Below are 57,671 nucleotides of genomic sequence, written 5' to 3' on the forward strand. Positions count from 1 at the left end.
ATGGTTATCCCCGGATGTACATATTAGATGGTTCTATTATTCCCTGCAACCTGGGCGTCAATCCCAGCTTAACGATCACAGCTCTGAGCGAATATGCCATGTCTTCAATCCCTGAAAAAGAGGGGAATCAGAATATATCACTTGATGAGCAACTTGAAAGTATAACTCAACAACTTGTCCCGTAAACTTGGGGTTTAGTAGGATTCATTATAATTTTGCTCAAATAGATTAAATGAATGAAAAAGAAGTGAGAACCTTTAAAGCAGATATACCAATGGCCATGCCCGCTTAAATGAGTGTTTACAAAACAAGTAATGTTTCCCTAAAAAATTTTAGAAAGTTTTTAGAAAAAATTGGGGCAAAGCACAAGCGTGACAGAGGCGGTCACGAAATCTGGTTCCACAAGGACTTACCTCGCTCAATTCCTCTTCAAAGTCATAATGAAAGATAAAGATGTAAAGCCATACAATCCCACCTGGTGGAAATGGGGCGACCCCAAAAAGTCCTTCCATTTAAACGACTTCCCAAAATTAAAGCAATTCCTTGAAGAAAAGTGGAACAAAACACTGGTTGATGATCTGGTTCTTCCTGATAGAACTTCACACATTACGAACTCCTCTTTTACTGAAACTGATCTCAAATCTATATTTCCTAACCTGAAACCCGATCAAATTTCTCTTGATAATGAAGACCGCCTGCGATATGCCTTTGGAAAAAGCTACCACGATATTATTCGCATACTCACTGCTGATGAAGTAAGAGCGCCTGATTTTGTTCTTTTCCCCGAATCGCAGGATGATGTTGTTCATATCCTTCAACAAGCCGGAAAGCATCAAATAAAAATTATAACATTCAGTGGCGGAAGCAATGTTACAGGGGCTGTTGATATCGACAATAAAGAGGGCCTGACATGTTCATTAAACATGCAACGAATGAATCGGCTGGTTGATATTGATACCACCTCTTTTACAGCCACTTTTGAAGCAGGCATTTATGGCCCCCAGCTTGAGAAAATCCTCAACGAACAAGGATTCACTTTAGGCCATTTCCCCCAATCCTTTGAATTTTCAACGCTTGGCGGCTGGCTGGCAACCAGGTCTGCGGGACAGGAATCCGGCCTCTACGGCAAGATTGAAGATATGGTGCTCGGCATAACAGCCGTCACACCACAGGGCACATTTGAACATGCCGACTATCCAAAACATGCCTGCGGTATAGATATTTACCCGCTGTTTATAGGTTCAGAAGGAACGCTTGGGGTGATCGTTCAGGCCAAAATGCGTATTCACCACAAACCACAAAAATATAGGTGGGTAGTTGCCCTTTTTAAAGACTTTGAATCAGGGGCAACGGCTTTGCGAACCATGATTCAATCAGGTATCCACCCGGCTTTAGCAAGATTATCTGATCCGGAAGAAACAAAAATGCTTTCCTTATTCAGTCAAACAAAAAAAAACTTTCCTAAACCCTGGAGGTTTAGGAAAGTTCTAAATCGATGGATGAAATCTTATTTGTTATCAAAGGGATTCCAAAAACCCTGTATTTTGATGATGCGGTTTGCCGTTAAAAATGAGAGTGATTTCGCTGCAACCAAAATAGCTGCTCAAATTGCAAAAGCGCATCAGGCAAAGCTGCTGCCCGCCTCGGTTTCAGGCAGTTGGGAGAAAACCCGTTTTGACCTGCCCTATTTACGCGATACACTTATTGAACATCGTATTTTAATAGATACGTTTGAGACCGTAACATATTGGAAGGATCTGTTATCCCTTTACCATCATGTTAAAAATACGCTTGATAAGGAAAGTGATTATTTTGAAAAAGGGGGGCTTCTGCTTTGCCATATCTCACATATTTATGATACAGGGGCTTCGTTATATTTTACAATGATGGCTCCGCAGGAAAAAGACAATGAACTCAACCAATGGTCAGGGCTAAAAGAGATTGTTTCAAATGCGATTACAGGCCATGGAGGTGCGATCAGCCACCATCACGGGATCGGCAGGGATCATCGTGTTTGGTACCTGGAGAAATTGAGCACAGAAGAACGAAAGCTTTTACAGGCAATAAAGCAGCATCTTGACCCGAATTGCATTTTAAATCCGGGGAAATTGTTTGATAAGGAAAATAGAAAATAATTTGGCAGATTATTCGTACCCCCCTCTCCTACCCTTAAAACCATCAGTGTGGGAGCACGATGAGCAGCCAACAATTTAATAATTTAACCATTTAACCACTATACCATTTTCAACCATGAAACCACCATCAAAATTCCCAAAACTAATCATGTTAATTATGCAAATCAAGATTCACCCCGTTAGATATTTATTATCAAACTGGTTAATGAAAATTAAATATCATATGGTCATTTATTTAGTGACAATTTTAATATTAGCTTTATCTAATGGGGTTAAGACAACTGCCCAATCCCTCAACTACCGCCTCACCGCCTTCTCCCCCAAAGAATACTCCGCACATTTCCAGATCTTCTGCCTCACCGCTGACACCGCAGGGAGGATATTTGCAGGAACCGCTTTAGAAATCCTCTCTTATGACGGCAATGCTTTCCAAAAGCACTTTGTGAAAGCGGGGATGTATATTATGTCTATGGACATAGACCCGGCAGGCAGGATATGGCTTGGCGGACAGGGAGATTTTGGGTACATGGGAATAAGTAGGCAGTTGGCAGTCCCGATAAATCGAGATATCCGCTACGCTCCGATAGGCAGTAGGCAAAAGAGCAGTCCCGACAAATCGGGATCTCCTCTGCGCTCCGATCAGCAACTGGCAGAGAGTGAAAGTGTTAAGTTGCAGTTCTATTCATTATTGCACCTGCTGCCTGATTCGCTCAGGGACTTTAACGTCATCTGGAATACCCATGTCTATAACGGCAAAGTGTATTTCAACGGCTACAAATATTTATTCGTTTATGACCCACAGACAGGTGTGCTCCGTACAATTTTTCCACAGAAAAGATTTTATCGTTCTCATAACCTCAAAGACCGGCTCATCATTAAGGACTCAAGGCATGGGCTTTATGAGGTGGGCGCGGACGACAGCCTGCGCCTTATTGACGGCAGCGGCTTTTTTAAGGATAAAGGCGTGATGGCTGTTATAAATACTTCCGAAATCTCAAAGATTTCGGAAGTTTATGATCAATACATCATCGTCACCAGGCGCTCAGGCATCTATCGGCTGACAGGCGGTGAGGTAACGCTCTTCACCACCCCCCGCTGGCAGGAGGCACTAAGCAAGGCGCAAGCATACTGTGCCATACCACTGAACCAGCTCAATTCGGTATCAGCAGAGAGCAGCGAAGGACCTGTCCTGTGGAATTCGAAAAGCAAAGATTCCACCGTGCTGCTTGCGGTTGGAACTTTGTTATCCGGAATATGGCTCTTTTCCCCGGATGGCGGGCTCATAAAGGTGATTGACCGGCAAAGCGGCATGCCGGATAACTACGTCTGGTACCTGCATGAGGACCGGTACGGCAGCCTGTGGGCAGGTACCAACAACGGGCTTACCCTCATCCATACCCACAGCCCGCAGGAACTGGAGCCGGAAGGGGAAAAATATGCAGGCAGTATACAGGATGTGGTGGTAAGGACCGGCAAAGGAGCACAGGAGGAAGTGCTGCTCGCAACCATGCAGGGTGTTTACCGTTACCTTCCCGACACGGCATTGGACGAAAACGGATTGCTGAAGATGGGATACGGTTTCGTGCGCATCAGCGGCACCGAAGAGCAGTGCATGGACCTTCATATGACAACCCAGGGCTCCGGCAGCCATGGTGGGAGGAAAGCAAACCGGGTGTTGGTTGCAGCAGCAAATAAAGGGCTGCTGGAGCTGCGAAGGAAAGAAACGCCTGAAGGCATAACATGGAAAGTGGCAGAGCTGAGCAGCTACCATTGCTATACCATCACCGGCATGGAGCAGGTGACCGGCAAGAAGTTGGTAGCTTTTGGCGGCAGGGATGGGGTGGTAGTGTATGACCTTACCGCAAATGCGGTACTCCTGCATACCAAAGACCTGCCCGAAGAGGTGTTCTCCCTTGCCTGCGAGCCACGAGCTATCAATGATTCCCTCACGCTGTGGGCAGCGCTGCCCACAAGGGGCCTGCTGCAGCTCCGTATGGACACGATCTTCACCAGCTGCAGCCTCACCTTATATGACACAAGCCACGGGCTACCGGAGGGAGAAATATTGTGCTTTCAATACGGGGGTGAGGTTAAGTTTGGGACGGATAGGGGGCTGTATCAGGTCAAAAGGCAAAAGGCAAAAAGCAAAAGTGGGGAGGTGAGGTTCTCCCCCGACTCCACCTTCGGCTCTATGTTTGCAGACGGGTCAAGGGAGGTCTTCCGGCTGGTGGAAGGATATGACGGGGAGGCGTGGTTGTATTCAGATAAGCTCTACCATCTCATCCCCACCTCAAACGGCTACCGCACAGACAGCCTCCCCTTCCTGCTGCTGGAAATAGGTGATATACGCGCTATTTATCCAGAGCAAAACTCTCCTCCTCTTAAAGGAGGGGTTGGGGGGGGGCGGTGTAGTCTGGATAGGTGGAGACCATGGTCTGGTGCGCCATGACCCTGCTTATCAGAAAGACTACCGACAAAAGTATTATACGCTCATCACGGAGGCGGCAATCACCGTGCCTGCACTTAAAGAAGGAGAAAAGGCAAGAGACAGCGTGCTTTTTGCGGGCTTTTATCCTCCGGGGAGCATGGGCCAGCCGGAAGCGTGGGTGCCGATGCTAACGTATGAGATGAACAGCATAAGCTTCAGCTTTGCAGCGCCCTTTTACGAGCGCAGCAATGCGCTGCAGTACAGCTACCTGCTGATGGGCTTTGACAAAAACTGGAGCGCGTGGAGCAAAAAAACAAACAAAGAGTACACCAACCTGCCGCCCGGCAAATACACCTACTACGTCAAAGCAAAGAACATCTATCACCACGAAAGCGAGGTGGGGGAGTACCGCTTTCGTATCCTGCCGCCCTGGTGGTTAACGTGGTGGTTTTATGCGCTGCAGGGAGGGGTGCTTATCGGCTTATTCTGCATCATACTAATACTGCGCGGCACAGGAGAAAAACGCCAGAAGCTCATAAAAGTGCTTGCTTACATGTTCATCTTCCTGGTGCTGGAATACGCGCAAAACTACACCGAGGAAGCGCTTGCCTCATATATCACCGGCATCGTGCTCCTGAAGATCGTGCTCAACGTGGTCATCGGGGCGCTGCTTATCCCGTTTGAGGGCTTCGTCCTGCGCATCGCCCGTGCCACCGCAAAGCTAAAAACAAAAACACAACGAGGCTTTGGCGTAAAAATGCTCACAAAGCGTGTGGAGAATACGATTGTGAAGAAGGCGAGGAAGGAAAATACTTATGAGATTGCGAAGAACATGCTGGGTCAGAATATAGATATGAAGGTAATAGCACAGGTAACCAGGTTGAGCCTGGCGAAAGTGAATGGATTGATGTAGAATTTAGAGCAGAATTGTGTTTTCTCAGGTATAGCCGGCTGTTGCCTATGGCGGTATTATCTTCTATCAGCGCCATGCCCCAGCCATTTGCGCTAACTGGATTAAAAAATAAGATTACAGTCAGTAATAATAATCAACCAACTCCCTCTTCATCTTTTATGAAAACTCTTCATATAATTACCCTTTTCAGTCTGTATCACCAGAAAATACATACTCTTTTTCAGTTTACTAATATCAACAGTTTGTACGTTTTTGGGATGCAGCATGGAGGGGATCTCAATTAACTTTCTGCCTACAATATCCACTACAATGATCATCGTATGGGCATCAATCTCAAGTAACTCAGGATAGTTCAGCTTGATTTCTAATTGATTGGTTGCAGGATTGGGATAAAGATCAAAGGAATTACCGGGTAATTTTCTTTTGCTTACAATTCCAACCACGCTGCTGTCATAGAGCATCAGATCAGCAACCAAATCACCATTCACATCAATGATGGAAAGTTGTACCGAATCATTTCCATAAACATCTATCCTGCCGTAGGCATCGTTAAAATTAAAGTTACCAAGGCCTTGTCCACCGGCATTCCAGACATTGAAATTCTGGTTGACTTCTGGTACAAGCGAGTCGGCATTAGCCATAAAATATGCTACGTATGAATTTGGTTTAGCGAGATTACCTGCCATAATTTCAGGAAACCCGGCATTGGTGCCGTCATCAATTGCCGAGGTATGCGAATCACTGGAGAGCCAGATCACATTGCGAATATTATTCTGCTTACAGTAATTGAGCAAAGTGTCCTGATCGGCAGGAAATCCTGACCAGGTGTCTACAATGCCCCCCAGGGCTGATCTTACGGTACCCATGCCGAATAAATCAACAGCTTGTATGGATGAATCGCCAGACATGGCATTTATTACGTCACGGTAACCTTTATTAAAAGCAACACCGGTGATCACAAATTTCCATTTTGCTGTTGAATTTTTTAAGCCGTTCATCAGCCATTGTAATTGCTGCTGTCCGAGTATGGAATGCCCCGGAGGTGTGATAAAGAAATAGGCGGTGTCCTGCCATACCAATGCATCAAGATTAGGAGACCTTGCCGAACGGTTATCACACATAAAGACCTCAACATTGCCATAACGAAAGCTGTGATAGATTCCTTCAGCAGTATCGGGAAGTGTATAATGCGGAAAAAAACGGTAATAAGCATCAATGCTGTTCCTCCTGGTTGAAGCAGGGAAACTCAGTTCCCTGAAAGGCATTATTGAATCATAATAAGATGAAGAGGTACGTGAAGTGTTATCGTTCACATAATCGTGGTCATCGTAAATATAATCAATCGCCACCTGGCTCATCAGGTTTTTTACCTGTGCTCCGCTGTAACGGGCACGATAGGTCTCAATAATTTTTTGAGGATCTGCGGCAAAAAAACTGCTGTCAAAAGGCATATTATCGGTACTATCGGGATAGCCCCAATCTCCGCATTGAAGAAAAAAGCGGGGCTTATCCAATAGTATCTGATCAAAAATAGGGTCATTGGTAGGTGGAACGGTGTTAAACCCCTGGCAGGAGCCGAATGCAAAGTGGAAGTTACTGACCGTACCGGGCAGCGGAAAGGTCATAAACGATCCATTGCTTGAATCCGAACCTGCGATCACTGCTTTGTAAAAGTATTTGGTGTTTGTTTGTAATGCTGTCAGGTCAATAATGCCTGAAGAATCATCTGCAGCATTGGTTGCACCGCTGAAAGTAGCCGGACCGGAAAACAGCGAGTCGGTAGACAGAACAATATCTATGGCGGTGGCTGTTGAAGTACGAACGTATACACGTGCAGCGTTTTCTGTAACGGCACCTATGATCGGGCCATGGGTTATCGTTTGAGCATTTGCAATGCTCACCATGGCAGCTAATAACGATAATAATAATGGATGTTTTAACATAATTGATATGGGTTAAGGGTTAAAGGTTAAAGGTTAAAGGTTAAAAGGTTAAATGTTAAATGTTTTGAAAATTAAATAACTCTGGTTATTTCTTCATCACGCATATCATGCCCAACAACAATTGTCGTTTTCCCGTTTTTATTTTTAATTGTTATATCCCAGGATTGCATTGTTTTAGCGCCGATAATAAATTCCGTGCTAAGATCAGGTGAGACATAAGCGCTCGTTTCTATCATTTTATTGCCAATCTTTATTACCAGATTAATAATAGCAGTAATTTCTATTTTACCTTTTTTATCAGCAGTACCAAATTCGCGCTTGGTTTTATAAATAGATAATTTTGTACCTTTTGGCAATATATCTTTTTGGAGAATAGTATAAAAAGAACCAGAATCAAAAAGAGCATTTGCTTCTCCTTTTTTCTCCTCAGGAGTCATAAATTTAATATTTAAAATAGGATTACTCATTATTGAAAATAAAAAATTTGCAGCACGAAATTTATTTCGTGGAATAATATAAAAATCAGCAATATAAATATCGCGCTACAGGCTAGACGAAATTAATGATAATTATTACAAATTTTATTACTTTTCATTGAAGCAACACGCAAATATAACTAATTTTACATTTATAACAAAATAGTAATGAAAAAAGTCACCTTTATCCTGCATGGCAGATTAAGAAAAAAAGAGCTGTTAAAAAATAAGATCAATCAACGATTATCAGGGCAATTTGAACTACAATATTTCCAAACCGGTGCATCAGGGGATGGAATTCATTTGGCTAAATTAGCCGTTGAAGGGCAAACGGACTACCTGATCTCTGTGGGTGGGGATGGGATGCTTAATGAAGTTGTAAACGGTTATATGAATTGTACCGCAACATTTATGTTGCAATCACAAGGCGTTACAAATCCTGCGCTTGGTTTATTGCCATACGGCACCGGCAATGATTTTTCCAAAACGATAGGTATGCGAAAAGATATCGAACAGCTTGCCCGTCTCATTGAAAATGATCAAATCCAACCGGTAGATATCGGTGAAGTTCAATATAGATCTCATGAAGGCGAAACCAAAACAAGATATTTTATCAATATAACTGACCTGGGAATTGGAGGGCAGGTGGTGAAAATGGTAAATCAAAGCAGCAAATTTTTAGGACCCAATCTAACTTATAAAAAAGCGATCATTTGTTCGTTTTTTACCTATAAACACAAAAAAGTTAGTTTAACGAGCGATTCTTTTCAATGGGAAGGCCCTATACTGAGTTTGTGCATGGCAAACGGACGCTATTTTGGCAGCGGTATCTGCATTGCCCCCCAGGCAGATGTTTCTGACGGTAAGATCCAGCTTGTTATCATGGGAAATCTTAGTCTTATAGATTATCTCAAAAACATGCCAAAGATCAAAAAGGGTGAAATATTGGAACATCCGGAGGTGCATTATGAACAGGTGCATACCTGCCGTATTGTACCGCTTGAAGGAGAATGTCCTGTTGATATGGATGGAGAATTTATCGGTTATGCGCCTATTGAGCTTCGGATACATAAACATGCTTTGAAATTTCTCAGGGAATAAAAATTGCATGGCTCAAGATTCAGAGTTTAAAGGTTGAAAGTGTTTTAAAATATTAAAAACAATGAAATTCCGATATCACCCGTAAGTGTAACATTTAATTAATAACTATGATCAGAGCAATTTTCATTTTTTTTTACCATTTTGTCATTATTATGACATCATAGATCAGAAGTATAGTGTATTTTGCATAAAAAAATTAAAATTATGGAACAACAAAAAAATTTGTCTGGGCAGGCAGGAGCTTCTGCGCAGACAGAACCAAACTCGCTTAAATGGGCCTTAAAAATAGCTGCTTCAGCCAGTTTGGCCGGAATGATCTGTTGTGTTGCCCCTGCAGTGCTTTTTATGTTTGGCCTGATGGGTGGCATATATGCAATTTCTTTTGCTAACTTTTTCTATGCTGATGATGGCGGAGCTGGCTTGGGAGCATGGATATTGAGGGGGATAGCAGTTGTTATTGGTATTGCCGGTGTATATTTTTACAGACGTAAGCAAAACCAATGCTCCGTTGATCCTAAGAGGAAACGTAAAAACCTGGTATTGGTAAGTGTACTCATACTAATATTAGGAGTTGCATTTTTCTTATCTTTGGAAAAATTGACGTCCTGGTATTTTGGCGAAAAAATTGTACCTCAGCAACAAAAGGAATATCAATTAAAATCGGATTAAATGCCTTTGCAAAAGATCATTGTAATTATACCGGCATTTAACGAAGCCAAAGCTATTCAAAAAGTTATTAAAGATATTCCCGAAAACCTGGTTTCAGAAGTAATAGTAGTCAATAATAACTCCACAGATAAAACGGCTCTTAATGCCCGCAATGCAGGCGCAATTGTGCTCAATGAGCTTAGAAAAGGATATGGCTATGCTTGTTTAAAAGGGATAGAATATGTCAGGCAAAAACCTGCTGGAAATCATCCGGATATCCTCGTATTTTTAGATGCTGATTATTCGGATTATCCCCGGGAAATGACCCGGCTTGTGTTACCCATTTTGGAAGAAGATTATGACATGGTAATAGGATCCAGGATGACAGGAAAAAGAGAAAAGGGATCAATGCTGCCGCAAGCAATTTTCGGAAACTGGCTGGCAACAAAACTGCTACGCTGGTTATATGGCGTAAGTTTTACAGACCTTGGACCTTTCAGGGCTGTAAAATTTGACAAATTACTTGACCTGGATATGCAGGATAAAACATTTGGCTGGACTGTAGAGATGCAGGTGAAAGCAGCTAAAAAAAAACTAAAATGTTGTGAAATACCCGTGAGCTACAGAAAAAGAATTGGTGTCTCTAAAATTACAGGTACTGTGATGGGTAGCATAAAGGCAGGATTAAAGATTTTGTGGACTATCTTCAGATATTTATAAAATTTAGTTTTAATTTTAGTTCATTTTAGGCATTTCTCATTTTTATTGTGGGTTAAATCATAAATCGTAAATGATAAAGAGGGTCATTCTAATTATATTAGACAGCTTGGGTATCGGTGCACTACCCGATGCTGATAAATATGGGGATGTTGGAAGCAATACCCTTGGCAATATTGCCACAAGCATAAACAATTTTTCCTTACCAAATCTTATAAAACTGGGTCTTGGGAATATCAATGAAAACATCAATGTGGGATTGGCAACCCGGCCTACTGCCTGCTTTGGCAGCGCCATGGAGCGATCACCCGGTAAGGATACTACGACCGGGCACTGGGAAATTGCAGGAATTGTCCTGCAAGATCCTTTCCCGGCCTTTACAAATGGATTTCCTCCAGAGGTCATTGAATTGTTTGAAGATAAGATAGGTACCAAAACGCTGGCAAACATACCTGCTTCCGGAACCGTGATCATTGAAGATTTTGGGGAACAACATATCAAAACCGGCTATCCCATAGTATATACTTCGGCAGACAGTGTTTTTCAGATTGCTGCCCATGAAGAAATTATCTCTGTTAAAAGATTGTATGAAATATGTCAAACTGCGCGGGTAATATTAAAAGATGAATATGCTGTCGGAAGAGTCATTGCAAGGCCATTTATTGGCAAAAAGGGTTCGTTTCAAAGAACTACCAATAGAAAAGATTTTTCACTGAAGCCGTTTGGAAAAACCGTTTTGAACCATATTGCCGAATCAGGCAAACAGGTAATGGCTGTGGGCAAGATAGAAGACATTTTTGCAGGGTATGGAGTGACGGACGCTGTCCATACTGAGAATAACATGGATGGTGTAAATAAAACCCTGGATTATATGAAAACAAATTCAAGCGGGCTTATTTTTACTAACCTTGTTGATTTTGATTCGCTGTATGGCCACCGTAATAACGTTGAAGGATATGCCAATGCACTCATGGAGTTTGATAAAAGAGTTCCTGATATCCTCCAATCATTGAAAGATGATGATGTTTTGATAATCGCAGCAGACCATGGCAACGACCCCACCATTAAAGAAAGTACCGATCATACAAGAGAATATATTCCGATCCTGATCTATGGTAAAAATATAAAAGAAGGGATTAATATCGGCACAAGAAAAAGCTTTGCGGATATAGGAGCAACCATAGCAGAAATGTTGGCTGTTAAATCCACAAATTGGGGTGAAAGTTTTCACAAAAAAATACTTAAAAAATGAATTTAGAAAAAATAAACCAGGCAACAAACTTCATTAAAGAAAAAATACACTTCACACCTGAAATAGGTCTTATTCTTGGTTCAGGACTCGGCAGCCTGGCAGACGAGATAGAAAATCCTGTTAAGATCAGTTACAATACCATCCCGGGTTTCCCCCACCTACCTGCTGACAAGCAAGGTTCAACAGTTACCGGACATGCAGGGCAGTTAGTACTTGGTAAATTAGAAGGCAAACAGGTCATTGCCATGCAGGGAAGATTTCATTATTACGAAGGGTATTCTTTACAGGAAGCAACCATTCCTGTCCGTGTAATGAAAAAAACAGGGGTTGAAAAAATTATTGTGACCAATGCAGCGGGTGGAGTAAATGAAACGTTCGAGCCCGGTGACTTGATGATCATCACAGATCACATCAATTTTGCTTTTGCCAATCCTCTTATAGGAAAAAATTACAATGAATTTGGCCCAAGATTTCCGGATACTTCTGAAGCCTATGCTCCTGAACTTATAAAAGTAGTAAAAGAAGTGGCAGCATCTCAGAACATAAATATCAAGGAAGGTGTTTACCAATTTTCCTCCGGCCCAACCTATGAAACCCCGGCTGAAACAAAAGCTGCCCGGTTTTTAGGAGCCGATGCCGTTGGTATGTCCACCGTTCCGGAGGTGCTTGTTGCCGTGCATTCAGGCATAAAGGTGGTCGGTATTTCATGCATTACCAATATGGCATCAGGTATGAATAACCAACCGCTTTCTCATGACGAAGTTATTGAAACTACAGAAAGAGTTAAAGGAATGTTTTGTAAATTAGTAAGGGGGATTGTCAGCAAAATTTAATCACAAAAAATCCGAATTTAACCGCAAAGACGCAGAGACGCAAAGTTTTTTTAGAAAAATCATTCTTTTCGTCTCCGCGTCTTTGCGGTGAAAAAGGGGGACTGTTAGCGAAATTTGATTACAAATCCTGCTTTACGCAGATCATTCCAGAAGTTTGGATATGACTTTTCTACTACATTTGGTTCGTCAATAGTGATGTTAGCCAAAAGCCCTAACGGAGCAAACGCCATCGCCATTCTGTGATCGTTATATGTTTGAAAACATAAATCCGAATTTAACCGCAAAGACGCAGAGACGCAAGGTTTTTTTAGAAAAATCATTCTTTGCGTCTCAGCGTCTTTGCGGTGAAATCCGAAATCCGAAATTATTTCCATCTTTCCCCGTCCTTTAATATCAATTTTAGCGCCCATCTTACTTAGTTCATTCTTTAACGCTTTAATCCTGTCCGTTTCCTTGATCCTAAGATTTTCAATGCCACTCATGGATAAAGCAATACCTTTTGCAGCACACAATACAGCGATGGTCTGGACAAGGTCAGGATTTTCGGTAAGATCCAGGTCAATCCTTTGTAACGTGGAACCCTTTTTTCTGATAATGACCTCATCAGAATTAAATGTGGTTTTTACACCCAATTTTTCTCCGATCTCTGCGATGATGCTGTCACCCTGGAAAGAGTTTTTTTTTAAGTCCGGGAGAGTTATCTCCGCTTCATCCGCTAACGCAACCATACTATACCAATAGCTCGCAGCCGACCAGTCCGGTTCAACGGTATAAACAGGAGGGACATAATTTTGACCCTGCTTATTCATAATTGAAATGATATCGCCTTCCCATTCGTGTTTTATACCAAAATGTTCCATTATTTTAAGCGTCATCCTGATATAGGGTTTTGAGGTAATATTGCCTGCAAGTTGCAGCCTCAGTCCGGTTGGCAATACCGGAGCGATCATTAACAGCGCAGAGATGAACTGGCTGCTCATACCGGCATTAATTGAGATTTTATTGGCGCTGGTTAAATTTGATCCGCCATTTATCCTGATAGGAGGAAAACCTTCCTTTTTAATATACCTGATATCTGCTCCCAATTCCTTCAGCGCATCAACAAGGGGGCCGATTGGCCTCTCCTGCATCCTTAATGAACCGGTGAGCATTTTATTTTGCTTAGTGGCAACATAATAAGCGGTAAGAAAACGCATCGCGGTGCCGGCATCTTTTACGTCAACGGTATCTTCATCTAATGTGGTGTCAGGTGCCTGCCCCGAATTCCTCGGGGTTTCCACCTGACGCCCATTAAGGATATTGTTCAAAATAACGGTATCACTTGCCTCTGAAAGGTTACAAATTCCACACCTGTTTCCTGTCAGGGCAGCCATGATCAAAACCCGGTTACTCTCACTTTTTGAAGCCGGGAGGCTGATCGTCCCTTTTATCACTTTTGCCGGGTGGGACAGGTGGAGTTTCTTTTTGTGATGTTTTAGCATAAAAATTAATACAAAATTAATAATAAAAACCAAAATTTAATATCTTTATTATTTAGTTATGTAACATTGCCTGCAAAAAATAAAATAAAAAAATTACTCCGGCATTCCACAGGGTAAATCACCTTTTACTATCTTTGTGTCCCGACATGTCGGGACAGACAGGTGTGCGGCAGGACAGGAACGAGCTTTTAAATACCCGCATACCTTTTCACACCATCCGTTACTTTTTATGTCAAACATAGTAGCCATAGTAGGAAGGCCCAATGTAGGTAAATCTACATTATTTAACAGGTTAATTGGCCAGAGAAAAGCTATTACCGATAATGAGAGCGGAGTCACCCGTGACAGGCATTACGGTTATTCAGACTGGGGCGGCAGGTATTTTACAGTGATTGATACAGGCGGCTATGTTACCGGTTCTGCCGACATTTTTGAGGAAATGGTAAGAGAGCAGGTTGACCTGGCGATGGATGAAGCGGACGTTATCCTGTTTATGGTTGATTGTATTGAAGGCATTCATGGATTAGACAATGATTTTGCAAATATTTTAAGGAAAAACAAAAAGCCGGTAATTGTTACTGCCAACAAAGCTGATAATACCGAACGTTTTCACATGGCCGGAGAATTTTATTCTTTCGGTTTAGGTGAAGTTTTTCCAATATCATCTCAGGATGGTTCCGGCACAGGTGAGCTGCTGGATGAAGTAATAAAGCATTTCCGCAGCAGTTCTGATGAAAGTACAGATAATGACATTCCCAAATTAGCCGTATTGGGAAGGCCTAATGTAGGCAAATCATCCCTTGTTAACGTTCTGCTGGGCAAGCAAAGAACCATTGTTACGGATATTGCAGGTACAACAAGAGATGCCATTCATACACATTATAATGCCTTTGGAAAAGAATTTTTATTGATTGACACTGCCGGGCTTAGAAAAAAGTCAAAGGTCAGGGATAATATTGAATTCTATTCTACTTTACGTGCAGTCAGAGCTTTGGAAGAAGCTGATGTTTGTGTTATAATGCTGGATGCCACAAGGGGAATTGAAATTCAGGATATTAATATCGTCACACTGGCTGATAGAAAGAACAAGGGAATTGTGCTATTGGTTAATAAATGGGACCTGGTAGAAAAAGACCATGATACAGCCAGACAGCTTGAAGATCATATCAAAAAGCGTCTTAAGCCAATCAACTATATGCCAATCATTTTTGCTTCGGTGGTTAATAAACAAAGAATTCACCGGGTTCTGGAGGAAGCTGTAAAAGTCTATGAAAAAAGAAAACAAAAAGTGCCAACGTCCAAATTGAATGACCTGCTTTTGAAAGAAATTGAAAATCATCCTCCGCCAGCCAAAAAAGGCAAGCATGTTAAAATAAAATATGTGACCCAATTACCCGTATCAATTCCTGTTTTTGCTTTTTTTTGCAACCTGCCGCAATACATCCAGGAACCATATACGCGGTTTCTTGAAAACAAAATAAGAGAACATTTTAATTTTGAGGGCGTACCGATAAAAATAATTTTCAAAAAAAAATAGGTTTTAATAGTATCGGGTTACGAAATTATGTTCTCCATTTTGAAGGTAAAATTTTGAAACTTCACCTTCAAAATATTTTTTTTTAAAAAAAAAATAAAAAAATTCTTGCTTTTATAAATATTATATTTACTTTTGCAAACTATTTATTTAACTAAAACATTTTTTAAATCATGAAACGATTATTAGCATTATTAGCGATTGGAGGTATGATCACTTTCGCATCTTGTAACGGAACCTCTGAAGGTACAGAGGAAGAAACAGAAGAAGTTACAGAAGAAGCTGTAGAAGAAATGGTAGAAGAAGTATCTGAAGAAGAAATGTCTGAAGAGGAGATGTCTGAAGAAGGCGAAGAAGGTACTGAAGAATCTACCGAAGAAACTTCTGAGTAATTATTTTCTATCAAAATCCGGATTTTAAAAAAGCCTTTAGAAATAGAGGCTTTTTTATATTTTTATACTTGTATTTTATAAAGAAAATACAGGATTTATTCAGATTTTTCGTATTTAATAATATTGTTTTAAAAAATAACAAAAATTATTTTCTTTCTTTTAATATTATCTTTACATTTGTGAATTAATTAACTAAAAACATTTTTTTAATTATGAAACAATTATTAGCATTATTAGCAATTGTAGGTATGATCACTTTTGCATCCTGTGATGGAACCTATGAAAGTACAGAAGGAGAAACAGAAGAAGTTGTTGAAGAAACTACTGAGGAAATGGTTGAAGAAGTTTCTGAAGAAGCAGGTGGAGAAGAAATGTTGGCAGAGCATGTTTGCAGTGACCAATGTGCTGAAGACAACCACGCTTATCTTCATGGCGAAAAAGGACACGTTTGTGGCGAATCCTGTGGAGCTATGTAAGAAGAAGGTGAAGGATCTGTCGTAGAAACTTCTGAGAATTTATCTCTTAAAAAATTCTGAACTTTAAAAAAAAGAGCCCTGGCTTTAAAGGTGCTCTTTTTTTATTTCGGGTTTGTTTTTTATGAAGAAAATACAGGATTTTAACCGGTTTCGTAATTTATTTCCTGAAAATGCAGTAAGATATTGTTTTGATCTATGGAAAAAATATCATTTCGAATTTATTGTTACAAAAAGCAGGATTACAAAACTAGGTGATTGTCGTTTAAACCTGCCTGGTAAGTCAGACTTAAAGTATACCATAACAGTAAATGAAGATTTGAATCAATATTCTTTTTTGATCACCTATCTTCATGAAATTGCTCACCTTGTAACGGGCCTTGAATTTGATGAGACAGCCTGCCGGACATACGGACGCAGACGGGTAGCTCCTCATGGTAAAGAATGGAAAAAAAATTTAAAAAAGTTAATAGAACCTTTACTACTTAATGACATTTCCTCCGGACCTTCGCGAAACGGTACAGGCAGTGAAAGTGGATTAAGCATAGCAGGAAATATTTTCCCTGACGATCTATTATACCCTCTGATCAAATTCTCACAAAATCCAAAAGCTTCTTCTTACACTGATTTCGAATTAATAAAAGCGCTCCATAAATATGACGAAAAGCCTGCCAGCCAGCAGTCTGTTTCAAACTCCCCGGAAGTTACACGTCAAGACGCCCCGTCAAATATCCAGAGTACTCAGGACACGGGACAGGCAGAATTTCTTTGCGAGTTAGAAGAAGGAGTGCATTTTAAATTAAGCAGGCGTATTTTTATAAGAGGGAATTTAATTAGAACCCGCTATAAATGCAAAGAGATCAATACAGGAAAGATTTATTTGATTCCAAAAGCAGCAAGAGTGAAGAAGTTGACAGTTAACAATTGACAGTATACAAAAAAGCATTCAAATTGGCTATGGATATATTTGAGACGAGTAAAAGTTTTCCTAGGGAAGAAATATATTCTCTTACATCCCAGATCAGAAAATCATCTCGTTCAGTTTGTCAACTATAAATTATCAACTGTTTTACCACCTTAGTTATTTTTTCATACAGCTCGGGGGGCGACAAGGTACGCCAGTCAACTATTTCAGCAAATTCATCAAAGTTAATATAGGAATCCAGGTTATACTTTTTCCATTCATCGATTACATATTGTTGAAAATTGATTGCCGTTATCCAACCATCTTCTATATCGGCAAACCATTCTTCATAATAGCAATCGTCAGAGCCATGGAAGTTAAAGACATTTTCACCAATAAGTATGAATTGATTAATCCCTTTTTTGATCATGTAGTCAACGATGTTTCTTTTAAAATACATGATGTCATTGTGAACGGCATCATTCCACTCGCCTATCATTTCGATGATAGTAAAGCCCCTGTTATAATCTGTAAATAATATTTTGATATAAAGGGTTTCGGATCCAATAAAATCCCATTGCGGATGGATGTAATGATCATAGATAGCGTCTGTATATTCCAGCATGCTATGCTGTTTACCATAAAATGGAGAATTCACGTCTTCATCTGAGACATAAAATTTTTCCCAACTATAATATGGTTCTATGTTATGCATAATCCGAAATCATAAACCCGGGATCAAATTTTTTTTAATATTCTAAAACTTTTTTTGCACTTCCAAATTTTTTGGGTATTTTTTTTAAGAAAGACTAACGGGCTGAACGTTAAGTTACTGATGAAATAAAGTAAGCCCGGCAATCGGGCTTTCCAGGATGTTTCCGATTGTCACACCTTTATCAGCAGCTACCTGTCTTAATACATGATTGTAATAAAACGCTACAGACCCCACAAAGTGGACCCTGTAATCTTTATAGTTTGAATATTTGTATACATTTTTATCAAAAAAAGCCGAAAACCCGTCATATATTAATTTAAAGATGTAAGGTTCTTTCAGGTTATGAAAAAGAAATTTCGAGAATGATGCCAGGTAAACATTTGGCTGGGAAGCTGCGTAAACCTTATCCAGGATTTCGGATCCTAGGTTCCGGTTTTTAGATTTATTAGCGTATTTTTTCATAAATTTTTTGCTAATGTTTTCCGGCATTTCATTATTTAAAAAATCCTGGATCAATCTCTTACCGAGATAGCCTCCGCTGCCTTCATCACCTAATATAAAACCTAATGAAGGGATATTTTTAATGATCTTTGTGCCGTCATAATAGCATGAATTGGAACCTGTGCCGAGTATGCAGGCGATTCCAGCCCGGTGTCCGCACAATGCCCGCGCTGCTCCAACCAGGTCATGATGGACCTCAATATTTGCTTTTGGGAAGGTCTTTTTTAGCGCTGAATAAACAATTTTGCATTTTTCTTCATTAGAACAACCGGTACCGTAAAAGAAAATTTCGCCTGTCCCGATAAAATCGGGAGATTTATTATTTACGACTTCTGGTTTTATATGGGGAATTAATTCATTTTGCACCGCTTTTGATATCTCTTCATCTGTTTGATAAAATGGATTAGTACCCGATGTTTTAGCCTGGTGGATGGCGTTATCATCTGTAATGATCCGCCAATCGGTTTTTGTGGAGCCGCTGTCTGCTATTAATTTCATTATGAAATAATTTTGATAGTTACCCGTTAGCCGTTAGCTGTTAGCTGTTAGCCGTTAATTTCAGTGTAATAATGAAACTGTTGATCATGCGTTGCTCTTCATGCAACCCTTCAAAAAGCTGTTAGCTGTTGGCTGTTAGCTAAAAGCCAAAAGCTAATAGCTAAAAGCTAAAAGCTAACAGCTAACCCTTCCCGACAAGTCGGATCTCCTCTTTGCTCCGACAGGCTTTTTTCCCCGCCAACTGGCGGGGCTCACATCCTGATCCCAATCACCAGGATATCATCTACTTGCTCTTCATTTCCCTTCCATTGTTCAAAGGTTTTGTCTATGGATTTTTGCTGGTCTTCCATAGAAAGGTGCTGGATATCCAGGAATATTTGCATAAATCTTTTACGCATGAATTTCTTACCTTTCGGCCCTCCAAACTGGTCAGCATAGCCGTCAGAGAAAATATAAAGCGTATCGCCTTTTTGCAATTTTATTTCGTGGTTGGTAAATTTTTTTGAACTTTTACCTGGAAATATTCCAATGGGAAATCTATCTCCATTAATTACTTTCAGTGTATTATTTCTGATCATATATAAAGAATTATAAGCTCCGGCAAATTGCAGTTCTCTCTTATGAAGGTCTATTGAGCATAATGCCATATCCATCCCATCCTTTACGGATGAATCTTTCAATTCAGACTGTGTGGGAGGTAAAACACCCCCCAATTGATCTCTTACTCCTTTGTTCATTTCATCCAGGATTTCAGATGGTACAATAATCCATTTTTCCTTTACTGTCTGATTCAATTGGTCCTGGCCAATAATAGACATAAATGCCCCGGGCACACCATGCCCGGTACAGTCAACTGCGGCAATGATCACCGAGCTGGCAACCGTCTCTGTAATCCAGTAAAAATCACCGCTTACTATATCCCTGGGTTTATAGTAGATGAATGATTCAGGAAGCAAATGTTTCATATAGCTGACTGAAGGAAATATGGCTTCCTGAATTAGCTTTGCGTAATTGATACTGTCTATGATGTTTCTGTTTTTTTCTTCAAGAAGATTTTTTTGTTTCTCAATCTCTTCTTTTTGTTTTACAATTTCCACTGTACGCATTATCACCTCTTGTTCCAACATTTTCTTAGCTGCCTGCAAATTTCTTACACGAATTTTAATAAAACCAAATATTCCGCTTAGTGTTGTAATGCCACAAAACATATAAAACCACCAGGTTTGCCAGAAAGGTGGGGTTATAATAAAGCTAAATGTAGCGGCCTGTTCGTTCCACATACCATCATTATTACTAGCCTTTACTTTAAAAGTATATTCCCCAGGTGGAATATTAGGATAGACCGCTTCCCGCTTTGATGTAACAGGCGACCACTTTGCATCTAATCCTTCAAGCTTAAACTTATACCTCACTTTTTCAGTAATATTTAAACTAATACCTATAAATGAGAATGATATATGATTTCGGTCATAAGGCAGCGCTAAGTTGATTGGTAATGGATACCATTTAGACACGCCATCGTAATTAATTTCATCCAGCAGAGACGAGGCATACTTCGTCTCTGCAAGAGATGGGTGGAGGATATTGTCCCGCTTATATCCAAGGCCATCCTCAGAACGAGATATTGGATATTTGGGATATATCCCACCTGTCCCCCCGGGTACTCGGGGTTCGGGGAGTCCTGGGGATTGGGATTTTATTTGCCATCCTATTTCTTCAAAAAATAGCTTTATTCCCGTTATATGTGTTTGCGGTTCAATCGTGTTGGGGATGTCAGCGCCAGGGTTATATTGGGTAACTCCATTGATCGTACCAAACCAGATAAACCCTTTGCTATCTTTATAAACCGCTCGTGAATTGGTCTCAATGCCAACAAATCCTTCCGCTTTTCCATAATGTCTAATTTCTCCCGAGTACTCGGGAACAATTTTGTCAAGTCCTTTCTCAGTGCCTGCCCATAAATTGCCGGTATTATCAAATACCATTAAGTAAATATTATTTGAACTCAATCCATTTTCAGTAGTTATATGAATAAATGAGGGAGGCGTACCTTGTTTTTTACTTAAGACTAATTTATTTATGCCACCGCCTTCAGTACCAAACCACATATTTCCTACACTGTCTTCAACGATACAACTAACACTATTTGAAGACAATCCCACGACACAATCATGTTTGTTAGTTATAGGGCAAGACCCTTTCTTTGTTATATGGATAAATTCAGGCATTAACCGGAACGTATCTCTAAAAGACAGCATAGTAATGCCCCATCCACTGGTGCCTATCCATATATTACCCGAGTGGTCCTCTAACATTGACACAACCCTGTTGCTTGCAAGTCCATCTCTTTCGGTAAAATATGTAAAAGCTCCTGAATTGTTTACCGAAATATCAGGATCATAACGAGCTACACCACCTCCAAACATTCCAAACCAAAGTTTACCTCTGCGATCTTCTATCATTGTATAAACACTGTTGTCAATCAGCCCTTCTTTTTCAGTGATATAATAAAATGATTTTGAGCTGATTGGTTTTTGAAGCGGATTGAAACGTGTTAATCCACCTTCTGTGCCAAACCATATGTAACCGTTATGGTCTTCCAAAATAGTCCTGACTATATTGCCGGTCAAGCCATTATTTTTAGTAAAATTCGTAAACAAATCAACATTACTGTTTGCCCCGGTTATCATCGGGATTTCTCTTTGTTCTACAATTTTCAATCTTTCCCGGGTATTCGGGACAATCTTCAATTGTGACGCTCCTCCTCCATCGGTACCAAACCATAAATTGCCTCTGCGATCCTCTAAAATAGACCATACAATATTATTTTTTAATCCATCATTTTCTGTATAATGTTTAAATATCTCACGGCTCAATTTACAAACGCCCCCTCCAGACGTGCCAATCCATAGATTGCCTGCAGTATCCTCCAGTATTGAATTCACCATGTTATTGCTCAATCCCTGGTTTTCTGTATAATGTATTAATTTTGTTGCTCGCGTTTCAATCTTTGTATTTTTAATCTGTATAATCTGTGTTTTAAGAAGCTTGCTAACTCCCCCACCGGATGTTCCAAACCAAATGTTGCCATCCCGGTCTTGAATAATTGACCTGACTATGTTATTATTTAAACCTTTACCTATTTCAAAATTAGTGAACAAATTGACATCGCTTTTATTATTGTTTTCAATCTGCAATAGAGACACTCCTCTCCCATCACTTCCAAACCATAAAATACCACTGCGATCTTTGAGCATACTCAGAATATAATTACTGCACAAACCTTCTTTAATAGTATAATTTTCAAAAAGTTGTCCCTGGCGAAGCGAGGGATCCCTAACAAATTTAAAGACGCCCCCTCCATAAGTGCCAAACCACATATTACTTTCATTATCTTCAACTATTGAGATAACAGTATTATTACTTAAGCCATCCCGGGCAGTATAGTTCCTGATTTTTAACCCTTTTTTTCGTTTCGGATCATAGCGAGTGATGCCATTGTGAGTTCCAAACCATAGATAACCGTGACGATCTTCAAAAATTGCCCATATAATATCATTAACAAGGCCCTTAATACACTCGTTCTGATCGTGGGGACAGTCATCATTTTGAGTAAAATGGGTAAAAGTTAACCCATCATATTTTGTTACACCGCCTCCAAGAGAACCAAACCACAAATTACCGGCCCGATCTTCTACTATTACCTGTATATGATCGTTGCCTAATCCTTCTTTTTTTGTAAAATGTCTGAAGCTCGCACCATCATATACACTAACGCCACCACCACCAGTACCGAACCAAATATTGCCCCGTTTGTCCTCACAAATAGAAAAAACCTGTGATTGGGCAAGGCCATGTTCTATAGAGTAGGTACGGAAATTATACGTCTGGGCTTTTAATTTCACCCCGTTAGATAAGATTAATATCAACAATACAATAATATAATAATAGTGCGAAAAACTATTAACCCACTTCGCTTTCAAAAATAAATATCTCACGGGGTGAAGATTGAATCCCGATAAAATCACGAGAAAATTAGAAAGTAATAATATTAAGATATATTGTTTCATTTTCACACAAAAAGTTTTGTTTGAACACACAAGAAAATAATTTTTACAAATATTCTAAAATATCTTGATATTTATTGTTAATTTTAGGTAAAATTGCGCATAGTCATATTATTTTATATCCAAATGGGTAACATAAATAACTCTAAATTCCAAACAAGATTACCTTTGTTCATATCGCTGGCAATAGCAGGTGGTATATTTATTGGGGCTACTATGTTTGGAGCTAAAGGCTCTGTTATCAATATTGCAAAGACCTCTTTTAAATTCCGCAGAATACTGGATTATATTGACAATTATTATGTTGATTCGGTAAATGTGGATGAACTTGAAGTGCATGCCATCAGGGTAATGCTAAAAAAGCTTGACCCGCATACCATATACATTTCGCCAGAAGAAGTGGCTGCTGCCAGGGAACCGCTGACCGGAAATTTTGAAGGGATAGGAATAGAGTTTGATATCATTAAGGATACGCTGATCGTTGTAGCGCCCATTAGTGGCGGGCCATCCGAAAAGTTAGGAATATTATCGGGTGATAAGATCATCAAAGTAGATGAAGAAGACATTGCCGGGATTGGCCTTACTAATAACAAAGTTTACAAACTGTTGAGAGGTCAAAAGGGCAGTAAAGTTGATGTTACAATTTTGCGGAAGGTCAATAAAAAACTCTTGCGGTTTACCATCACCAGGGATAAAATACCAACTTATTCTGTGGATGTAAGCTATATGGTAGACGAAATTACGGGCTATATGAGGATAACGCGTTTCTCTGCCAAAACGTATGATGAATTTAAAGGCGCCCTGTCAAAATTAAAATCAAAAGGATTAAAAAGGCTGATCATAGACCTGCGAAACAACCCGGGGGGGTATATGGAACATTCCATAAAGATTGCTGATGAATTTATTTCAGGCAACAAGCTGATCGTTTATACAGATGGGAAAGATCCGAGATATGATACCAAATACAGGGCGAATTTTACGGGACTGTTTGAAACCGGGCCGCTTATTGTTCTCATAAATGAAGGCAGCGCATCTGCATCTGAAATTGTAGCGGGGGCATTGCAGGATAATGACCGGGCGCTTATCATTGGCAGAAGGTCGTTTGGGAAAGGCTTTGTACAAATACCATTCACTTTTGAAGACGATTCAGAGATCCGGCTTACGATCTCACGATACTATACGCCAAGCGGTAGATGTATTCAAAAACCAATTGATGATGATTATGATTTTGATCTTCTTAACAGGTATCTGCATGGAGAATTTTATTATGCCGATAGCATTAAATTTAAAGATTCAACTAAATTCAAAACATTAAAAGGCAGAACTGTCTATGGAGGTGGGGGCATTATGCCCGATATTTTTGTTCCGAGAGACACCAGTTACTTTAGCAATTATTTAAGCAACCTTTTGAATAAAAATATTTTAACCGAGTATGGTCTGAATTATTATGATGAACACAAACAGTCACTTGAAAAAAGAGGATTTGACGACTTTTACACAAATTTCAGGATCACAGATAAAATGCTGGATGAAATTGTGAATATGGCCTCAAAAATGGATATACCATTTAATGAAGAGGAATTTGAACTATCTAAATCAATTATTAAAAACAATTTAAAGACGGAAATTGCAAAGTGGGTATGGCAGAATGAGGGAGCTGTTCCGGTTAGGTTAGAAAAAGATGAAATTTTCCAGGCAGCATTAAAACATTTTAAAGAAGCGGAGAGGATCAGTAGGCAGTAGACAGTAGACAATAGACAATAGACAATTGCCGACTGTGGACTGTGGACTGCCGATTGCCGACTGCCGACTGAAGACTGCCGACTTAAAGGTATTCAATGCAATTTCGAAAAATTATACATTAATTGTAAATAAAAATGGCATACTACGTAAAATCAGGGTTAATTCCACCTAAGCGCCACACCCAATTCCGTCAATCTAATGGTGATTTGTATAAGGAAGAGTTGGTAAGCTCAAAAGGATTTTCAGGGATATATTCTCTTTTGTATCACATAAATCCCCCTACCAGGGTAAAGCAGATCGAAAAACCGAAGCCGGTCAGCCCCAGGATCGCTAAAGATTATCCATTGATGCATACCCATCTGAAAACCTGTGAAGTTGATATCACCGGTAAGGATTTTTTAGAATCCAGGAAAACAATGCTCATCAATGATGATGTATCCATGTCAATATGCTGTCCTACCGATAAAACTATGGATTATTTATATAAGAACGGGCAGGCTGATGAAGTTTTATTTGTCCATGATGGCAGCGGAACGCTCACCACTCAATTTGGCAAAATTGAGTTCCGGCAGGGGGATTATCTGGTCATACCAAGAACCACAATATATAAGATTGAATTCGATGAAAAGCCCGTAAGGCTTTTGATTATAGAATCTTCCGGTCCTGTTGAAACAGTAAAAAAGTACAGGAATGATTTAGGGCAGCTTCAGGAACATTCACCCTATTGTGAGCGGGATATCCGGCCGCCATCCGAACTAATCACAAAAGATGAAAAGGGTGAATTTTTAGTCAAAATAAAAAAGCAGGGGTTTTTGCATCAATATATTTATGATCACAATCCGTTGGATGTGGTTGGGTGGGATGGTTTTCTATTCCCTTATGCTTTGTCAATCCACGATTTTGAGCCCATTACAGGTAGAATTCACCAGCCGCCTCCCGTGCATCAGACATTTGAGGCGCCCAATTTTGTGATCTGCTCGTTTGTACCCAGGATGTTTGATTATCATCCGTTATCAATCCCGATCCCCTATAACCATTCCAATATAGACTCCGATGAAGTGCTTTATTATGTAGAAGGAAATTTTATGAGCCGCAAAGGCGTTGAAAGAGCCTCCTTTACACTGCATCCCGGAGGTATCCCTCACGGGCCGCATCCCGGCACCGTTGAAGCAAGCCTTGATGCCAAAGAAACAAAAGAGCTGGCTGTGATGCTGGATACTTTCAGGCCCCTGCTCCTGACTGAAGAAGCTATAAAATATGTGGATGAGAAGTATCCGATGAGCTGGAATTAACTGGGTGCTGGGTGCCGGATGGGTGGCCATCATCCGATGGCTCAGTTGGATTTAGAGCCATCCGATGAATTTGCTGGCAGGGTGCTGGATATTTGATATTGGCAAATAAAAAAAGAAATGTAGAATTTAGAATTTTGAATGTAGAATGTATACGCCTGGGCAACTTCTACATTCTAAATTCATCATTCTACATTCATTATTTTTTTAGTAGAACCTAAGTAATTCGCTTGTTATTTGGTTGTCATACAATTGTCATACGACTGTATTACTATTGTATGACTATTGAATTACGATTGACTAATTATAAGCACTCATAGTCCTTTCAATCCCAACAGTACAAAACGAATGTATCATATCACATGCTTTCTTCATCAACTCGGGGAGGGCTGAAAATTCTTCTTTTGTGAAATTGCTTAACACATGATCCACCTGCCTGCCTTTTGAAAAATCGCTTCCGATGCCAAATCTAGTGCGGGCATAAGCGGAGGTTGAAAGCGCTGATTCGATACTAATAAGTCCGTTATGCCCCCCGCTGGAGCCTTTGGCACGCATTCTTATTCTGCCGAAAGGCAAAGAAATATCATCCGTTATCACCAATAGATTTTCAACCGGCATTTTTAGTTCGTTCATCCAATAATTCACAGCCTTGCCGCTTTGGTTTACGAAAGTAGTGGGTTTTATGAGATGAACGGTTCTGCCTTTATATTTTAATTGTGATTTTAATGTTAGCCGGTTTGATGAAAATTCCTCATTGTGTACTTCAGCCAACTGGTCCAGGATCAAAAAACCGATATTGTGCCTGGTGAGTTCATATTCCGCGCCAATGTTTCCTAAGCCTGCTATTAAGTATCTCATAAATGAAAATTTACAAAATTATTAAAGTATTGGAACTTAATTGTGCATTAGTTCGTATATTTGAGAAAAGCAAAAACAAACTATCATGGCATTTACAACAGATCAATTAGTCGAGGAGGTATTTCAATTAAAAGGAGCCTATAACGGAATTGCAGACGATGTAAAAGAGATCAAGCAGCGTCTGGATGGTATTTATCAAAAAGGATCTCAAGATAAAACTGATCTTATTGAACGTTCAGAGCAAAATAAAACCGATCTTATTTAACGTTCAGAACAAAATAAAACCGAATTAATTGAACTTATAGTACAAAATAAAACCGATTTTATTGAACGTTTAGAACAAAATAAAACAGAATTAATTGAGCGTATAGTACAAAATAAAACAGAATTAATTGAACGTATAGAGCGATCCCATACATCTTTATTTGAACATATAGAATCAACCAAGACCAAAATGATACAATGGATGGTTGGATTGCTGTTAGGATTCTCGGTTTTGATCATCACTGCCATGTGGGCAATATTAAGCTTTGCAATATAAAAATATAGAATAATGAATAAAAAAAAGCCCCTCAAAATTAAGGGGCTTTAACAATGTTAGCAAAATAATAATACTATTTTGTTAGCACCATTTTCTTTTTATCAATAACCTCTCCATCTGCTACGATACTGTAAGAATAAATACCAGAGCTCAGATCAGAAGCAAAAACCTCGATACTGCCAAACCCTTTTTCAATAGGTACTTCCTTGATGAATTTACCGGTAAGGTCATAGATCATAAGCTGTGCGTTATTTACGTTATCCGGTATGAAATATCTGATAATTGTAGATTCTTTAAAAGGATTGGGGTCGTTTTGGTTTAAAATGACCCTCTGTTCATTAACTTGTAATTTCACATTTTTAGGATCTGAATATAAACCATAGGCGATCAGTATTGATTTCATCTGAGCGAATTCTTCTTTGAGCTCCTGATAGCCATTATCTTCATTGCCTGCTGGTTTGGATAATTGGTTTGAGCAGCATTGAGTAACTATTGCTTTTAAGCTGTCAAATTCAACTTTTGATACTTTTATTGAATCCAATTCATTAATAGCATTGATCGCTACAAAAAGCAGCGGGCCTGTATTAGTGCTTAATAATGCGGTTTCGGTCAGGTCTGCAGAATCTAACTTTGCATAAAAGGTATCTACTACATAAGGTGCAAGTTGCAGCAAATCCTGACCAATTAAACCAATATATGCTCTATCTGTAGGTGTTCCTGCTTTGCCATTATATCTGTAGTTAACGGAATTGATTTGTTTGGTTACATTTAATCCATCAGTAAAAGGAGTAATGTCTGTTTTTAGTTGTTGGTCAGATAAGGTATTCCATGAGCCTCCACCCGGTTTTTGAACTGCACCAGCAAGTACCTGAATAGCTATATTTTTTCCTGTTGGTGCATCTGATGCAACAAAGATAGCTCCTATATTTGTGGCAGTAGTTGTTTTATTTGTTATAATAAATTGAGCTCCAATATTTCTATTAAATGCGTTTTGGGAGGTAAAAAGACCACCTATATTGTCTAAGTTCAATCCAGTAGCCTCGCTTTTTAAACCAAAAGATATTCGAAATATTTTAACTAATGAACTTAAATCCTCATTAACAATATTTAAAGCAGTTGAGTTAGCTACTGGCGGTGTTGTTAATGTACGTAATACATCTAATTTTGCAGTAGGCGCTGCTGTAAACTGGCCGACACCTACATTTCCTGTGGGTTGGGCAATCATATCATTAGGGAAAGTAGTTAAGTCCCAGTCTCCATCTGGGACTGCAGTGGGGGCTGCCCAGGTTACGTTACCTAAAGCATCTACACTTGTTAATATATCTCCAATATTTCCTGAACCGCTTGTAACCTGAAGATCAGTTGTTTTGGTTTTTCCAGCTACTTCAAGTTTTTCCGTAGGTGCCTGAAATGTGCCTGTTCCTCCAATTTTAACATTTCCGGTTGTACCTGCTCCGGCACTCGGTCCTACAAAAAAAGTAGGAATATCACTATTAAAACCAATCATTAAAGAATTTTCAATATTATTAATTATCCCACTTCCCGTACCATTCCCCATAACAAAAGAGTTTACTGATTGTGCTGTTATATTATTTCCTATTGCAACAGAATTGGATTGATTGGCAATTGCAAAATTACCCATAGCAATAGATACTGCTCCCCTTGCTTCAGATAATTTACCAATAGCAAAAGAGACGTCACCAAGTGCAATAGTTCTATCACCAAAAGCAGTAGAAAAATCACCAATATTTACATCATCCCATTTTGTTCCGTTTGCAAAACCTGCACGAAAAGCTCCTTTACGAGGATACCAAAACATACGTATCTTGTTAGAGGTAGGTACAATAGGGCCAATACCAGACACTGTTCCACCTTCGGCCCATATACCTCCATTTGTGTTGATCCCATTACCTGCCAATGTAAGTGAGAAAACCGTATTTGTTGTTCCTATACCTATTTTTCCTAATGAACCCGAGGTGCCATCACTCCTTTCTACAAAGAGCGAAGGTACATCAGAGTTAAATCCCACCATTAAAGAATTGGGACTATTGTTGATGATAGGATTATTAGATAATCCAACACCTATAACAACAGAGTTATTTGCTAATGCTCTTACATTAGCTCCAATTGAAGTGGTTTTTTGCCCTGAAGCTATTGTACGAAAGCCCATTGCTGTGGAATTTGTCCCTGAGGCTGTTGTATGGAAACCAATTGCAGTAGAGAACAAACCGCTTGCAATAGTTTTCTTTCCCATTGCAGTGGAAACAAATTCGCTTGCGATGCTACTGTCACCTATCGCAAAAGAGATGGCTCCACTTGCAATAGTACCGTTACCCATTGCAGTGGAAGCAGATCCACTTGCTTCTGTATTTAAACCGGTAGCAAAATCCATAACTTGTAATGCTTTTGTATTTCTGCCGAATGCAACAGAAAATCCTCCACTAGCTGTTGTATTTACACCTGCTGCAAATGAATGACTTCCACTTGCTGTAGTACTTTCACCAAATGCAGCAGAAAAATCACCAATATTACCATCATCCCATTGAGTTGTAACTACATGTCCTGCCCTAATAGCTGCTTTACGTGGATACCAAAAGAATAGTGTTCGGGGAAATAATGCAAAACCAGGAACTGTTGGCCCAGTACCTAATGTTCCTTCGGATAATATACCTCCGTTGGTGTTGATGCCGTCTCCGGCAAGACGGAGTGTAAAATCGCCTGCTACTGGCTGGATACCAACACCTAAACGGATTTCGTTAAAGTTTGGGTCTCCACCAATGCCTAATAATCCACTAGTTGATGTAATTAAATCAGGACCACCTGCAACAATTCCACCAACTGTTAGAGAATTTGGTCCGATTTTAACTCTACCTAACACTCTCAAATTATTTTCAATCCGTACATTACCATTCTTTAAAATGGTCATCCTTAACAAATTGTTAGTCCTAATTCTAAAATCCTCATCAATGGTAGTACCAATAAAATCAGTACCATTTACATTGTTATTGCCTGTAAGTTTCCAGTTATTGCCTTGGCTAAAGGCAATGTTTGATGAAATAGCTATTACAAAAATTAAAGTTGCAATATTTTCTATGTTAATTTTTGTTTTCATAATAATCTCCTTGTATTAATAATAATTAAAATGATTGTGCAAATATAAATTAAATAGTATAAAATAAAAAATCTATATACAATAATAATCTCTTGAAATAGAAAATACTCTTATAGTATTTAATAATTGTTAATGTGATATTAAATTACCTTATCAAAGTAACATCCCCTTTTTCAGTTTTCTTTTCTCCATCCAAAAACTCAACTTCAAGATAATAAACAAAAACAGCCATGTCGGATTTTTTTCCTTTGTATTTTCCCTCCCAGCCCTTATTAATTTCCCTGGTCTCAAAAATTTTTTCTCCCCATCGATTATAAAAGACAAGATAAAAGGTTTTTATATTGTTTCCTATTACCTTTAATATATCATTTACTCCATCTCCGTTAGGACTAAAGGCATTGGGTATAAAAAAGAAATTTTCTGTTAATTCTAAAATTATAAACCCACAAATAGAATCTATACCGCATAGGTTAGAAACTGTTAAACATACATTGTATGTTCCTGTACTTTTATAACTATGTAGAGGGTTTTGTACCGAATCAGTAATACCGTCTCCAAAATCCCACCACCAACTATCTGCACTGATAGAGGAATCGAAAAAGTTCATAATTAAATTAGATTGACCATAACCGAAATTAGCAATAGGTGGAATACATGACGTTACATTTATTAATTGACAGGTACTATCCGACTTGCAAGCGTTTTCAGCAATAAAACACACATTATAAGTGCCTGAACTGATGTAAGTATGGGTAGGATTTTGAACCGTGTCTGTATTGCCATCTCCAAAATCCCAGAGCCAACTTGTTGCATATTTTGATGAATCTGAAAAACTAAGGGTAAGTAAAGAATCAGAATAACTGAATGTTGCAGCCGGAATGGGGCACGTTACAATAACAGAATTACAAATAGTATCTGAACCACATAAATTTGTTGCTGACAAACAAACAGTATAGTTTCCGGCAGAATTATAAATATGTATGGGATTTTTAATTGTATCTGTATTACCATCCCCAAAATCCCAGGACCAGCTAATAGCATTCGCAGATGAATCCAGAAAGTTGACCGTTAAATTAGTATCAATATAACTAAAATTTGCTGTGGATAATACACCGGTACTATTTACAGTTACTGATATCGAATCTGCACAACCGTTGGAATCTGTAACGATAACCGAATAACCTCCAGAAAATAAACTGTCAGTCGTAGTATTCGTGTCTCCATTACTCCATAAATAACTATAAGGACTTGTACCACCAGATACAGTTACAAAAGCTAAACCATCATTCACACCACAATTAGCATCTGTACTTGTAGCAGATAAATTTAATGAATCGGGTTGGTTAATAACAATAGTATCACTTTTGATACAATCATTACTATCTGTTACAGTTACTATATATGTTCCTGCCAAAATATTGGTTATATCTTTGGTTGTATCTCCATTAGACCAGGAAAAAGAATATAAAGGAGTACCCCCTGAAACGGTTAAATCTATTGCACCGTCACTGCTTCCATAACAACCGGCATTGATAATAATAGCACTTAATATTATCGCTGATGGTTCAAAGATGCTTGCCGTATCACTGATAATACAATTATTAGAATCTGTAATTGATACAGAGTAAGTACTGGCAGACAAACCAGAAATATCTTCAGTAGTATCTCCTGAAGACCAATTATAAGTATAAGGAGGAACCCCACCTGAAAGTGTTAAATCAACTGCACCATCACTTTCTCCCTTACAGCTTACACCAGTACTTACGATACTTGTATTTAAAGCTGGCGGTTCACCTATTATTACTGAATCATTAGCTACACACCCAAGCGAATCGGCAACAGTTACTATGTATATACCTGGTAATAATCCTGAAATATCCTCAGTATTTGCACCATTTGACCAAGAAAAAATATAAGATGAAGAATTACCTGAAACAGTCAGGTCAACATTACCATCATTAGCTCCGTTGCAATTGACGTCTGTCCCAATAATATTAATTATTGAAGATGGTAATTCACTGATAGTCACTGAATCAACTGCTTTACAACCATAAGCATCTAATATTGTTACAATATAAGTTGTTGTAGTATCAGGGAATGCCACAGGATTTGCAATAGTAGAATCACTTAAACTATATCCAGGGGTCCAATTATAGCTAATGCCCCCTGAAGCATTTAATTGAACGCTATCTCCCTGGCATATAATAGATGTATCAGAACTAATATTTATGATTTTTGGACATAACCATTGGCACTCAGTAGGAGGTGTAATTTCAACAACTGCGGCTATACTATCAATTCCTCCTGAAGATGAGAATGGAGTTGTATCAGAAACTGTGAGGGTTGGTATTATAACCGTTAGATTTATGAGTGAATCACCACATCCTGTATTACCTAAACTGTCTGTTTTTAAAAAATGAATATCACGTCCTGAACCGGTTATATTTACCGTTTCTCCTGCCATAATAAATCCTCCATCATTGACTTTCAAAACAGAAGGACCTCTAATCCAAAAATCTCTTTCACCAGTCGTTGTATTCCACAATAAATTACCAATACTATCAGTTTTTACTATTAGTACATAATTTTTATACGGGCTAAAATGAGTCGCATTACCTGTAAAAATGAAACCATTATCCTCTGTTTGTTGAATTGAACTAGAACGTATATCAGTGAAGGTAATGCTATCTCCATAAGTTTTTGACCACTTTAAGTTACCTAAACTATCGACTTTAAGTAAAAGGATATTCATGAAACCTACTCCGAAACTTGCAGTTTCACCTGCTATAATATATCCACCATCTTTTGTACCTCGCATAAAACTAGGCTTATCCCAATCAGTGCCTCCATAAGTTTTGAACCAGAGCAAATTACCTATACTATCTGTCTTGAAAATACATATATCATTTGAACCTACTCCAAAGCTACCAGTTGTACCTAAAATAATATACCCATTGTCATTTGTTTGCTCCACATAAACACCATAATCAAAAGCGCTTCCTCCAATGGTTTTAGTCCATTGCAAATTACCAAGACTGTCTAATTGCAACAAATAAATGTCACCATTTCCAGCACCAAAACTTTGGGAGTATCCTGTAACTATATAACCATTTTCTGATGTTTGATTGACAAAATACCCTGCATCCCCACTATTTCCTCCGATGTGTTTAGACCACTGTAAACTTCCTGAACTATCAGTTTTTACAAGTAAAATATCACCTAGCACATTAGGTCCAAAACTATGGGTATGCGTAGTCATAATAAACCCTCCGTCATTTGTTTGTATTCCATATACAAAATCTTCACCACTCCAACCGCCATAAGTTTTAGACCATAGTAAATTTCCTAAGCTATCAGTTTTGATAAGATACATATCTGTACTACCTGCACCGAAACTATTTGTATAACCAATTAATGCATATCCACCATCATTTGTTTTTTGGATTAAGTTAGCTTGTTCAGTGTTATTTCCTCCAAAGGTCTTTTGAAAAGTAATCTGTGCATTTACAATTGTAGCAATTAAAACCGGAAACACGAATATTATTTTTTTCATTTTTAAATTATCAAAAATCATTCGGTTTGTTATCTATCATCCACCTTCTTTTCAAGAAATTCAAGATTATTCTTCACAAGCATAAATTCAGGAAATATCTTTAAGGCTTCTGTAAAGCAGCTTTTTGCCTCATCATTTTCATTCATATCCATAAACATTACGCCTTTGATATTCCATACCGCTGCTTTGAGAGGCGCTGCCTGCCGGCTTCCATCAGCCATGGTAATATTTATTTTTTGCTTGTCTGTGTCGGGGTAGGCAAAAAGCGCATCAAGAGATAATTTACATTCTCCATATCTTTTCAATCTGTATTGTAAAAAAGCGATCTGGTACAAATACAAAACATTAAACCCCAATGAATTCAATTTTTCATAATCAGCCAAAGCTTCTTTGAATAAACCGATACTATGTTCTGAAATAGCTTTTATTTCCAGAATGTTTGTATTACCAGGCGCTTTTTTAAGAATATCATTGCATACTAAAATAGATTGGGGAAACAAATTTGATTTAAAGTACAAAAAAGCCAATGTATCTGTCAGGTATATATTTCCCGGATCTAAGACAATCATCTCATATAACGCCTGCTTGGCCACATCCAGGTCACCGTATTTCAAACCTGTTTTAAATATCTGTTCCTGGATTGCATATAATTCGATATTTTTTGAGCCGGTTTTCCCGGACTCTTTTTTGCTTTTCTGGGCATAGAGTTCTGTATAGCGTAATCCAAACAATGCAAAGATCATTGCAACGATTAAAAAATATTTTTTCATACAATCCAACTTATAGTCATTGTCTATTGTCTACTGTCTATTGCCTACTGTCTATTGTCTACTGCCTACTGCTTACTATCTTTCCCTTTCCCTTTATCTTCTCCGGATCCTTTTCCTTTATCATCTTTAGCTTCCTTAGATTCACCTTTTTCTTTATCTTCAGCAGCGCCCTCCTTAGCTTCAGCAGCCTTTTCACCTTCTGCACCTTCGACTCCTTCTTCAGCTTCCAGGGCTGCTGCAGCAGCAGCAGCTTCTTCTTCCTCCTCCAGCTTTTTAAGCGCTCTTGGAACAGTTATGATCGCAATGGAAACTTTTTCATTTGTTAAAATAGTGTAATCCTCAGGAGAAAGATCTCCAACTCTGACAGCATGACCCAACTTAAGATGTGAAATATCAACATCAATATGATCGGGTAATTTTTCAGACAATGCTTTTACCATGAGTTTCTTGTTTTTTAAATAAACAGAACCCCCTTCTAATTCAGCGGGTGAAGTACCTGTAAGCTTCACAGGTATATTCATTTTAACTACCTTACCTGGGGTTAATTCAAGGAAATCTGCATGAAGAAGCGTTTCACTTACAGGATGAAACTGGACATCCTGTAATATTGCATTATGGATCTTTCCTTCAATGTTTAAGTTGACTTTATAAGCATTTGGGGTGTAGACCAGATCCCTGAAAAGGATCATGGGAGCATAGAAATGCACTTGTCCATTCCCGCCATACAAGACACAGGGAACGCTTGCCTCGTGTCTTATTCGTTTGGCTTCTGACTTACCCAGTTTTGTTCTTTGATAACCTACAATTTCTAATGTTTTCATTTTGCTTTATTTTTTTGATCATTTTTAAAGTTAAGTTCATTATAAAAACAACGAACTCACCGACTCCTGGTCATGAATATTTCTGATCGCTTTAGCAAATAAGTTTGCAACAGAGAGTACTTTTATTTTTAAAGATTTGTTATTTGATGGTATTGTATCAGATACAACCATTTCTTCCAGCACTGAAGATTCGATTTTATCAATAGCATTTCCCGAAAGCAACGGGTGTGTGCATGCTGCTCTCACTGTTTTAGCGCCTTTATCTTTAAGCGCCTTAGCTGCCAGGCATATTGTTCCACCTGTATCAACAATGTCATCAACCAAAAATACGTCAGCGCCTTTTACATTGCCTATAACCTGCATAGAGGCTATTTCATTGGGTTTTTCCCTGTATTTGTCGCATACTACGATCTCACCTGTAAAATATTTTGCATAACCCCTTGCCCTTCCAACAGCGCCTACATCAGGAGCTGCAAAAATAATATTATTTAGATTAAGTGATTGAATGTAGGGGACAAAAATATTAGAGGCATATAAATGGTCAACAGGCTGGTCAAAAAATCCCTGGATCTGACCGGCATGCAGGTCACAGGTTACTATCCTGTCGGCACCTGCGGCCGAAAGTAAATTGGCAATCAACTTAGCAGAAATAGATACCCTCGGCTTATCCTTTCTGTCTTGCCTGCCATATCCAAAATATGGCATCACCACTGTCACCTGCGCTACTGACGCTCTTTTTGCAGCATCTATCATCAGAAGCAGCTCAAGTAAATTATCAGCAGGAGGGAATGTTGATTGAATTAAGTAAACGTCATAGCCCCTGACCGATTCGTCAAAACTCGGAGATAATTCCCCGTCACTAAACCTTTGAGTAGAAAGCAACCCTAATTTTGTACCATAGGCATCTGCAATCTTTTGGGCAAGATAGGTAGTATTGGTGCCGGAAAATAATTTTACAGAAGACATTTTAAAAAATTAGATAATTAATCAATTTGAAAATTTGTAAAATAAACTAACTAATAAATCGGCAAATTAAATTTGGAGCATAGTACGTGGCGCTTTGCTCTATGCTCCATGCGCTATGCACATTGTTGTCCGGCCAGGGCTCGAACCTGGACTCTTCTGGACCAAAACCAGACGTGTTGCCAGTTACACCACCGGACAAGATTATTTGGTGATTTTTTGATTTAGAGATCTGGTGATTTTCAGACCGCAAATATAAGCTAAATTTAGATGATTTAAAAAAAATAAATGAAAATTGTATGAAATATACGATGGAAATATACGAATTTTGTATAATGAAAATACTAACTTCAAAACAGATCAGGGAAGCAGATGCTTATACCATTGCACATGAACCTATTGCTTCAATAGATTTGATGGAGCGGGCATCGGCATCCTTTGTGAAATGGTTTGTTGATCACTTTCACAAACAAAAAGCGATCAAAATATTTTGCGGTTTGGGCAATAATGGCGGAGATGGACTGGCTGTAGGGAGAATGCTTCTTGAAAAAAATTATAAAGTCGAGGTTTTTGCTATAAGACATAGTGATGTTACCTCTGAAGATTTTACAGTTAATGAACAGCGATTATCTAACCTTACTGGTATCAAAAATATCTATCCCGGTAAAAACCTTCCCTCTATCAGCAAAAATAATGTAGTCATTGACGCTGTTTTTGGCTCAGGGCTGACCAGGCCTGTAAAAGGGTTGTGCGGAGAGGTGATCCAACATATCAATAAATCCAAATGTACGGTTGTTGCCATAGATATAGCTTCGGGGCTTTACTGTGATGAATTGAACAATGATAAAAATATAGTTCATGCCACTCACACAGTATCATTTCAAAATCCTAAATTGTCTCTCCTGCTGCCGCAAAATGAAGTATATACAGGAGATTGGCATCTTGTGCCGATTGGCCTGGATGAAGGTTTTATTGAAAGCATGGATACCAACAATTATTACATTGACAGGTACCTGGTAAAAAAAATTGTTAAACGCAGGGCAAAGTTTTCTCATAAAGGCACCTTTGGCCATGCCCTTCTGATCACAGGAAGTTATGGAAAGATGGGGGCTGCACTACTAGCTGCAAAGGCATGTTTAAGAAGCGGTGCAGGACTGCTCACAATGCATATTCCGAAATGCGGCTACGAGATCGTACAAACTGCACTGCCTGAAGCTATGGTTACAGTTGATGATTCAAACGATTACTTTACTACCATTCCTGAAATTGAGAAGTATTCTGCCATCGGGATTGGTCCCGGTCTCGGAATGGACAAACTGACCCAAAAAGCCTTATCACAGCTTATACAAAAATCTTCAAAACCATTAGTGATAGATGCGGATGCGATCAATATTATTGGAAAGAACAAAGATATTTTTAGGCAAATCCCGGCAAACAGCATTTTTACACCACACCCCAAAGAGTTTGAGCGTGTAGCTCGGATTGTTAATCCGAGTAGGCCTGCCAATGATTATGAAAGATTGGATTTATTAAGAACTTTTGCAGCGAAAACTAAATCATTCATAGTTTTAAAAGGCGCCCACACCTGCATTGCAACGCCTGATTGTGATTGCTATTTTAATTCAACAGGAAACCCTGGCATGGCTACGGCAGGCAGCGGTGATGTATTAACAGGGATAATTACCGGACTTTTGGCACAGGGATATTCTCCTTTTGAAGCTGCAATTTTAGGCATTTACCTGCATGGATTGGCGGGTGACATAGCCGCTAAGAAATTTGGTAAAGAGGCAATGATCGCTTCGGATATGGTGAAGATGTTAGGGAATGCGTATAAAGAAATATATTTTTGAAGTTGGGGGTAAGGGCCTGCCTACCTCCAATTTGCCGCTTGTTAGGCAGGCAGGCAAAGATGTGGTGCAAATCAAAGATTTGAAAATGATATCAGGGGTTGGATAATATTGAGATGGGTATCACCAATAAGATACCGTTGTGGGTGTATGGATTTTTGTATTGAAATTACCCAGACCTACAATTTTTGATATTTTTTTGCATATAAATCTATCACCTTTTTTATCATTATCTGATACGGAATACCAATTTCTTTCGCTTTTCCTTTAAAGAATGCTATACTTCTTTTATTTAAGTTTAATGTTATTTTTGCGGTGTCCTCTTTAAATATCAATTGATTTGGAGTAGGTAAAAAATCTTCAATAATTACAGATTCTACAATTCCATCAGCAATTGATTTAGGAGCGTTTTTATATTTTATTTCCTTTTTCATATATTTCTTTTCCTTCTCGCCAGTAACCGGCACCGAAAATTCTTATTTTTTTACCTCTATAGGTAAACCGTACAGTAACTATTTTATTATTTACTTCTCCAAAACAAAAATATCTTTTTTCTTCTTTAGTGCTATGTTTTAAATTTTCAGCAATAATTCTGTCAGGATCAGCAAAAGCATACTGCGCTGTTTCAAAACTAATATTATGTTTTTCCTGATTAGCTTTATTTTTATTATTATCCCATTCAAAATCCACTTAACTACTATTATTAATAACATACAAATATACACATTATTTTTAAATAACAAATATATTTTTTAAGTTGGGGGTAAGGGCAAAGATTTCAAGCAAATTAAAGATTTGAAAAATTCATACATGGTGTTGGATAATATTAAGGTGGGTATCAGGAATAAGATACAGTGGTGGTGGTTTGGGTTTTTGTATTAAAAAGATTTGGATATTAAATGGACATATTGCAATCCTCATTATACGCCATAAATGTCGTACTACAATTTGGCTACTAAAACTCCGCACTACCCACCGTCCTCGGAAAAGGAATTACATCCCGTATATTGCCCATACCGGTAACGAACTGTACCAATCTTTCAAACCCCAGCCCAAATCCGCTGTGCGGAGCAGTACCGAATTTGCGGGTTTCAAGATACCACCAAAGCTCTTTTTCGTCAATGTTGAGCTCTTTGATGCGGTTATAAAGTTTGTCATAGTTTTCCTCTCTCTGCGAACCGCCAATGATCTCACCAATCTGTGGAAACAGTACATCCAATGCCCTTACGGTTTTGCCGCTTGCCCCGCCCGGAGTGTTCGGGGCGGGGTCATCGTTTTGTTTCATGTAAAAGGCTTTGATCTCTTTTGGAAAATCTGTGATCATCACGGGGCTTTTAAAATGCTTTTCTGCCAAATATCGTTCGTGCTCTGTTTGAACATCAAGCCCCCATTCTACAGGGAATTCAAATTTTTGCCCGGAACTTTTTAGGATCCCCATTGCTTCTGTATAACTTATTCTTTCGAATGTTGCACCGGCAACTTTCTTTAATCTTTCCACCAGTTCATTATCATACATTTTGTTGAGGAATTCCAGGTCGTCCTGGCAATACTCCAGCACATAGCTAAGCAGGAACTTCAGAAAATCCTCTGCCAGATCCATGTTGTCGTCAATGTCATAAAACACCATTTCCGGCTCGATCATCCAGAATTCAGCAAGGTGCCGTGTTGTATTTGATTTTTCTGCCCTGAAGGTCGGGCCAAAAGTATAAACCTCAGAAAGCGCTAAAGCTCCCAGTTCGGCTTCTAATTGTCCCGATACCGTAAGGTTGGTCTCTTTACCAAAGAAATCTTTTTTAAATTCAACGGTACCGTCACTTTTTTTAGGAGGTTTTAACAAATCCATCGTTGTGACTCTGAACATTTCACCTCCACCTTCGCAATCAGAACCGGTAATGATAGGTGTGTGTATATAAACAAATCCTTTGTCGTTGAAATATTTGTGAACAGCAAAAGCCAACGCATGCCTTACCCTGAATACTGCTCCAAAAGTATTCGTTCTGGGCCTGAGATGAGCAATTTCACGTAAAAATTCTAACGAATGACCCTTTTTTTGCAAGGGGTAGGTTTCAGGGTCGGCTGTACCATAGATCGAAATGTCTTTCGCCTGGATTTCAACGTTCTGCCCCTTGCCTGATGATTCAACAAGCGTACCCACCACTGAAATACATGCACCGGTAGCAATTTGGCTGCGCAGCTCTTCATCAAACCTGGCTGCATCAACAACAACCTGGATACTGTGAATAATCGAGCCGTCATTCAAAGCGATGAAGGCAATATTTTTGCTGCCCCGCATAGTGCGTACCCAGCCTTCTACTTTAACTTCTCTATCAAACTTCTTTGATATTAAAAGGTCTTTTATTTTTGTTCGTTTCATAACAACGATGCAAATATACGTGAAAATGCCTAAAATTTAAAATACCAAAAATTTTAGTCATTTTAGGCATTTTAGGCATTTTTAATTTATTTAGTATATTGGCATCGGATTATGCAAAAACTTGTTTTAAAACAAACGCTTACCCAGAGGCTTTCACCCCAGCAGATACAATTCATAAAGCTGCTGCAGGTACCTGTTACAGAATTGCAGGCACGGATAGAAGAAGAGCTGGAACACAATCCCGCTTTGGATGAAGGGTCTGAAGAAGATGCTGATGAAGATAATTTTTCTGATGAGGAACCTGAAACAAAAGAAGAAGAGCTTAACGAGATTGATATTGATGACTATATTAGAGATGATGATGTAGATGGATACAATACGTATGGAGACAGGGGTAGTTCAGAAGAACATAAAGAAATACCAATTCCCGTAACTGCTACCCCCACAGAAGCATTATTGACCCAGTTGAGCTTTCTCAAGTTGAATGAAAGGCAAAGCATTATCGGGAAGCAGCTTATTGGGAGTATCGAAAGTGACGGCTATATCAGGCGAGAACTGGAATCTATAGCGAATGATCTTGCTTTTACGCAAAATATAGAGGCAGAAGTTGAAGAGTTGAAGTTTGTATTAAAAAAAATCCAAACTTTTGACCCACCGGGAATAGCTGCACACGACCTTCAGGAATGTTTGCTATTACAGTTAGATCGTAAAGATGGACATGATGCTGCAGTCATTCTGGCAAAAAAGATCCTCGTAGAATATTTTACAGAATTTACCAAAAAGCATTATGATAAAATACAAAAAAAGTTGGAGATAACTGAACAACAATTAAAGGATGCGATTATGCTCATCACCAGGCTCAACCCCAAACCGGGCGGCACAACGATCAGTGCAGCAAAGGCACAGTATGTTGAGCCGGATTATATTTTGACAAACAATAATGGAAAATTGGAACTAACTTTAAATACATGGAATGCCCCGGAGCTAAGAATAAGCCGCTCCTACGCTGAAATGTTTGACACCTATAAGAAAAGTGATAAAAAAGATAAAAAGATGAAGCAGACGGTTGCATTTGTAAAGCAGAAATTGGATGCTGCCAAATGGTTCATAGATGCCATTATACAAAGGCAGCAAACGCTTTTAAAAACCATGAATTCTATCGTTCAATACCAATATGATTATTTTTTAAGTGGTGATGAAAGTAAGCTAAAACCTATGATATTAAAAGATATTGCTGAAAAAATAGATATGGATATCTCTACAGTTTCACGTGTGGCAAATAGTAAATATGTTCAGACAGAATTTGGTGTTTTTCCCCTTAAATCCTTCTTTTCTGAGAGCATCTCTACAGATTCAGGTGAAGAAGTAAGTAACAGGGAAGTTAAGCAAATACTAAGAGAGATAACAAATAATGAAAATAAGAATAAACCTCATTCAGATGATAAGTTAGCAATGTTGTTAAGAGAAAAAGGCTATAATATTGCCCGTAGAACAGTCGCTAAATACAGGGAACAATTAAATATACCGGTTGGGAGGTTGAGAAAAGAAATAGGATGAAATGAGGTACCTAATAGTGTTCATGTACTCATGTGTTCTCGTATGCTCTCATGAACACATAAACACAAATTTTAGAATGAACAGAAAATTAGCCTATATCTTATCTGTATTACTCCATCCCTTATTACTGCCTACAATATTATTTGCCGTAATTATTTTTTTTGCCCCCATTTTACTATCTCCATTTCCGGAAAACAAAAAATATTACTTTTTACTGATCGTTTTTATTTCAACGTTCATTATACCTTCTATCATGATCTTTTTTCTATATAAGGTAGGAAATATTTCCAGCTTAAAAATGGACAAACGAAATGAAAGGATTTGGCCGTTAATTTCTACCTCAATACTCTATATTGCAAATGCTTATATGTTTTACAGTCAATTAAACTTCAATGATTTGTTGGTATTAATTATGATTTTTATTTCTTTTACCATCTGTATAGTAACATTAATAACTCTTTTTTGGAAGATCAGCGCACATAGCGTTGGGATAAGTGGTTTTGTTGGATTTTTAGCAGCTATAAGTTGCAGAAATCCCGGAAATGAGCTACTATACCCAATCATGGCTGCTATTATTGTTGCAGGTATTCTTATGTCTGCAAGATTATCTTTAAATTCACATACGCCTGCTCAGGTGTTTGCAGGTTTCGGTTTGGGATTGATTATTAGTTTTGGTTCAATAATTATTTTTATATAAACTTACTTGAAATGTACAAGTGTTTAATATTTGAAGCAAAAGACTCAATTGCTGCAATTACTTTAAACAGGCCCGATTTTTTCAATGCTTTTAATGAAGAACAAAGCTATGAATTGCAGGATGCTCTGAAAAAAACAGAAAAGAATGACCAGATCAGGGTAGTGGTGCTTACAGGTGCAGGCAAGGCATTTTGTTCTGGGCAGGATTTAAAATCCATTGTAGGAGAAACACGTCCTTTGAGTGAGGCAGTGCGTAAATGCTATATCCCAATTATTAAGGCAATGCGTGATCTGCCAAAGCCAATTATCTGCAGACTCAATGGTGTAGCGGCAGGAGCAGGATGTTCATTAGCGCTTGCAAGTGATTTCATCATTGCTTCTGAAAAAGCGAGCTTGATAGAAGTATTTGTTAGCGTGGGATTAGTCCTTGATTCCGGTTCTTCTTATTTTCTGCCAAGAGTAGTAGGTTCAGCCAAAGCCTTTGAGCTAAGTACAATGGGGACAAAGGTAAATGCTGATGAAGCTTTAAAATTAGGGATGGTGAATAGGGTGGTTCCTCATGATAAATTAGATGAAGCAGTTGATGAAATAGTAAATTATTACGCCAACGCCCCTACTAAAGCTATTGCACTGATCAAGACAATGCTGAACAAATCTTTTCATTTATCTCTCGAAGAAGCATTGGAACTTGAAGCACAATACCAGGAAATTGCCGGCAATTCTGAAGATTACCAGGAAGGTTTGAAGGCTTTTATTGAAAAACGAAAAGCTGAATTTAAAGGGAGGTAGTAATGTAGGTAGTAAAAAAAAAGTGAAATTGTCAACGCTCTATTTCGTAGTATTGAACTTTCGTAATAACCGAGATTCTTCAGCAACTTCATGTTTAGCAAAAACTTCAACTCCTGAATAATCTCCCTTGCCGACAACGGTTGGGAAATAACAATTCTCATTGCAAACCTTTGAAGTATCAACTTCCATTGTTCCGGTGACAAAGTGATGTAATTGTTGACCGACATCAGCGACACCAGACGGAGTAATAAATAAACTCAACATTTGCAAAACTTCCATTGATGCAAGATGTGAACTGAAAACGAAAACATTTTCATGAGCATTTATAAAAGCTGAATCTTTAAATCCTTTTATGTATGCTGGATCATCCATCATTCCTGATTTTTCAAGAACTGCATTTTTAGTTTTGTATTGACCCAAACATTCAAGGCAAGTTCGTTTGTAACCGACAGTTTGTGCTTTCCAATCAGCACCGACAATGTTTGTGTTTCGCTTATTTGTTCTCACCATTATTCCGCCATCAATGACAGGAATCAATTGAGCATAAGCGATAAAGTTCAAAACCTGACGAGCCCAAGGTCTATCAACGCAACTGAAAAGAACATCACAGTTCAAAGCAGATTCAAAACCTTCTTTTTCACAGACACTGTATTCACAGCAATCAGTAGAAATATTTGGAGAAGTTGCACTTCTCTCAATTCCATCTTTGATTGCAAGAACTTTAGCACGACCAATATCACTCTTAAAAACATTAGTAAGACGGTCAAGATTTTTTTCTTCAACTGCATCAAAATCTATCAGAGTAAAATTTGAAATTCCAGTTCGTGAAAGTATTTCAGCTACGATACTGCCAACGCTTCCAAGCCCGACAATTCCAACTCTAAGCCGTGATAAATCTTCTTGCGTTCTTTCACCCCAAGCAGAAATTGTTCGGAGTTGTTTTTCAAGATCAAAGTTTGGTGCAAGTAAATTGTCATTGAAAGTAATTTTCAAACCTTTACCAATCACACGAACTGTTTCACACCAGTCGCGATTGTATTTTCTTTTTTCGGTTTTGTCTTTCAGCCAAAACCTTGCACTCCAAGCACCATCAGTTCCAAGAGTTAATCCAAGCAAAGGCAAACCTGTTGTTGCAAAAACAGTAGGCGACATTCTTGTTTCAGCAGTTACATCATCTCTACTCATTCCCTGCCAACCGGGGAACGGATGCGAATGAAGGAATGCAATTCCTTTTTTTCGTTCAGTAGCAATTTTTAAAACCCGTTCAAAATATTCAGGCAGGAAACCAACATTACCATGAACCTCTCTATCATTTTCTTCAGGAAATATTATTTCCGTTACGATTCCACTAAACCTTTTGCCACCACTACTCGGAACATAAGTAGCGAAACATAAATCTTCATCCCCATCTTCACGAATGAGATGATTGAATAATTGCTGATGAGTTTCATCAGTCATTACAACGCTAAAATTTTCCATTACAGTTTTGCTAATAAATTTTTGATGTGTGCGAAATAGGTTTTCACTTTTCTATCAGTCCTGTTCCAATCAGGAAAAGGTCTGCTCCAATATTTCCATTCACCACCAAATGCACTTGCATGAATGTTATTCGGAGGTTCAACCCAATCTTGAATTCCAATAGATTTAAAATGTGGTCCAGGTGGACAACTCATTGGATAATCGTTTTGAACTTCAAACCCTATCTGCAATTTTTTTCCAATGTTCCGACCAATAGTAACTTCGTATTCAAACGAAACTTTGAGAGCATCCGGCTCTTGGACGGTAAACCCAAGAGCCGTTAGCTCTGCGATAAAATCTGATTTTGCCATAGGTGAAAATTTTAGGATACAGGTGTTTCACCACGAAATACACTTACAAACTTCATTGCCGGACACTTCATTTTTATTGGAGTTGTCGGAGTGTCTTTGTAAGATTTTTGGCTGCCATCATGATTGATTTGAACCAAGTAGTAATCACTCACAGGAGTAATACCAGCCAACTCCAAAATTTGATTTGGAGTTAACTCCTTTTGGTCGGTGGTTTCAGGTTCACCATCAACAGTGTAGTGAAACACTTCAGGCGGTTTTACAACAAAATGTTCAATACCGGGCTTTGCCAAGTCCACTTTTTCGTTAAGATCAATTTTCTCAAAGTCGCAATGTTTCAACTTCTGATAAAGGGTATAACACTCTACCGGAGTTTTACATGCCTTTTCAAGAATCTCTTTTCCTGTTACAAACTGATGGTCAAAAACGAAATACTCGTTATCAATTTTCACCTTATACCTTTTACCTACAGGAGGTTTTTTGTCGGACTTGGCGTAAGTTTCCAAGTCAATCACCTCATTTGCACCTTGTGCGTCTTGATTTTGTTCTTCTTTTTTCATTTGAATAATTTTTGATTATACCTATATATGTTACCCTGATGATTATTTTTGCAGGTGGGTAATAAAGATTTTACAGAAAAGAATTTTTATATGACCTGCAAAAAAGGGTACTTTGATAACATATGTAAGTATGAAACAATTCTATAATGAAAAACTCATATTCAGGAAAAGATGAAATCGACTGGAAGGATTTACTACCCAAGCTTTATGCCTATACTCATTACTTGCTAAATAAAATGCGATGGTTTAGAGGAGAAGATGTAGATACCTACTTAAAGGGAAAAACGGTTGACGACTATGTCTATGGTGGGATAGAACAGTATTTGTTGTACCCGGAAAAATATGATCCTACAAAAAATCGTTCTTTGGCAAACTACATCAAGCTACATATAATTCAAAATCTTGTTGGCAACGATGCCCGTTCCCCAGAAAATAAAAGAAGTGTTGATCCAATAATAGAAAATGATGTTGATACTGAAGATGACTTCGAATATTCAGATAATATTTTGCTTGGTGTTTCTGAGGCTATGTTCGATCAAGATTTTGACTTTAACATGATTACTTCGTCTATCGAGGAAGAACTTAAATCAGATGAAGTTGCCGAAAAGATTTTCATCGGCCTTCGCTGTATGGGATATAAAAGGCGTGAAATAATAAAAGATACAGGATTAAGTGCAAATGATTTTGACAATGGTATGAGACGACTAAACACGGTTCTAAATAATGTAGCAAAAAAATTCCAATTAAAAAAACCAGCAAAACTATGAATGCTAATAACAAATACAGCAACACCGAATTCATCAGGTTTGTTCTTGGAAGTATGGATTTTATTAGCTCTGACAGTGGGAAGGCAAGAGAGTACATGTCATCTCAAGGGTTGAATGTTGATGCAATCGTTTCGGAAGGTCTTAAGCGAATTAAGAAATTGCAGATGCAAATTCAAGCAGGTAAGACACAAATGGAAATGATTTCAGCCGAGACCGTAAAACAGAAAGCAAAAGAATGGGTTGATTCTCTTTTAAACAATATTGATTTTTCTTTACCAGCACTCGTTAAAGAAGAAGAACTTTCTATGAGTTTTAGAAACATAGAATCTTTAAGCCAAGAGGACATCAAAAATATTTTGGTAAAACACTTTACCTTGAAATTTTTGGAAGAACAGAAGATAAAATCTAATGGACTTTAAATATTCCAAAGCTGAACTGATTGCCAAAAAAGTTTTGGAGGAATGTGGTCTTGACGACCCAACTCAATTTCCACTAAGTGAAATAATTTTAGGAAGAAAGGCATTTTACGAAGAAGTTCCTTTACAAGGCAAGGATGGAGAAATTGTTTCTTATCGTGGCAATTCAATAATCCATGTCAACTCAGATATTCCGTTTGAATCAAGAAAGAGATTTGCCTCAGCACATGAACTTGGACATTACGAAATGCACAGAGATATACAACCTGTTTTTTCAGATACTGAAGAAGATATGATGAACTGGTATAAAGCCGGACCTCAGGAAATGGAAGCTAATGAATTTGCGGCAGAATTCTTAATGCCTTCAGAAGTATTTTACAATGAATGTGCAAGAAAAAAATTTGGACCCGATGTAATTGAACATTTGGCAAATCGTTTTCAAGTCAGCAAAACAGCAACAATTTTGAAATTTGTAAAGAGAGGAAATCACCCTGTAGTAATTGTATATTGCAAAGACAATAAAATGAAATGGTGGAAACCCTCACATGACTTTCGTTACTTTTTAGAATTTGAGAAAGACAAGCCACCACCAACAGGTTCAGTTGCGTATGAATTATTTACTACCAAAAAAATTTATTCTAGTGATGAATCAAAGCAAGACATTTGGAAATCTGACTGGTTAAGGATGCGAAATGATGATGAACCTGATTCAAGATTTTTTGAATACTGCTTATTCGTTAAGTCATACAATTATTCTATCAGTGTGATTTGGGAGAAATAAAATTTAAAAACAAAAATATCTCTGACCATTTTCCATACATTTGTTGAAACATTATCTTTCGGACAAGAATGAATATTACACTTTTAGGACAAGGATATGAAGCCAAGTCGGAATATTCGGTAGGCAATCAGCTAATCAAATTCTTTTCACAAAAAGAGTTTCACACTTTTACAGGCATCTCTGCATTTGTAAGTCAGGCAGGAGTTAATGGACTTTCAAAGCACATTACAGCAGCGAAAAAGCATTTCAACATTATTACCATTGTTACAGGTGTTGACCAGAAAGGGACATCAAAAGAAGCGTTGGAAAAATTATTGAAACTGAACATCAACACTTTTGTTTTCTATCAACCTTCATTCACAATTTTTCACCCGAAAATTTATTTGTTTGAAGGTGCAGACAAATCGGAACTCATTATCGGTTCTTCAAACCTCACAGCACAAGGGTTGTTCACCAATGTTGAGGCATCGTTACTTGTTAGCATTGACAATAGCATTGAGGCAGACAGAAAAATTGTTGAGCAACTGAAAGATTATTTCAAAGGCATATTTGATTTCACCGACCCGAACCTGAAAAAACTTTCCAAAAAACTTATTGCTGATTTGGTAAGAGCTAATGTTGTTCCAACGGAAGAAGAAAGGAAAGCAGCACTAGACAAAGCAGTAAAGGGAGAAAGAAAAGAAACTGAAAATATTATTTCAAAAATATTCCCGAAACGAGCAATTGCAAAAATTCCAAGTGAGTTCAGAGGAACATCAACAGGAAAAGCGAAAGCAGCCACAGCGAAAAAAATTCCAGTTGGTAAACCAACTGCACATGGTAAATTACTTTGGACAAGAAAAAAACTGCCTTCTTCAAGTGTGCAGGGTGGCGGAGCAGGAACTAATCCGACAGGCGGGCTTCGTTTGGTTCAAGATGATTTTGTTTTGGGTAAAAAGAAAATTAGCCACACTACTTATTTTAGAAATAAACTTTTTGGAAAATACACTTGGAATAAAATCCGAAAAACTCCATTTGTTGAGATAGCAACCATTCCTTTTGAAATTACAATCAAAAGAAAATTCATTGGTAAGTTTGACCTTGAAGTAAGACACAAGCCAAGTGGTGAAGCGGGACAAGGAAATTATACAACTTCAATTTCATGGGGTGAAGTTGGCAAAATAATCAGTAAAGCGAAACTCACAGGCAAGCGACTTGACATTTATGCACCAAAGGGAAAAGGCAAGCCATTCCACATTCTTATCAGTTGACATCGCTTTTAACTACCGATTGTTGAAAACTTTTTTTCAAAAAACATTTGCCAGTTCATTTTATATATCTACCTTTGGACTGAAGTAGTCCAAATGAAACTTGAAAAAACATTCGGTGATACGGTAAAAAAACTTCGTGGGGAAAAAAAATTACCCTTACGAGAAGTGGCAGAAGCATTGAAGATTGACACTTCAATGTTGGGCAAGATTGAGAAGAACAATCGCAAACCGACCAAGCAACTGATTGAGAAGTTTGCAAGGTTTTTCAAAGTAAACGACCGAGATTTGACGATTGCATTTCTAAGCGACACCGTTGCTTATCATATTATGGACGAAGAAGATTTTGCCAGTGAAGTTTTAAAAGTAGCAGAGAAAAAAGTAAAGTATTTAAAAACCATAAAAACTCCTTGACCGATGAAGCTAATCACAGAAGCATCAGCCGAAAAATTAAGAGGTGGTTTTTACACCCCCGAACCCATAGCAGAATTCATTTTGCATTGGGGAATTAACGGAAGCGATGACTTTGACATACTTGAACCAAGTTGTGGTGTTGGAGTTTTTTTAGAGCAGCTTCAAAAACACAAACTGAAATACAAATCAATTACAGCAGTTGAACTTGACGAAGCAGAAGCGGAAAAAGCAGAACAAATAAATTTGAAGAACAAGCAAATCATCAATGATGATTTTCACACTTACTGCAATAACACATTACAACGCTTTGATTTAATCGTAGGCAATCCACCATACATACGCTACCAGTTTTTTGACAGGCAGCAACAAGTTGAAGCGGGTGACATTTTTATCAAAGCAGGTTTGACTTATTCAAAACTCACTAACGCTTGGGTTTCATTTGTTGTTGGTTCATCTCTCCTACTTAAAGAAAAAGGCGGAAGAATTGGTTTTGTTTTGCCAGCGGAGATTTTACAGGTTTCATTTGCCCAACAACTAAGAAATTTCATTGCACACTTTTACAATAAAATCAACATAATTTCATTTGAAAAACTTGTGTTTCCAAACATTCAGCAAGAAGTTGTTTTACTTCTTTGCGAAAAGAACGAAACCAAAAATCACAACATTGAACACATTGAATTGAGAGATGCAAGTGAATTGCAAACGCTTGATGTTGCAAGATTGAAAAGCCCTAAAAAGAAAATTGATTTCAAGTCAAACAAATGGACTTTCTATTTTTTGGAGCAAGAAGAAATTGACTTTTTAGAAAATATTTCAAAGCACAGGAATATTCCAACACTGGGTAAGTTTGCAAAAGTTGAAGTAGGAATTACAACTGGCTCAAACGATTTCTTCACCGTTCCATTGACAACAGTTGAAGAATATGACTTGCACGATTATGCAAGACCAATGGTAGGTAGAAGTGTTCAGGTAAATAGTGTAATCTTTACAGAGAAAGATTGGGAGAAAAATAAATTCTCGAAAGCTAAAGCGCACTTGCTTGTTTTCCCTGATGGAAAAAATCTTACTCGTAAAAACGGTGCAGTAAAATATATTGAACACGGTGAGAGTTTGGAAATTCATAAAGGTTACAAAACAGGAATTCGTGATGATTGGTTTGTAGTTCCATCTATCAAAATTTCCGATGCGCTTTTTATTAGAAGAAATAATCTTTACCCAAGATTGATAATTAACCAAGCGAAAGCATATACTACGGATACTATGCATCGTGTATTTGTGCGACCAGGGACAAACATCAAAGCATTGACAGCAAGCTATTACAATTCACTTTCCCTTGCGTTTACAGAGGTTTCAGGTCGAAGCCACGGAGGCGGGGTTTTAGAGTTAATGCCAAATGAAGCAGAAAGAGTTTTGCTTCCATATCACACGGACAATGCTTCGTTACTTCCACAAATTGACAAGCTAATCCGCAACAAGACAGACATTGAAGAAGTTTTGAAAATCACCAACCAAGTAATTTTGAAAGAACATTTTGGTTTGACACAAATGGAAATAAAGTTAGCTCACAGCATTTGGAAAAAACTTTCTTCAAGACGATTAAACAGAGGTAAATAAAATGCTAACGCACAAAAAAATACTCTTCAATTCGCACAAGCCGACACACAAACCAAAACTTGCAAAAGTTTGCAAATTTCCACACAAGAAAAATTATTTTATAAAATTTGGTCTAATAGCAAAAAGTTGGTGCTTAAAATGATGTTCAAAAGTAATACTATTGCGGGTTTAACCCCTAATTTTTATTACAATGAATAAAAATGTAGGGTAATGTTTTAAAAAAACATCCTAAAATACCCTTTTTGAATGGCATTAAATGTTTTAATGACAAATAAAGTTTAGTTTTATTTACACCTCCACTCAAAATAGCAGCTCTTTTGGTTAAATTTCTCATAATCAATGTTCTAGTAGAAATAAAAATTGTAACTTTTTCACTTCCTGATTACTTATTTATACCTACATTCTTCATGAACATACCCTTGTTGGTATATATTTGCAGGAAATAAATACCTTGTTCAAGCCCGGAAACATCCAATCTATAAGAATTCTTATCAATGAGTTTCTTAACTATTACAACCTGACCTAATGAATTGATTATTGTTATACTACGTAACTGGATATTAATAGCTTCAATGTTCAAAAGATTGTTTGCCGGGTTAGGATATATTTTCAAATTATTTGAAAGTTCAAGATCAAAAACACCTGAAACAGCTACAAATAAAGAATCTGAAGTTGCAGTACATCCATTTGTGTCAGTAACACTTACTGAATAAGAACCTGCAACTATTACTATATGGAATTGGAATGTATCACCTGGCATAGGAATTCCATATAGCAGCCATTGATAAGAATTATAAGTAGTGTCAACTCCTAAAAGAGTATCAAATTGATTGATTACTGGAACAGGTAAAGGATTAACAGCCATCACCACAGCATTAGAAGTTGCAGGTGATCCGGTAGCACACGTTAAAGAAGAGGTCATGATACAAGTAATACTATCTCCATCGTTTAAGCCTGAAGTTGAAAAAATTGCTGAATTTGCACCTACAATACTTCCATTTACCTGCCATTGATAAGCCGGTGTACCTCCGCCATTTGTTGGTGTGGCAGTAAAGATCACGTTATCACCTCCACATATTGGATTATCACTTACTGATATGGCAACACTTGCCGGCAGGGATGGGGTCACAGTCATCGTAATAGCATTTGAAGTATCCGGTGAGCCAGTAACACAGCTTAATGATGAAGTCATTATACAGGTAACAACATCACCGTTATTTAAAATTGTAGTAGAATAAGTTGGTGAATTTGTACCAACATTGCTTCCATTTACCTGCCATTGATAAGCTGGTGTACCTCCACCATTTGTTGGTGTGGAAGTAAATATAACATTATCACCGCTACATATTGTATCCGTATTCGAAGCTATAGAAACACTTGCAGGTAATGATGTATTTACAGTTACAGCAAGGCTTACCGGGTTGTTTGTGCAACCATTTGTATCTGTTTGAGTTACCTGGATATTACCGCTTGTTGATCCCCAATTTACAGTAATGGAATTGGTGCCCTGCCCGGAAAGTATGGTGGCTCCTGGAGGCGCTGTCCAATTGTAAACTGAACCTATTGTATTTATTACTGAATAAGCCACACCCGTTTCATTTTCACAAACTGATGTAATTCCTGTTATTGCAGAAGTTACTGGCAATGGATTTACAGTGATAACTACTAAACTGGATGGGCTTTCACAACCCGATACTGTTTCTGTCACATAATAAGTTGTTGAGCCAACAATTGTATCCGGTGTAAGCGTTGTTCCTGTATCAATAATCGTAGTTAATCCGAGATCAGAATACCAGGTGAGAATACCTCCTGAGCCTGCTGTTGCCGTTAGATCAGCCATAACATCGCCATTACAATAGGTTGCATTTGTGCCTGCAATAGGAGCCGCTGGTGCACCTGGAGTAGTTATTATCAATGTATCTCCAGTTATTATGCAACCATTAGAGTCAAATACTACTACTGAATAATTTCCGGTAGATAACCCCGTAAAAATTCCACTGCCAAAGAAAGTAGAACCTCCATCAATAGAATATTGTAAAGGTAGCGTACCACCACTTGCAGTGATTGTGATCGTTCCGTCACTTGCACCACAAACAGAAACATTTGTTGATGATGCTGAATCAATGGATAGAGCAGGAGTGACTATAATGATCATATCATCTGTAGAGTTGGTACAAGAGCCATTTGAAATGATCCATCTTAAAACAGTTGTATCACCAACCAAAAGACCTGTAACAACTGATACAGGCGATGACGGAGTGGCGATGGTAGCTGTGCCTGAAACAACAGTCCAGGTTCCTGTTCCTATAACGGGTGAATTACCTGCTAATATAGCAATGGTGTCATAGCTGCAAAGAGTCTGGTCAGGTCCGGCATTAGCAGTAGTAGGTAGTAGATCCACCGCAATTAACATTGTGTCAACAGAACTTGTACAAGACCCGTTAGAGATAGTCCACGTTAAAGTAGCTGAAGCACCAGCAACGAGGCCTGTAACACCTGATGTAGGTGATGTAGGAATAGTGACTGTAGCTGTACCTGAAACAACAGCCCATAATCCCGTACCTACTGCAGGTGTATTACTGGCAAGTGTTGTGGTAGTAATATTACATAGATTCTGGTCAGGGCCTGCATTTGCAACTGTAGGTAGTTGATCAACATTAATAATTACAGAATCAATAGAGTTCGTGCATGAACCGTTTGAGATCGTCCATGTCAAAGTAGCTGACGCACTGGTTATTAGTCCGGTAACACTTGACGTAGGTGAAGTGGGTGTAGTGATCGTAGCTGTACCGGAAACAACAGCCCAAATTCCCGAACCTACAGCAGGTGCATTACCAGTAAGTGTCGTTGTAGTAACATTGCATAAGTTTTGGTTGGGGCCTGCGTTGGCGGAAGTTGGCAGAGCATCAACAGAAATCACCGTAGTGTCTACTGAACTTAGACAAGACCCATTAGAGATTGTCCATGCCAAAGTAGCTGAAGCACCGTTTATTAGTCCGGTAACCCCTGATGCTGATGAAGCGGGTGATGTGATCGTAGCTGTACCGACAATAACAATCCAAACTCCCGTACCTACTATAGGCGTATTACCGGCAAGTGTGGTTGTTGTAACATTGCACATGTTCTGATCAGGGCCTGCATTGGCAGTTGTGGGCAGTTGGTCAACGTTAATAATGACAGAATCAACTGAGGTAGGGCAAGAGCCGTTAGAAATAGTCCATGTTAAAGTAGTTGAAGCCCCGGCTATTAGTCCTGTAACTCCTGATGCAGGTAAAGCAGGGGAAGTTATTGTAGCTGTACCGGAAACGACAGTCCATAATCCAGTACCTACTGCTGGTGTATTACCAGCAAGTGTTGTGGTAGTGATATTACATAGGTTTTGGTCAGGGCCCGCATTGGCAGTTGTAGGTAGTTGGTCAACTGTGATGATGACTGAATCAACGGAGCCTGGGCATGAGCCATTAGATAACGTCCATGTTAAGGTAGCGGATGCACCGACAATAAGTCCTGTAACTCCTGATGCTGGTGAAGCTGGTGTGGTGATCGTAGCTGTTCCTGAAATGACAGCCCAAATTCCTGTTCCTACTACTGGCGTATTACCTGCAAGTGTGGTTGTGGTAACATTGCATAGGTTCTGGTCAGAGCCTGCATTAGCAGTTGCGGGCAGTTGGTCAACGTTTATATTGACAGTATCCACCGAGTTTGGGCATGAACCATTAGAGATTGTCCATGTCAAAGTAGCTGACGCACCGGTTATTAGTCCGGTAACACCTGATGTAGGTAAAGCTGGTGTGGTGATCGTAGCTGTTCCGGAAACGACAGCCCAAATTCCAGTTCCTACGGCAGGCGTATTTCCTGCAAGTGTGGTTGTGGTAATATCACATAAGTTCTGGTCAGGGCCTGCATTGGCAGTTGTGGGCAACTGATCAACATTAACAATGACAGTATCAAAAGAGCTTGGGCATGAGCCGTTTGATATCGTCCATGTTAAGGTAGCGGATGCACCGACAATAAGTCCTGTAACTCCTGATGCTGGTGAAGCTGGTGTGGTGATCGTAGCTGTTCCTGAAATGACAGCCCAAATTCCTGTTCCTACTACTGGCGTATTACCTGCAAGTGTGGTTGTGGTAACATTGCATAGGTTCTGGTCAGAGCCTGCATTAGCAGTTGTGGGCAGTTGGTCAACGTTTATATTGACAGTATCCACCGAGCTTGGGCATGAGCCATTAGAGATTGTCCATGTCAAAGTAGCTGACGTACCGGTTATTAGTCCGGTAACACCTGACGTAGATGAAGTGGGTGTAGTGATCGTAGCTGTACCGGAAACGACAGTCCAAATTCCAGTACCTACGGCAGGAATATTTCCTGCAAGTGTGGTTGTGGTAATATCACATAAGTTCTGGTCAGGGCCTGCATTAGCAGGTGTTGGTGTTTGATATACTAAAATAACAACAGAATCATAAGGACTTTGACAACCGTTAACAGTTTGAGTTACATAGTAAATAGTAGTACCTATACCTGGAAAAATAGCAAAAGGAGAACCAGTTCCTATCAAAGTGGTAAGTCCCGCATCAGAGAACCATTCTATACCGGTACCTGTAGCAGTGAGGTCAGCAACAGGGTCACCACTGCAATAGACTGCATCAGTTCCTGCTGTTGGTGCGGCAGGAATCGGATTTACAGTTACAGTAACAGTATCTTCACTGTCACAGTTATCAGTATTAGTTCCAATTACTATATATGTAGTGGTTGTAGATGGTGAAGCAGTAACGGTATCACCTGAAGTGGTATCTAAACCTGTGGATGGTGACCATGAATAATTATCTGCTCCACTGGCAATTAACAAAGTAGATTGTCCTGTACATATTGTATCGCCTGGAGGTGTAACCGATACGATTGGATTGACATTTACACTCACTGTAACAGTACCAGTATCTGCACAACCAGGACTTGTTCCTATTACAGTATAAGTGGTAGTCGTTGAAGGAAATGCGATCACAGAGGAGCCGGTACCAGCGCTTAAGCTTGCTGAAGGTGACCATGAATAGGTTGTAAATCCTCCACTGGCATTTAATGTTGTAGAATCCCCTTCACATACAAAAGATGAGGGGCTTAACGTTAGGGTTGGACAAGCATCAATAACATTTAGTCTTACAAAAGAAGTTGAACTTAGTAATGACCAGGTTCCTGTACCGGCTGTATCTCTTAAAAATGATGTATATGATGGCTGATCAATATCACTTCCACTTGCCACAGCAACTGTATCATCAAAGTTAGGCTGGGCGATAACAGCGAGGTAAGCTGCAGGTGCAAGGATTGGAGTAATTAAGAATGGCAAGGTAATAAATCCAGAATTGATATTACCTACCTGAATAGTATAGTTGGCAGAAGAATCAATCGGTGTTAACGATCCGTCATATAGCTTAGCTTTAATTATACTACCGGCAACAGTAGCAGGATGAAGGTAAACGGAAACAGATAATGCTTCAGCCGAATTAGTGATTTCAAATGTATTGCCTAACTCGTAACTATTCCCTGCTCCGTTCCATAAACCTGCACCGGTATAATTACCGTTATCTCTGGCATATACAGAATCGGAAACCACAAATGTGGCTGAATCAGAATTATCAGGGGGGAACTGTTCTGCTTCGTTTTGAGACAGTGTAAAGTCCATATTATAGTTGCCACCGGGCGAAGGCGTAAAGGATGTTGTCATGGTTAATAGTGAATCGGTTCCGGGTGATAATGTAACGCCTGCAGGGCTGGCTCCGGAATAAGTACCACTACCGGTTATGTTAACACTAAGTATAACGTTGTTTTGAGGATCAGCGCCATTATTAGCACACCTACCTTCAAAGAATATGGAATCTATCTGGCTCTCAGGAATTGAAGAATAATAATCTACCGTATTAAGAGCAACATCATTATTATAAGGTGTATAAACAAAATTTGGACGAATAACAAATGCAAGTTGAAACCCACCTAAATTTTCAAGGTTATTGAACGCCCCGCCATTAATACTGGCAAAGGTTGTATTAGGTGTATAAATATTATCAGAGTAAACACCAAATAAACTGTCACTTGGAGCATTGAATGCTTCAAGCGCTACAAAATAGGTGCCT

At 38.7% G+C, this 57,671-nt stretch carries 45 protein-coding genes, 1 tRNA gene and 1 pseudogene (1 of these 47 running past the window's edge); 27 read left to right on the forward strand and 20 right to left on the reverse strand.

What is annotated here, in order from left to right; translation table 11 throughout:
* The 4 genes and pseudogenes from FVQ77_05055 (at nt 1) to FVQ77_05070 (ending at nt 5,476) form a co-directional block, all read left to right on the forward strand.
* Nucleotides 1-113, forward strand: a pseudogene (locus FVQ77_05055) (FeS-binding protein).
* A 327-nt stretch (nt 114-440) separates the two neighbouring features.
* Complete coding sequence (locus FVQ77_05060; protein MBW8049701.1) at nt 441-2,135, forward strand: FAD-binding oxidoreductase; 1,695 nt, start codon at nt 441-443, stop codon at nt 2,133-2,135.
* 115 nt (nt 2,136-2,250) lie between these two features.
* The gene (locus FVQ77_05065; GenBank protein MBW8049702.1) at nt 2,251-4,584 is read left to right on the forward strand and encodes a hypothetical protein; all 2,334 of its coding nucleotides are present in this window, start codon (nt 2,251-2,253) and stop codon (nt 4,582-4,584) included.
* Nucleotides 4,574-5,476: a hypothetical protein gene (locus tag FVQ77_05070; protein MBW8049703.1), complete on the forward strand. Its 903-nt coding sequence runs from the start codon at nt 4,574-4,576 to the stop codon at nt 5,474-5,476. The genes FVQ77_05065 and FVQ77_05070 overlap by 11 nt, the downstream gene beginning before the upstream one ends.
* Nucleotides 5,477-5,625: 149 nt before the next feature.
* Here FVQ77_05070 and FVQ77_05075 read toward each other — a convergent pair whose 3' ends face one another.
* Nucleotides 5,626-7,419: a T9SS type A sorting domain-containing protein gene (locus tag FVQ77_05075; protein MBW8049704.1), complete on the reverse strand. Its 1,794-nt coding sequence runs from the start codon at nt 7,417-7,419 to the stop codon at nt 5,626-5,628.
* Between the two features lie 71 nt (nt 7,420-7,490).
* Entirely contained in the window at nt 7,491-7,886 is a 396-nt protein-coding gene (locus FVQ77_05080) for a retroviral-like aspartic protease (GenBank protein MBW8049705.1), read from the reverse strand.
* Nucleotides 7,887-8,063: 177 nt separating this feature from the next.
* Between FVQ77_05080 and FVQ77_05085 the strand changes: the two genes are divergently transcribed.
* The 5 genes from FVQ77_05085 to FVQ77_05105 all read left to right on the forward strand — a co-directional run bounded on the left by FVQ77_05085 (nt 8,064) and on the right by FVQ77_05105 (nt 12,446).
* Complete coding sequence (locus FVQ77_05085) at nt 8,064-8,996, forward strand: diacylglycerol kinase family lipid kinase (GenBank protein ID MBW8049706.1); 933 nt, start codon at nt 8,064-8,066, stop codon at nt 8,994-8,996.
* A gap of 204 nt (nt 8,997-9,200) precedes the next feature.
* Entirely contained in the window at nt 9,201-9,665 is a 465-nt protein-coding gene (locus tag FVQ77_05090; GenBank protein ID MBW8049707.1) for a hypothetical protein, read from the forward strand.
* On the forward strand, nt 9,666-10,364 hold the full coding sequence (locus FVQ77_05095) for a glycosyltransferase family 2 protein (protein ID MBW8049708.1): 699 nt from the start codon (nt 9,666-9,668) through the stop codon (nt 10,362-10,364).
* 73 nt (nt 10,365-10,437) lie between these two features.
* A complete protein-coding gene (locus FVQ77_05100; protein MBW8049709.1) occupies nt 10,438-11,613 on the forward strand; it encodes a phosphopentomutase in 1,176 nt (391 codons plus the stop codon).
* Entirely contained in the window at nt 11,610-12,446 is an 837-nt protein-coding gene (locus tag FVQ77_05105) for a purine-nucleoside phosphorylase (protein ID MBW8049710.1), read from the forward strand. Before FVQ77_05100 ends, FVQ77_05105 begins: the two co-directional genes overlap by 4 nt.
* Nucleotides 12,447-12,550: 104 nt before the next feature.
* Here the strand turns inward: FVQ77_05105 and FVQ77_05110 are convergent, their stop codons facing one another.
* The gene (locus FVQ77_05110; GenBank protein ID MBW8049711.1) at nt 12,551-13,927 is read right to left on the reverse strand and encodes a 3-phosphoshikimate 1-carboxyvinyltransferase; all 1,377 of its coding nucleotides are present in this window, start codon (nt 13,925-13,927) and stop codon (nt 12,551-12,553) included.
* A 229-nt stretch (nt 13,928-14,156) separates the two neighbouring features.
* On the opposite strand from FVQ77_05110, the gene FVQ77_05115 reads away from it, so the two are divergent.
* The 5 genes from FVQ77_05115 (at nt 14,157) to FVQ77_05135 (ending at nt 17,382) form a co-directional block, all read left to right on the forward strand.
* Nucleotides 14,157-15,464 carry a ribosome biogenesis GTPase Der gene (locus FVQ77_05115; protein MBW8049712.1) on the forward strand — a complete coding sequence of 436 codons (1,308 nt, stop codon included), beginning with the start codon at nt 14,157-14,159 and terminating at the stop codon, nt 15,462-15,464.
* A 170-nt stretch (nt 15,465-15,634) separates the two neighbouring features.
* Nucleotides 15,635-15,853, forward strand: coding sequence for a hypothetical protein (locus FVQ77_05120; protein ID MBW8049713.1), 219 nt, complete (start codon nt 15,635-15,637; stop codon nt 15,851-15,853).
* 212 nt (nt 15,854-16,065) lie between these two features.
* Entirely contained in the window at nt 16,066-16,329 is a 264-nt protein-coding gene (locus FVQ77_05125; protein MBW8049714.1) for a hypothetical protein, read from the forward strand.
* 121 nt (nt 16,330-16,450) lie between these two features.
* Complete coding sequence (locus FVQ77_05130) at nt 16,451-17,254, forward strand: SprT family zinc-dependent metalloprotease (GenBank protein MBW8049715.1); 804 nt, start codon at nt 16,451-16,453, stop codon at nt 17,252-17,254.
* Between the two features lie 29 nt (nt 17,255-17,283).
* Nucleotides 17,284-17,382, forward strand: a complete 99-nt coding sequence (locus FVQ77_05135; GenBank protein MBW8049716.1) for a four helix bundle protein — start codon at nt 17,284-17,286, stop codon at nt 17,380-17,382.
* On the opposite strand, the gene FVQ77_05140 is transcribed toward FVQ77_05135, so the two are convergent.
* The 3 genes from FVQ77_05140 to FVQ77_05150 all read right to left on the reverse strand — a co-directional run bounded on the left by FVQ77_05140 (nt 17,373) and on the right by FVQ77_05150 (nt 23,014).
* Nucleotides 17,373-17,945, reverse strand: a complete 573-nt coding sequence (locus FVQ77_05140; GenBank protein MBW8049717.1) for a hypothetical protein — start codon at nt 17,943-17,945, stop codon at nt 17,373-17,375. The two genes, FVQ77_05135 and FVQ77_05140, sit on opposite strands and share 10 nt — an antisense overlap.
* A gap of 114 nt (nt 17,946-18,059) precedes the next feature.
* Entirely contained in the window at nt 18,060-18,944 is an 885-nt protein-coding gene (locus FVQ77_05145; GenBank protein ID MBW8049718.1) for an N-acetylglucosamine kinase, read from the reverse strand.
* A gap of 251 nt (nt 18,945-19,195) precedes the next feature.
* The gene (locus FVQ77_05150) at nt 19,196-23,014 is read right to left on the reverse strand and encodes a SpoIIE family protein phosphatase (GenBank protein MBW8049719.1); all 3,819 of its coding nucleotides are present in this window, start codon (nt 23,012-23,014) and stop codon (nt 19,196-19,198) included.
* Between the two features lie 123 nt (nt 23,015-23,137).
* On the opposite strand from FVQ77_05150, the gene FVQ77_05155 reads away from it, so the two are divergent.
* Both FVQ77_05155 and FVQ77_05160 read left to right on the forward strand, forming a co-directional pair.
* Nucleotides 23,138-24,754, forward strand: a complete 1,617-nt coding sequence (locus tag FVQ77_05155) for a S41 family peptidase (GenBank protein ID MBW8049720.1) — start codon at nt 23,138-23,140, stop codon at nt 24,752-24,754.
* A gap of 134 nt (nt 24,755-24,888) precedes the next feature.
* Nucleotides 24,889-26,046 (forward strand): homogentisate 1,2-dioxygenase, encoded by a 1,158-nt coding sequence (locus tag FVQ77_05160; protein ID MBW8049721.1) that lies wholly within the window; start codon nt 24,889-24,891, stop codon nt 26,044-26,046.
* A 297-nt stretch (nt 26,047-26,343) separates the two neighbouring features.
* Here the strand turns inward: FVQ77_05160 and FVQ77_05165 are convergent, their stop codons facing one another.
* Entirely contained in the window at nt 26,344-26,901 is a 558-nt protein-coding gene (locus FVQ77_05165) for an aminoacyl-tRNA hydrolase (protein ID MBW8049722.1), read from the reverse strand.
* Nucleotides 26,902-26,986: 85 nt separating this feature from the next.
* Between FVQ77_05165 and FVQ77_05170 the strand changes: the two genes are divergently transcribed.
* Complete coding sequence (locus tag FVQ77_05170) at nt 26,987-27,166, forward strand: hypothetical protein (protein ID MBW8049723.1); 180 nt, start codon at nt 26,987-26,989, stop codon at nt 27,164-27,166.
* A gap of 349 nt (nt 27,167-27,515) precedes the next feature.
* Here FVQ77_05170 and FVQ77_05175 read toward each other — a convergent pair whose 3' ends face one another.
* The 6 genes from FVQ77_05175 to FVQ77_05200 all read right to left on the reverse strand — a co-directional run bounded on the left by FVQ77_05175 (nt 27,516) and on the right by FVQ77_05200 (nt 36,862).
* Entirely contained in the window at nt 27,516-30,554 is a 3,039-nt protein-coding gene (locus tag FVQ77_05175; GenBank protein MBW8049724.1) for a T9SS type A sorting domain-containing protein, read from the reverse strand.
* A gap of 145 nt (nt 30,555-30,699) precedes the next feature.
* The gene (locus FVQ77_05180) at nt 30,700-34,128 is read right to left on the reverse strand and encodes a PKD domain-containing protein (GenBank protein MBW8049725.1); all 3,429 of its coding nucleotides are present in this window, start codon (nt 34,126-34,128) and stop codon (nt 30,700-30,702) included.
* A gap of 8 nt (nt 34,129-34,136) precedes the next feature.
* Entirely contained in the window at nt 34,137-34,877 is a 741-nt protein-coding gene (locus FVQ77_05185) for a hypothetical protein (GenBank protein MBW8049726.1), read from the reverse strand.
* A gap of 65 nt (nt 34,878-34,942) precedes the next feature.
* Entirely contained in the window at nt 34,943-35,698 is a 756-nt protein-coding gene (locus FVQ77_05190) for a 50S ribosomal protein L25/general stress protein Ctc (protein ID MBW8049727.1), read from the reverse strand.
* A gap of 39 nt (nt 35,699-35,737) precedes the next feature.
* A complete protein-coding gene (locus tag FVQ77_05195) occupies nt 35,738-36,664 on the reverse strand; it encodes a ribose-phosphate pyrophosphokinase (protein ID MBW8049728.1) in 927 nt (308 codons plus the stop codon).
* Nucleotides 36,665-36,789: 125 nt separating this feature from the next.
* A tRNA-Gln gene (locus tag FVQ77_05200) sits at nt 36,790-36,862 on the reverse strand.
* 134 nt (nt 36,863-36,996) lie between these two features.
* Between FVQ77_05200 and FVQ77_05205 the strand changes: the two genes are divergently transcribed.
* The gene (locus FVQ77_05205) at nt 36,997-38,511 is read left to right on the forward strand and encodes an NAD(P)H-hydrate dehydratase (protein MBW8049729.1); all 1,515 of its coding nucleotides are present in this window, start codon (nt 36,997-36,999) and stop codon (nt 38,509-38,511) included.
* Nucleotides 38,512-38,687: 176 nt separating this feature from the next.
* On the opposite strand, the gene FVQ77_05210 is transcribed toward FVQ77_05205, so the two are convergent.
* The 3 genes from FVQ77_05210 to asnS form a co-directional block, all read right to left on the reverse strand.
* Nucleotides 38,688-38,942, reverse strand: coding sequence for a CopG family transcriptional regulator (locus FVQ77_05210; GenBank protein MBW8049730.1), 255 nt, complete (start codon nt 38,940-38,942; stop codon nt 38,688-38,690).
* Nucleotides 38,920-39,198 carry a BrnT family toxin gene (locus FVQ77_05215; GenBank protein ID MBW8049731.1) on the reverse strand — a complete coding sequence of 93 codons (279 nt, stop codon included), beginning with the start codon at nt 39,196-39,198 and terminating at the stop codon, nt 38,920-38,922. Before FVQ77_05215 ends, FVQ77_05210 begins: the two co-directional genes overlap by 23 nt.
* Nucleotides 39,199-39,463: 265 nt before the next feature.
* Nucleotides 39,464-40,882, reverse strand: a complete 1,419-nt coding sequence (gene asnS, locus FVQ77_05220; GenBank protein ID MBW8049732.1) for an asparagine--tRNA ligase — start codon at nt 40,880-40,882, stop codon at nt 39,464-39,466.
* A 111-nt stretch (nt 40,883-40,993) separates the two neighbouring features.
* Here asnS and rpoN point away from each other — a divergent pair, with 111 nt between their 5' ends.
* From rpoN to FVQ77_05235, 3 genes are all read left to right on the forward strand, one after another.
* The gene (rpoN, locus tag FVQ77_05225) at nt 40,994-42,439 is read left to right on the forward strand and encodes an RNA polymerase factor sigma-54 (GenBank protein ID MBW8049733.1); all 1,446 of its coding nucleotides are present in this window, start codon (nt 40,994-40,996) and stop codon (nt 42,437-42,439) included.
* Nucleotides 42,440-42,515: 76 nt separating this feature from the next.
* On the forward strand, nt 42,516-43,136 hold the full coding sequence (locus FVQ77_05230) for a PA-phosphatase (GenBank protein ID MBW8049734.1): 621 nt from the start codon (nt 42,516-42,518) through the stop codon (nt 43,134-43,136).
* A gap of 11 nt (nt 43,137-43,147) precedes the next feature.
* Complete coding sequence (locus tag FVQ77_05235; GenBank protein MBW8049735.1) at nt 43,148-43,924, forward strand: 2-(1,2-epoxy-1,2-dihydrophenyl)acetyl-CoA isomerase; 777 nt, start codon at nt 43,148-43,150, stop codon at nt 43,922-43,924.
* Between the two features lie 39 nt (nt 43,925-43,963).
* On the opposite strand, the gene FVQ77_05240 is transcribed toward FVQ77_05235, so the two are convergent.
* The 3 genes from FVQ77_05240 to FVQ77_05250 are packed head-to-tail and all read right to left on the reverse strand — an operon-like array spanning nt 43,964 to nt 46,310.
* Nucleotides 43,964-45,403 (reverse strand): ThiF family adenylyltransferase, encoded by a 1,440-nt coding sequence (locus FVQ77_05240; GenBank protein ID MBW8049736.1) that lies wholly within the window; start codon nt 45,401-45,403, stop codon nt 43,964-43,966.
* A complete protein-coding gene (locus tag FVQ77_05245) occupies nt 45,403-45,753 on the reverse strand; it encodes a hypothetical protein (protein MBW8049737.1) in 351 nt (116 codons plus the stop codon). The genes FVQ77_05240 and FVQ77_05245 overlap by 1 nt, the downstream gene beginning before the upstream one ends.
* A gap of 11 nt (nt 45,754-45,764) precedes the next feature.
* Nucleotides 45,765-46,310, reverse strand: a complete 546-nt coding sequence (locus FVQ77_05250) for a hypothetical protein (GenBank protein ID MBW8049738.1) — start codon at nt 46,308-46,310, stop codon at nt 45,765-45,767.
* 146 nt (nt 46,311-46,456) lie between these two features.
* Between FVQ77_05250 and FVQ77_05255 the strand changes: the two genes are divergently transcribed.
* The 6 genes from FVQ77_05255 (at nt 46,457) to FVQ77_05280 (ending at nt 51,549) form a co-directional block, all read left to right on the forward strand.
* On the forward strand, nt 46,457-47,077 hold the full coding sequence (locus tag FVQ77_05255) for a hypothetical protein (protein ID MBW8049739.1): 621 nt from the start codon (nt 46,457-46,459) through the stop codon (nt 47,075-47,077).
* A complete protein-coding gene (locus FVQ77_05260) occupies nt 47,074-47,496 on the forward strand; it encodes a hypothetical protein (GenBank protein ID MBW8049740.1) in 423 nt (140 codons plus the stop codon). Before FVQ77_05255 ends, FVQ77_05260 begins: the two co-directional genes overlap by 4 nt.
* Nucleotides 47,486-48,274, forward strand: a complete 789-nt coding sequence (locus FVQ77_05265; GenBank protein ID MBW8049741.1) for an ImmA/IrrE family metallo-endopeptidase — start codon at nt 47,486-47,488, stop codon at nt 48,272-48,274. Before FVQ77_05260 ends, FVQ77_05265 begins: the two co-directional genes overlap by 11 nt.
* A gap of 68 nt (nt 48,275-48,342) precedes the next feature.
* On the forward strand, nt 48,343-49,524 hold the full coding sequence (locus tag FVQ77_05270; GenBank protein ID MBW8049742.1) for an NgoFVII family restriction endonuclease: 1,182 nt from the start codon (nt 48,343-48,345) through the stop codon (nt 49,522-49,524).
* A gap of 93 nt (nt 49,525-49,617) precedes the next feature.
* Entirely contained in the window at nt 49,618-49,935 is a 318-nt protein-coding gene (locus FVQ77_05275) for a helix-turn-helix transcriptional regulator (GenBank protein MBW8049743.1), read from the forward strand.
* Between the two features lie 3 nt (nt 49,936-49,938).
* Entirely contained in the window at nt 49,939-51,549 is a 1,611-nt protein-coding gene (locus tag FVQ77_05280) for a class I SAM-dependent methyltransferase (GenBank protein ID MBW8049744.1), read from the forward strand.
* A 382-nt stretch (nt 51,550-51,931) separates the two neighbouring features.
* Here FVQ77_05280 and FVQ77_05285 read toward each other — a convergent pair whose 3' ends face one another.
* On the reverse strand, nt 51,932-57,671 hold the 3' portion of the coding sequence (locus FVQ77_05285) for a T9SS type A sorting domain-containing protein (protein MBW8049745.1). The gene runs 485 nt beyond the window's last position; 5,740 of the gene's 6,225 nt are visible here — the last part of the coding sequence; the start codon falls outside the window, past its right edge — the gene reads right to left on this strand; it ends in the stop codon at nt 51,932-51,934.

This window comes from Cytophagales bacterium, assembly GCA_019456305.1.
Taxonomy (GTDB): domain Bacteria; phylum Bacteroidota; class Bacteroidia; order Cytophagales; family VRUD01; genus VRUD01.

Bases quoted from the DNA above. Each gene is read 5' to 3' on its own strand.
- FVQ77_05075 (MBW8049704.1), bottom strand. From the start codon at position 7,419: ATGTTAAAACATCCATTATTATTATCGTTATTAGCTGCCATGGTGAGC.
- FVQ77_05065 (MBW8049702.1), top strand. From the start codon at position 2,251: ATGAAACCACCATCAAAATTCCCAAAACTAATCATGTTAATTATGCAA.
- FVQ77_05260 (MBW8049740.1), top strand. From the start codon at position 47,074: ATGAATGCTAATAACAAATACAGCAACACCGAATTCATCAGGTTTGTT.
- FVQ77_05095 (MBW8049708.1), top strand. From the start codon at position 9,666: ATGCCTTTGCAAAAGATCATTGTAATTATACCGGCATTTAACGAAGCC.
- FVQ77_05080 (MBW8049705.1), bottom strand. From the start codon at position 7,886: ATGAGTAATCCTATTTTAAATATTAAATTTATGACTCCTGAGGAGAAA.
- FVQ77_05235 (MBW8049735.1), top strand. From the start codon at position 43,148: ATGTACAAGTGTTTAATATTTGAAGCAAAAGACTCAATTGCTGCAATT.
- FVQ77_05210 (MBW8049730.1), bottom strand. From the start codon at position 38,942: ATGAAAAAGGAAATAAAATATAAAAACGCTCCTAAATCAATTGCTGAT.
- FVQ77_05240 (MBW8049736.1), bottom strand. From the start codon at position 45,403: ATGGAAAATTTTAGCGTTGTAATGACTGATGAAACTCATCAGCAATTA.
- FVQ77_05145 (MBW8049718.1), bottom strand. From the start codon at position 18,944: ATGAAATTAATAGCAGACAGCGGCTCCACAAAAACCGATTGGCGGATC.
- FVQ77_05280 (MBW8049744.1), top strand. From the start codon at position 49,939: ATGAAGCTAATCACAGAAGCATCAGCCGAAAAATTAAGAGGTGGTTTT.
- FVQ77_05090 (MBW8049707.1), top strand. From the start codon at position 9,201: ATGGAACAACAAAAAAATTTGTCTGGGCAGGCAGGAGCTTCTGCGCAG.
- FVQ77_05180 (MBW8049725.1), bottom strand. From the start codon at position 34,128: ATGATTTTTGATAATTTAAAAATGAAAAAAATAATATTCGTGTTTCCG.
- FVQ77_05230 (MBW8049734.1), top strand. From the start codon at position 42,516: ATGAACAGAAAATTAGCCTATATCTTATCTGTATTACTCCATCCCTTA.
- FVQ77_05155 (MBW8049720.1), top strand. From the start codon at position 23,138: ATGGGTAACATAAATAACTCTAAATTCCAAACAAGATTACCTTTGTTC.
- FVQ77_05170 (MBW8049723.1), top strand. From the start codon at position 26,987: ATGGCATTTACAACAGATCAATTAGTCGAGGAGGTATTTCAATTAAAA.
- FVQ77_05275 (MBW8049743.1), top strand. From the start codon at position 49,618: ATGAAACTTGAAAAAACATTCGGTGATACGGTAAAAAAACTTCGTGGG.
- FVQ77_05250 (MBW8049738.1), bottom strand. From the start codon at position 46,310: ATGAAAAAAGAAGAACAAAATCAAGACGCACAAGGTGCAAATGAGGTG.
- FVQ77_05120 (MBW8049713.1), top strand. From the start codon at position 15,635: ATGAAACGATTATTAGCATTATTAGCGATTGGAGGTATGATCACTTTC.
- FVQ77_05175 (MBW8049724.1), bottom strand. From the start codon at position 30,554: ATGAAAACAAAAATTAACATAGAAAATATTGCAACTTTAATTTTTGTA.
- FVQ77_05115 (MBW8049712.1), top strand. From the start codon at position 14,157: ATGTCAAACATAGTAGCCATAGTAGGAAGGCCCAATGTAGGTAAATCT.
- FVQ77_05150 (MBW8049719.1), bottom strand. From the start codon at position 23,014: ATGAAACAATATATCTTAATATTATTACTTTCTAATTTTCTCGTGATT.
- FVQ77_05195 (MBW8049728.1), bottom strand. From the start codon at position 36,664: ATGTCTTCTGTAAAATTATTTTCCGGCACCAATACTACCTATCTTGCC.
- FVQ77_05190 (MBW8049727.1), bottom strand. From the start codon at position 35,698: ATGAAAACATTAGAAATTGTAGGTTATCAAAGAACAAAACTGGGTAAG.
- FVQ77_05110 (MBW8049711.1), bottom strand. From the start codon at position 13,927: ATGCTAAAACATCACAAAAAGAAACTCCACCTGTCCCACCCGGCAAAA.
- FVQ77_05130 (MBW8049715.1), top strand. From the start codon at position 16,451: ATGAAGAAAATACAGGATTTTAACCGGTTTCGTAATTTATTTCCTGAA.
- FVQ77_05205 (MBW8049729.1), top strand. From the start codon at position 36,997: ATGAAAATACTAACTTCAAAACAGATCAGGGAAGCAGATGCTTATACC.
- FVQ77_05140 (MBW8049717.1), bottom strand. From the start codon at position 17,945: ATGCATAACATAGAACCATATTATAGTTGGGAAAAATTTTATGTCTCA.
- FVQ77_05160 (MBW8049721.1), top strand. From the start codon at position 24,889: ATGGCATACTACGTAAAATCAGGGTTAATTCCACCTAAGCGCCACACC.
- FVQ77_05255 (MBW8049739.1), top strand. From the start codon at position 46,457: ATGAAAAACTCATATTCAGGAAAAGATGAAATCGACTGGAAGGATTTA.
- FVQ77_05265 (MBW8049741.1), top strand. From the start codon at position 47,486: ATGGACTTTAAATATTCCAAAGCTGAACTGATTGCCAAAAAAGTTTTG.
- FVQ77_05185 (MBW8049726.1), bottom strand. From the start codon at position 34,877: ATGAAAAAATATTTTTTAATCGTTGCAATGATCTTTGCATTGTTTGGA.
- FVQ77_05085 (MBW8049706.1), top strand. From the start codon at position 8,064: ATGAAAAAAGTCACCTTTATCCTGCATGGCAGATTAAGAAAAAAAGAG.
- FVQ77_05125 (MBW8049714.1), top strand. From the start codon at position 16,066: ATGAAACAATTATTAGCATTATTAGCAATTGTAGGTATGATCACTTTT.
- FVQ77_05245 (MBW8049737.1), bottom strand. From the start codon at position 45,753: ATGGCAAAATCAGATTTTATCGCAGAGCTAACGGCTCTTGGGTTTACC.
- FVQ77_05060 (MBW8049701.1), top strand. From the start codon at position 441: ATGAAAGATAAAGATGTAAAGCCATACAATCCCACCTGGTGGAAATGG.
- rpoN (MBW8049733.1), top strand. From the start codon at position 40,994: ATGCAAAAACTTGTTTTAAAACAAACGCTTACCCAGAGGCTTTCACCC.
- FVQ77_05135 (MBW8049716.1), top strand. From the start codon at position 17,284: ATGGATATATTTGAGACGAGTAAAAGTTTTCCTAGGGAAGAAATATAT.
- asnS (MBW8049732.1), bottom strand. From the start codon at position 40,882: ATGAAACGAACAAAAATAAAAGACCTTTTAATATCAAAGAAGTTTGAT.
- FVQ77_05105 (MBW8049710.1), top strand. From the start codon at position 11,610: ATGAATTTAGAAAAAATAAACCAGGCAACAAACTTCATTAAAGAAAAA.
- FVQ77_05165 (MBW8049722.1), bottom strand. From the start codon at position 26,901: ATGAGATACTTAATAGCAGGCTTAGGAAACATTGGCGCGGAATATGAA.
- FVQ77_05270 (MBW8049742.1), top strand. From the start codon at position 48,343: ATGAATATTACACTTTTAGGACAAGGATATGAAGCCAAGTCGGAATAT.